The organism is Sedimentitalea xiamensis (genome assembly GCF_030164465.1).
In the GTDB taxonomy this organism is placed as follows: Bacteria; Pseudomonadota; Alphaproteobacteria; order Rhodobacterales; family Rhodobacteraceae; genus Sedimentitalea; species Sedimentitalea xiamensis.
Window position 1 is genome coordinate 169,153 of sequence record NZ_JASNJE010000005.1, and the last position, 41,744, is coordinate 210,896.

63 protein-coding genes are annotated in these 41,744 nt (G+C 66.1%); 61 read left to right on the forward strand and 2 right to left on the reverse strand.

Going from position 1 to position 41,744, the window contains the following annotated elements; all coding sequences use genetic code 11:
* The first annotated feature begins 227 nt into the window (after positions 1–227).
* On the forward strand, positions 228–896 hold the full coding sequence (locus QO034_RS06320; protein ID WP_284484655.1) for a hypothetical protein: 669 nt from the start codon (positions 228–230) through the stop codon (positions 894–896).
* On the opposite strand, the gene QO034_RS06325 is transcribed toward QO034_RS06320, so the two are convergent.
* A complete protein-coding gene (locus QO034_RS06325) occupies positions 893–1,741 on the reverse strand; it encodes a S24 family peptidase (RefSeq protein ID WP_284484656.1) in 849 nt (282 codons plus the stop codon). The genes QO034_RS06320 and QO034_RS06325 overlap by 4 nt on opposite strands.
* Here QO034_RS06325 and QO034_RS06330 point away from each other — a divergent pair.
* From QO034_RS06330 to QO034_RS06435, 22 genes are all read left to right on the forward strand, one after another.
* Entirely contained in the window at positions 1,733–2,353 is a 621-nt protein-coding gene (locus QO034_RS06330; RefSeq protein ID WP_284484657.1) for a hypothetical protein, read from the forward strand. The two genes, QO034_RS06325 and QO034_RS06330, sit on opposite strands and share 9 nt — an antisense overlap.
* Entirely contained in the window at positions 2,350–2,631 is a 282-nt protein-coding gene (locus QO034_RS06335; protein ID WP_284484658.1) for a hypothetical protein, read from the forward strand. The genes QO034_RS06330 and QO034_RS06335 overlap by 4 nt, the downstream gene beginning before the upstream one ends.
* Positions 2,628–2,933 (forward strand): hypothetical protein, encoded by a 306-nt coding sequence (locus QO034_RS06340; RefSeq protein ID WP_284484659.1) that lies wholly within the window; start codon positions 2,628–2,630, stop codon positions 2,931–2,933. Before QO034_RS06335 ends, QO034_RS06340 begins: the two co-directional genes overlap by 4 nt.
* Complete coding sequence (locus QO034_RS06345; RefSeq protein ID WP_284484660.1) at positions 2,933–3,190, forward strand: helix-turn-helix domain-containing protein; 258 nt, start codon at positions 2,933–2,935, stop codon at positions 3,188–3,190. The genes QO034_RS06340 and QO034_RS06345 overlap by 1 nt, the downstream gene beginning before the upstream one ends.
* Positions 3,168–4,082: a ParB/RepB/Spo0J family partition protein gene (locus tag QO034_RS06350; protein ID WP_284484661.1), complete on the forward strand. Its 915-nt coding sequence runs from the start codon at positions 3,168–3,170 to the stop codon at positions 4,080–4,082. The genes QO034_RS06345 and QO034_RS06350 overlap by 23 nt, the downstream gene beginning before the upstream one ends.
* Positions 4,083–4,085: 3 nt before the next feature.
* Positions 4,086–6,203: a transposase domain-containing protein gene (locus tag QO034_RS06355; protein WP_284484662.1), complete on the forward strand. Its 2,118-nt coding sequence runs from the start codon at positions 4,086–4,088 to the stop codon at positions 6,201–6,203.
* 70 nt (positions 6,204–6,273) lie between these two features.
* Positions 6,274–7,017 (forward strand): AAA family ATPase, encoded by a 744-nt coding sequence (locus tag QO034_RS06360; protein WP_284484663.1) that lies wholly within the window; start codon positions 6,274–6,276, stop codon positions 7,015–7,017.
* Positions 7,014–7,568 (forward strand): hypothetical protein, encoded by a 555-nt coding sequence (locus QO034_RS06365; protein ID WP_284484664.1) that lies wholly within the window; start codon positions 7,014–7,016, stop codon positions 7,566–7,568. Before QO034_RS06360 ends, QO034_RS06365 begins: the two co-directional genes overlap by 4 nt.
* Entirely contained in the window at positions 7,568–7,951 is a 384-nt protein-coding gene (locus tag QO034_RS06370) for a hypothetical protein (protein ID WP_284484665.1), read from the forward strand. The genes QO034_RS06365 and QO034_RS06370 overlap by 1 nt, the downstream gene beginning before the upstream one ends.
* Complete coding sequence (locus tag QO034_RS06375) at positions 7,948–8,280, forward strand: hypothetical protein (RefSeq protein WP_284484666.1); 333 nt, start codon at positions 7,948–7,950, stop codon at positions 8,278–8,280. The genes QO034_RS06370 and QO034_RS06375 overlap by 4 nt, the downstream gene beginning before the upstream one ends.
* The gene (locus QO034_RS06380) at positions 8,270–8,488 is read left to right on the forward strand and encodes a hypothetical protein (RefSeq protein ID WP_284484667.1); all 219 of its coding nucleotides are present in this window, start codon (positions 8,270–8,272) and stop codon (positions 8,486–8,488) included. The genes QO034_RS06375 and QO034_RS06380 overlap by 11 nt, the downstream gene beginning before the upstream one ends.
* A complete protein-coding gene (locus QO034_RS06385) occupies positions 8,485–8,901 on the forward strand; it encodes a hypothetical protein (RefSeq protein ID WP_284484668.1) in 417 nt (138 codons plus the stop codon). The genes QO034_RS06380 and QO034_RS06385 overlap by 4 nt, the downstream gene beginning before the upstream one ends.
* Positions 8,902–8,913: 12 nt before the next feature.
* Positions 8,914–9,255, forward strand: a complete 342-nt coding sequence (locus tag QO034_RS06390; RefSeq protein WP_284484669.1) for a hypothetical protein — start codon at positions 8,914–8,916, stop codon at positions 9,253–9,255.
* A complete protein-coding gene (locus QO034_RS06395) occupies positions 9,239–9,898 on the forward strand; it encodes a DUF3164 family protein (RefSeq protein ID WP_284484670.1) in 660 nt (219 codons plus the stop codon). The genes QO034_RS06390 and QO034_RS06395 overlap by 17 nt, the downstream gene beginning before the upstream one ends.
* A gap of 2 nt (positions 9,899–9,900) precedes the next feature.
* A complete protein-coding gene (locus tag QO034_RS06400) occupies positions 9,901–10,161 on the forward strand; it encodes a hypothetical protein (RefSeq protein ID WP_284484671.1) in 261 nt (86 codons plus the stop codon).
* Positions 10,158–10,907 carry a hypothetical protein gene (locus QO034_RS06405; protein WP_284484672.1) on the forward strand — a complete coding sequence of 250 codons (750 nt, stop codon included), beginning with the start codon at positions 10,158–10,160 and terminating at the stop codon, positions 10,905–10,907. The genes QO034_RS06400 and QO034_RS06405 overlap by 4 nt, the downstream gene beginning before the upstream one ends.
* On the forward strand, positions 10,900–11,157 hold the full coding sequence (locus QO034_RS06410; protein ID WP_284484673.1) for a hypothetical protein: 258 nt from the start codon (positions 10,900–10,902) through the stop codon (positions 11,155–11,157). Before QO034_RS06405 ends, QO034_RS06410 begins: the two co-directional genes overlap by 8 nt.
* Positions 11,150–11,311 carry a hypothetical protein gene (locus tag QO034_RS06415; RefSeq protein WP_284484674.1) on the forward strand — a complete coding sequence of 54 codons (162 nt, stop codon included), beginning with the start codon at positions 11,150–11,152 and terminating at the stop codon, positions 11,309–11,311. The genes QO034_RS06410 and QO034_RS06415 overlap by 8 nt, the downstream gene beginning before the upstream one ends.
* Positions 11,308–11,553 (forward strand): hypothetical protein, encoded by a 246-nt coding sequence (locus tag QO034_RS06420; protein ID WP_284484675.1) that lies wholly within the window; start codon positions 11,308–11,310, stop codon positions 11,551–11,553. Before QO034_RS06415 ends, QO034_RS06420 begins: the two co-directional genes overlap by 4 nt.
* A gap of 10 nt (positions 11,554–11,563) precedes the next feature.
* Positions 11,564–12,019: a gp16 family protein gene (locus tag QO034_RS06425; RefSeq protein WP_284484676.1), complete on the forward strand. Its 456-nt coding sequence runs from the start codon at positions 11,564–11,566 to the stop codon at positions 12,017–12,019.
* On the forward strand, positions 12,016–12,276 hold the full coding sequence (locus QO034_RS06430; protein WP_284484677.1) for a hypothetical protein: 261 nt from the start codon (positions 12,016–12,018) through the stop codon (positions 12,274–12,276). Before QO034_RS06425 ends, QO034_RS06430 begins: the two co-directional genes overlap by 4 nt.
* Entirely contained in the window at positions 12,269–12,871 is a 603-nt protein-coding gene (locus tag QO034_RS06435) for an MT-A70 family methyltransferase (RefSeq protein ID WP_284484678.1), read from the forward strand. The genes QO034_RS06430 and QO034_RS06435 overlap by 8 nt, the downstream gene beginning before the upstream one ends.
* A 7-nt stretch (positions 12,872–12,878) precedes the next feature.
* Here QO034_RS06435 and QO034_RS06440 read toward each other — a convergent pair whose 3' ends face one another.
* Positions 12,879–13,184 (reverse strand): hypothetical protein, encoded by a 306-nt coding sequence (locus tag QO034_RS06440; RefSeq protein ID WP_284484679.1) that lies wholly within the window; start codon positions 13,182–13,184, stop codon positions 12,879–12,881.
* Between the two features lie 100 nt (positions 13,185–13,284).
* Here QO034_RS06440 and QO034_RS06445 point away from each other — a divergent pair, with 100 nt between their 5' ends.
* From QO034_RS06445 to QO034_RS06630, 38 genes are all read left to right on the forward strand, one after another.
* A complete protein-coding gene (locus tag QO034_RS06445; protein ID WP_284484680.1) occupies positions 13,285–13,671 on the forward strand; it encodes a helix-turn-helix domain-containing protein in 387 nt (128 codons plus the stop codon).
* A gap of 85 nt (positions 13,672–13,756) precedes the next feature.
* Positions 13,757–14,626 carry an N-acetylmuramoyl-L-alanine amidase gene (locus tag QO034_RS06450; protein WP_284484681.1) on the forward strand — a complete coding sequence of 290 codons (870 nt, stop codon included), beginning with the start codon at positions 13,757–13,759 and terminating at the stop codon, positions 14,624–14,626.
* On the forward strand, positions 14,623–15,153 hold the full coding sequence (locus tag QO034_RS06455) for a hypothetical protein (RefSeq protein WP_284484682.1): 531 nt from the start codon (positions 14,623–14,625) through the stop codon (positions 15,151–15,153). Before QO034_RS06450 ends, QO034_RS06455 begins: the two co-directional genes overlap by 4 nt.
* Complete coding sequence (locus QO034_RS06460) at positions 15,150–15,482, forward strand: hypothetical protein (protein WP_284484683.1); 333 nt, start codon at positions 15,150–15,152, stop codon at positions 15,480–15,482. The genes QO034_RS06455 and QO034_RS06460 overlap by 4 nt, the downstream gene beginning before the upstream one ends.
* Positions 15,479–15,817, forward strand: coding sequence for a DUF2730 family protein (locus tag QO034_RS06465; RefSeq protein WP_284484684.1), 339 nt, complete (start codon positions 15,479–15,481; stop codon positions 15,815–15,817). Before QO034_RS06460 ends, QO034_RS06465 begins: the two co-directional genes overlap by 4 nt.
* Positions 15,814–16,113, forward strand: coding sequence for a VpaChn25_0724 family phage protein (locus QO034_RS06470; protein WP_284484685.1), 300 nt, complete (start codon positions 15,814–15,816; stop codon positions 16,111–16,113). Before QO034_RS06465 ends, QO034_RS06470 begins: the two co-directional genes overlap by 4 nt.
* A 3-nt stretch (positions 16,114–16,116) precedes the next feature.
* A complete protein-coding gene (locus QO034_RS06475; RefSeq protein WP_284484686.1) occupies positions 16,117–16,671 on the forward strand; it encodes a phage protein Gp27 family protein in 555 nt (184 codons plus the stop codon).
* On the forward strand, positions 16,668–16,964 hold the full coding sequence (locus tag QO034_RS06480; protein WP_284484687.1) for a DUF6527 family protein: 297 nt from the start codon (positions 16,668–16,670) through the stop codon (positions 16,962–16,964). Before QO034_RS06475 ends, QO034_RS06480 begins: the two co-directional genes overlap by 4 nt.
* A 166-nt stretch (positions 16,965–17,130) precedes the next feature.
* Entirely contained in the window at positions 17,131–17,403 is a 273-nt protein-coding gene (locus tag QO034_RS06485) for a hypothetical protein (protein WP_284484688.1), read from the forward strand.
* Positions 17,403–17,591 (forward strand): hypothetical protein, encoded by a 189-nt coding sequence (locus tag QO034_RS06490; protein ID WP_284484689.1) that lies wholly within the window; start codon positions 17,403–17,405, stop codon positions 17,589–17,591. Before QO034_RS06485 ends, QO034_RS06490 begins: the two co-directional genes overlap by 1 nt.
* Before the next feature lie 226 nt (positions 17,592–17,817).
* Positions 17,818–19,512, forward strand: coding sequence for a hypothetical protein (locus QO034_RS06495; RefSeq protein WP_284484690.1), 1,695 nt, complete (start codon positions 17,818–17,820; stop codon positions 19,510–19,512).
* Entirely contained in the window at positions 19,512–19,724 is a 213-nt protein-coding gene (locus QO034_RS06500; protein ID WP_284484691.1) for a hypothetical protein, read from the forward strand. Before QO034_RS06495 ends, QO034_RS06500 begins: the two co-directional genes overlap by 1 nt.
* Positions 19,725–19,804: 80 nt before the next feature.
* Positions 19,805–19,993, forward strand: a complete 189-nt coding sequence (locus QO034_RS06505) for an Acb2/Tad1 domain-containing protein (RefSeq protein WP_284484692.1) — start codon at positions 19,805–19,807, stop codon at positions 19,991–19,993.
* A 14-nt stretch (positions 19,994–20,007) separates the two neighbouring features.
* On the forward strand, positions 20,008–21,654 hold the full coding sequence (locus QO034_RS06510; RefSeq protein ID WP_284484693.1) for a DUF935 domain-containing protein: 1,647 nt from the start codon (positions 20,008–20,010) through the stop codon (positions 21,652–21,654).
* Positions 21,647–22,507 carry a phage head morphogenesis protein gene (locus QO034_RS06515; protein WP_284484694.1) on the forward strand — a complete coding sequence of 287 codons (861 nt, stop codon included), beginning with the start codon at positions 21,647–21,649 and terminating at the stop codon, positions 22,505–22,507. Before QO034_RS06510 ends, QO034_RS06515 begins: the two co-directional genes overlap by 8 nt.
* Positions 22,504–23,040 (forward strand): phage virion morphogenesis protein, encoded by a 537-nt coding sequence (locus QO034_RS06520; protein WP_284484695.1) that lies wholly within the window; start codon positions 22,504–22,506, stop codon positions 23,038–23,040. The genes QO034_RS06515 and QO034_RS06520 overlap by 4 nt, the downstream gene beginning before the upstream one ends.
* A 67-nt stretch (positions 23,041–23,107) precedes the next feature.
* Positions 23,108–23,716, forward strand: a complete 609-nt coding sequence (locus tag QO034_RS06525) for a hypothetical protein (RefSeq protein WP_284484696.1) — start codon at positions 23,108–23,110, stop codon at positions 23,714–23,716.
* 102 nt (positions 23,717–23,818) lie between these two features.
* Positions 23,819–24,883: a phage protease gene (locus QO034_RS06530; RefSeq protein WP_284484697.1), complete on the forward strand. Its 1,065-nt coding sequence runs from the start codon at positions 23,819–23,821 to the stop codon at positions 24,881–24,883.
* Complete coding sequence (locus QO034_RS06535) at positions 24,880–25,308, forward strand: hypothetical protein (RefSeq protein WP_284484698.1); 429 nt, start codon at positions 24,880–24,882, stop codon at positions 25,306–25,308. The genes QO034_RS06530 and QO034_RS06535 overlap by 4 nt, the downstream gene beginning before the upstream one ends.
* 11 nt (positions 25,309–25,319) lie before the next feature.
* Entirely contained in the window at positions 25,320–26,213 is an 894-nt protein-coding gene (locus QO034_RS06540; protein WP_284484699.1) for a Mu-like prophage major head subunit gpT family protein, read from the forward strand.
* Between the two features lie 10 nt (positions 26,214–26,223).
* Positions 26,224–26,577, forward strand: a complete 354-nt coding sequence (locus tag QO034_RS06545; RefSeq protein ID WP_284484700.1) for a hypothetical protein — start codon at positions 26,224–26,226, stop codon at positions 26,575–26,577.
* Positions 26,578–26,629: 52 nt separating this feature from the next.
* Positions 26,630–27,058 carry a gp436 family protein gene (locus QO034_RS06550; protein ID WP_284484701.1) on the forward strand — a complete coding sequence of 143 codons (429 nt, stop codon included), beginning with the start codon at positions 26,630–26,632 and terminating at the stop codon, positions 27,056–27,058.
* Positions 27,058–27,486 (forward strand): phage tail terminator protein, encoded by a 429-nt coding sequence (locus QO034_RS06555; protein WP_284484702.1) that lies wholly within the window; start codon positions 27,058–27,060, stop codon positions 27,484–27,486. Before QO034_RS06550 ends, QO034_RS06555 begins: the two co-directional genes overlap by 1 nt.
* Positions 27,483–27,620 carry a hypothetical protein gene (locus tag QO034_RS06560; protein ID WP_284484703.1) on the forward strand — a complete coding sequence of 46 codons (138 nt, stop codon included), beginning with the start codon at positions 27,483–27,485 and terminating at the stop codon, positions 27,618–27,620. Before QO034_RS06555 ends, QO034_RS06560 begins: the two co-directional genes overlap by 4 nt.
* Entirely contained in the window at positions 27,620–28,552 is a 933-nt protein-coding gene (locus QO034_RS06565; protein ID WP_284484704.1) for a phage tail tube protein, read from the forward strand. The genes QO034_RS06560 and QO034_RS06565 overlap by 1 nt, the downstream gene beginning before the upstream one ends.
* 10 nt (positions 28,553–28,562) lie before the next feature.
* On the forward strand, positions 28,563–28,886 hold the full coding sequence (locus tag QO034_RS06570; RefSeq protein ID WP_284484705.1) for a hypothetical protein: 324 nt from the start codon (positions 28,563–28,565) through the stop codon (positions 28,884–28,886).
* A gap of 107 nt (positions 28,887–28,993) precedes the next feature.
* Positions 28,994–29,242 (forward strand): DUF1799 domain-containing protein, encoded by a 249-nt coding sequence (locus tag QO034_RS06575; RefSeq protein ID WP_284484726.1) that lies wholly within the window; start codon positions 28,994–28,996, stop codon positions 29,240–29,242.
* Positions 29,239–31,365, forward strand: a complete 2,127-nt coding sequence (locus tag QO034_RS06580) for a phage tail length tape measure family protein (RefSeq protein WP_284484706.1) — start codon at positions 29,239–29,241, stop codon at positions 31,363–31,365. Before QO034_RS06575 ends, QO034_RS06580 begins: the two co-directional genes overlap by 4 nt.
* Positions 31,365–32,015 carry a hypothetical protein gene (locus QO034_RS06585; protein ID WP_284484707.1) on the forward strand — a complete coding sequence of 217 codons (651 nt, stop codon included), beginning with the start codon at positions 31,365–31,367 and terminating at the stop codon, positions 32,013–32,015. Before QO034_RS06580 ends, QO034_RS06585 begins: the two co-directional genes overlap by 1 nt.
* A 4-nt stretch (positions 32,016–32,019) precedes the next feature.
* Positions 32,020–32,616: a hypothetical protein gene (locus QO034_RS06590; protein ID WP_284484708.1), complete on the forward strand. Its 597-nt coding sequence runs from the start codon at positions 32,020–32,022 to the stop codon at positions 32,614–32,616.
* Entirely contained in the window at positions 32,616–33,014 is a 399-nt protein-coding gene (locus QO034_RS06595) for a DUF6950 family protein (RefSeq protein WP_284484709.1), read from the forward strand. Before QO034_RS06590 ends, QO034_RS06595 begins: the two co-directional genes overlap by 1 nt.
* Positions 33,011–36,934, forward strand: a complete 3,924-nt coding sequence (locus QO034_RS06600) for a phage tail tip fiber protein (RefSeq protein ID WP_284484710.1) — start codon at positions 33,011–33,013, stop codon at positions 36,932–36,934. The genes QO034_RS06595 and QO034_RS06600 overlap by 4 nt, the downstream gene beginning before the upstream one ends.
* Before the next feature lie 9 nt (positions 36,935–36,943).
* Positions 36,944–37,939, forward strand: coding sequence for a pyocin knob domain-containing protein (locus QO034_RS06605; protein ID WP_284484711.1), 996 nt, complete (start codon positions 36,944–36,946; stop codon positions 37,937–37,939).
* On the forward strand, positions 37,939–38,562 hold the full coding sequence (locus QO034_RS06610) for a hypothetical protein (protein ID WP_284484712.1): 624 nt from the start codon (positions 37,939–37,941) through the stop codon (positions 38,560–38,562). Before QO034_RS06605 ends, QO034_RS06610 begins: the two co-directional genes overlap by 1 nt.
* Before the next feature lies 1 nt (position 38,563).
* On the forward strand, positions 38,564–38,968 hold the full coding sequence (locus QO034_RS06615; protein WP_284484713.1) for a hypothetical protein: 405 nt from the start codon (positions 38,564–38,566) through the stop codon (positions 38,966–38,968).
* Between the two features lie 90 nt (positions 38,969–39,058).
* The gene (locus tag QO034_RS06620) at positions 39,059–39,331 is read left to right on the forward strand and encodes a hypothetical protein (RefSeq protein ID WP_284484714.1); all 273 of its coding nucleotides are present in this window, start codon (positions 39,059–39,061) and stop codon (positions 39,329–39,331) included.
* A 4-nt stretch (positions 39,332–39,335) separates the two neighbouring features.
* Complete coding sequence (locus QO034_RS06625; RefSeq protein WP_284484715.1) at positions 39,336–41,012, forward strand: fibronectin type III domain-containing protein; 1,677 nt, start codon at positions 39,336–39,338, stop codon at positions 41,010–41,012.
* Positions 41,012–41,744, forward strand: a 733-nt coding sequence (locus QO034_RS06630; protein ID WP_284484716.1) for a hypothetical protein, incomplete at its 3' end; no start/stop codon positions are given. The genes QO034_RS06625 and QO034_RS06630, both read left to right, overlap by 1 nt.

Genomic DNA, 41,744 nt, shown 5'->3' on the forward strand with positions numbered 1-41,744 from the left:
AACCGGGCGCGGAACTGGGAACTGGCGTTCCTTCTTTGGTGGCGCAGTTCCCAGAATGGGATTCGATGCGTGATTACAACAACTTGCCAATTTCGGACTGGTCGCGAAAGGGCGGTCGAACTGGGAAGCGATTTTTGCGGTTTCGGCCTGATCAGGGTAGGGAAAACCGCCATGACGGATCGAATCCGCGCGTGTTAGAATGACAGGGTTTTGCTTAGGAGGATGATATGGGTTTTAGGGGTTTCCTGGCAGCGGTGCTTGCGCTGAATGTCGGGGCGGCTGCACCGGCCGTTGCCGATCGCATAGATGAATGTCACGAGGCGCTGGAGGTTGGCGACAAGAACACTGCAATGATCATGGCCCAGTCCATCCGCATATTCCAAGCTCCTTCGGAGCGCGCGCTGCAACTGCGTGCGTTGGACTGCCTGCACCAGTCCCTGGACGGGACCTTTCTTGTCGTGAACAACAAGTTCGTTTCAAGCGAACAGGTTCAGTTTCAGATGGAGGAGCTGGAGAAAGCGAGCGCCGAGCTCGAGGAACTTCATGGCGCGCTGAACGGGACGAAAAACGAGCTCGTCGCGAAAATCGCGTCGCGCCAAATAGAGATACTGTACTGCGATCTCGGCACCTTAACCGCGGTCATTCCATTCATCCTAGACGGCAGCGGAAACAGGGTATCCATGCTGACCGAGTCGGACGAAAACGAAGTGGAATTGTTCGATGGAAAACGCGTGACGCTTGTGTCGAAGGCTGCGGTTACCGTGATCGATGGCTACCAGCTATTCAGCCTCTCAGGCAACGAGCAGTTCAAAGCAATGTGCGACGACATCAGTCGTGACGTTGCGCGGGCGCTGACGCGACTGTCGCAGTTCGATTGGGGAGCGGTCCAGAACTAGAGGCCCTTACCCGACCAGATCACCCGACCCATGATCGCGGCGGTCGCCTGTCGCGATGGCGGGATCAGGTCGACGGGTTCGGACGGATCGGCGCCGCTGAGGATCCAGGAGCCATCGCGCGCCGCCTGAGCCCAGCGGACAACCGGTCTGCCGTCGATGCGCAGGGCGAGCAGATCGCGGCCCCGAGGTGCCGTGACGGAGGTGTCGATCACGGCGACGGACCATTGCGGGATCATCGGCGCCAGCCTGTCATCGGTCACGGCGACCAGGGCGAGATCGTCGGGCGACAGATGACGCCGGCGGAACCACGATTTCGGGAAGCCGAGGGCCGTCGGGACGCGCCACCGATCCGGCAGTTCGCCCTGGTCGCCGGTCAGCTGAAGGACATGCATTTCATCGGCGCCCGCGCCCTGCCCGTCTCTTGAGTCCGGAATGAACCGGACATCGACGCCGGACTTGCCGAGGCGGCCGCGATAGACGCCGATCACCGGATGCATCGCATCGATGGCCGCCAGCGGGCGGGTTTCGAGAAAGTCGGACTGTGTGCCGTTCTCCGGCGGCAGCCAGCCGCGCAGGGTGGCGCTGGACTGGTCCAGCTCTATGAGGCGCTTGATCGCCACGCGGCGCTCCGCCGTTGCCTCCCGGACCCAGACGCGGTCCCCGGCCTGCGGGCGGCGACCCGGAGAGACAACGCAGAAATCGCCTGACCGGATGCCCTCGGGCTGCATCGAGGTTCCCTGGGCAGAGACCCAGAAGGCCGTGTCGTCGTCGATCCAGGCCGGTCTTGGCAGATCCTCGCGTTCGACCAGGTCATCGGCCCAGCCGTTGGTTCCGCAGTGCGCCATGCCGTGATGCGGCAAGCGGCGGTCAGGATCGATAGCCAGGCGATCCACTGGCGCAGCTATTCGCTTGGGGCCGAAGTAGATTTCCAGATCAAGCACCTCGGCCAGTTTTTCAAGGTTCTGATAGCTGTAACGAGGCCTCTCGCCGCGCGCGTTGAGCATATTCTTGATCAGCGACGCGTTACCGACTGCCGCCCGAGAAGCTTCGGCCGCAGTAACGCCCTTCTCCTGGAGGGCATCCTGAATCGCCTTCAAAATATCATTCATCAAATAAGCAATAGCCCTAATGGGCTAAACCAATCAATAGTAGCCAAATTGGGCTTTACAGCCGTGGCTCAATTGGGCTATATCACAAGCATGAGCAGAAACATAGACATTTTGGTCAAACTCGCGAAGGCGCAGGCCGCGCATGAGGGCGTGACCCATTGGGCAATCTCCATGCGGATCTTCGGCAAAGGCGATTTCTTCGACAACTTCATCAAAGGGCGACGCAAGCAGTGCAACGTCGACGCCTGGTTCCGCGTCATGTTCTGGTTCGACCGGAACTGGCCCGAAGACCTTGAATGGCCCGCCAGCATACCGCGCCTCAAGGAGAGAGCGGGGGATGCCGCATGAGCATGGGCACGGAATTTCTGCAACCCGAAACCGAGCGCGCCAGAAGCCGCGCCGCTTCGGGCACCTGCGCGGACGGTGGCGGGGATGCGCCGTCCGCGCTTTTTCATACCGGCGCACCACTCGCGGCGCGGGGGTCCGGCAGCCGGCACGGAGAAGGCCGGTTCCGGACCCCATCTTGGGTGCGCGCCGTGGGATTCTGGGCCGGCGAGATCATCGCCTGCGCCAGCCTGTTCGGCACCCTTTTCATCCTGCTTTTCATCGGAGGAGCCATTCAATGAACGCCCTGCCCCAGCCTCCTGCCCCGGCGCCAGACCACCAGAGCCTGACACCAGCCGAGCGGATCGAGTCGCTGGTCGACGCGATCGCGACCTACCAGAGCCTGCTGGTCGCCGCGAACCGGTATGGCGATCTGATCAACGGCGGCGACGGCCTGCCGGCGGATGCCGAGCTGAAATCGCTCGATGGCATGTATGACGCGTCCGACACCGCCGCGCAGATGGTCTGCCATCTGGCGCGGGCGTCGATCATCGATCTTGAGCGCGCCGCGGCCCTGCTGCGGCAGAACGCCGGGCGGATCTGATGCATTACGCGCGCCTGTCCAGAAGTCCCCGCCTGCGCCGCGCCCTGCGCGCCTTGCAGGCCGCGCAGGGAGAGATCAGCACCTTCGATCTTTCGCGCCGGGCACGGATCTGCGCGGTGAATTCGGTCATCGCCGAGTTGCGCGCCAATGGCGCGGAGATCGCCTGCCGCCAGGCCCGCGAAGACGGGCAAGTGCGGTTTTATTACACCCTTCTGAAATCACCGGAGCATCCCCATGCGCCCTCCAAGACTGATTGAACGGACAGACATTCCCATAGACGAGATCGACTGCATGAACCGGCTGCGGCCGGTCACCGACAAGGCGGTCGCGAGCCTGAAGGCGTCCATCGAGACGATGGGCCTGCAGTCTGAGATCCATGTCCGCCGGATCAAGAAGACCGGGCGGTTGCGCCTGATGGCGGGCGGGCACCGGATCGAGGTCTATCGCCAGCTGGGCCACGCGACGATCCCGGCCAAGGTGTGGGACTGCACCGACGACATGGCGCTGCTGTTTGAGATCGACGACAACCTGGCGCATGCGGAGCTTGATACGCTGGAGCTGTCGGTGTTCCTGGCGCGTCGGAAAGAGGTCTATGGGCGGGCGTTTCCGCAGGCCAAACGCGGAGCAATAGGAAACATGGCGCGGCATGGTCTCCTAACTGACGATCTGTCAGTTAGCAGCTTTGCCGCCACCGCCGCTGCGAAAATGGGCGTATCTGAACGGATGGTTTTCCGCCTGGTCGCCGCCGGATCGGCGCTCGGCCCGGATGAGATCGGCAGGCTGCGCCGGGCGCCGCGCAAGGTGAGCCTCGCCGATCTGCAGGTCATCGCCAAGGTCGGCAACCCGGTCGACCGCTACGACATCGTCGAGGCGCTGTCCGAAGGCGCGGCGAAATCCGCCAAGGAGGTCATGAAGCGCAAGAGCGCGCCGGGCGCGGCTGTGAAAGACCCGATTCAAGACGCGTTCAAACGCCTTCGCGATGCCTGGCAGCGCGCCCCGAAAGAGGCGCAGAGGCGGTTCGTCCGGGACTATCACGCCGAACTGCACCCCATCCTGTCGGAGGCGTGGAAAGAGCGTCAGGCCATGGCGCCCGCAGACGCGGCACGGGCCGAACTGGAGCGCCGCGCGCGCCTCTCCGGGGAGGGCTGAGCCATGGCCAGACTCGAACCGCACAAACTCTGGTGGACGCCTGACGAGCTGGCGGCAGCGCGGCTGCCCGACCTGCCCGGCAGCAAGCGCGGCATCAACCTGCTGGCCGAACGGTTGAACTGGCGCAGGACGCCGGGCTGCGCACGCAGGAAGCCTGGGCGCGGCGGCGGCTGGGAATATCACTGGTCGGTGTTGTCCGTCACGGCGCAGCGCAAGCTGCTGGCCGAGGCGGCGGAGACTATGGAAGAAGTGCGCGATCGGGGCAGTGCCTGGGCGGAATTCGACGCCCTGCCGGATGCGGCCAAGGAGAAGGCGCGCGAACGGGTCACAGCCCTGCAGATGGCCGCGCGGCTGCATCAATCGGGCTGCACGCATCTCGACGCGATGAGCGAGGCGGCGCGGCAATGCGGGGTGAGCGGGCGCACGGTCTATAACTGGGCGCAGATGGTCGAGGGCGTGGCCGAAGAGGACTGGCTGGCCTATCTCGCGCCGCGCAACCGGCTGACCCGCCGCCAGCCCGCGCGGGCCAGCTGCACGCGGGCCTTCATGGAGTATCTCAAGAGCATTTATCTGCGGCTCGAGCAACCGACCTTCCGGCAGTGTTACCGCAATGCCTGCCGACAGGCCGTCGCGGAGGGCTGGGAGGTCCTGAAGGAGCGCACGGCGTTCCGCCGGCTGGAGGCCGAGGTGCCGCGCGTGACGCGGGTGTTCGCGCGGGAGGGTGAGAAGGGTCTTTTGCGCTGTTTCCCGGCGCAGATCCGCGACCGGTCGGGCATGGTGGCGATGGAAGGTGTGAACGCCGACTGTCACAAGATCGATGTGTTCGTGAGCTGGCCAGATGGCACCATCAATCGGCCGCAGATCGTCGCCTTCCAGGACCTTTATTCCGGCAAGATCCTGTCCTGGCGGGTCGATCACGATCCGAACAAGGTCATGGTCATGGCGGCGTGGGGAGAGCTGGTCGAGACCTGGGGCATCCCGCGCCACTGTCTCTTCGACAACGGGCGCGAATTCGCCAACAAGTGGATGACGGCAGGCACGCCGACCCGGTTCCGCTTCAAGGTGCGCGAGGACGATCCGCTGGGGGTGCTGCCGCTTCTCGGCGTGCAGGTGCATTGGGCGACTCCCGCGCATGGGCAGGCCAAGCCGATCGAGCGGGCGTTCCGGGACATCGCAAGCGACATCGCCAAGGACGCGCGCTTTGCCGGGGCCTATGTGGGCAACCGGCCGGATGCCAAGCCCGAGAATTACGGCAGCCGCGCGATCCCGGCCGAGACGTTCATCAAGGTCCTGGAAGAAGGGATCGCCGAGCACAACGCGCGGGACGGCCGCCTGAGCCATACGGCGAAGGGCCGGTCCTTCGATGCGACCTTCGCCGAGAGCTACGAGGCCGCGCCGATCCGAAAGGCCACCGAGGAACAGCGCCGGCTCTGGATGATGGGCCAGCATGCCGGGCACCTGCATCGCGACAACGGGCAGCTGCGGCTTTATGGCAACCACTATTACAGCGACTGGATGAGCCAGCAGGCGGGGCAGAAGGTGATCGCCCGGTTCGATCCGGAGGATCTGCATGCCGGGGTCCATGTCTACGGGGTGGACGGCGCCTATCTCGGTTTCGCGGAATGCCGCCAGAAGCGCGGCTTCTTCGACATCACGGCCGCGCGGGAAGAGGCGCGGCGCCGCAGCCGTATCCGGCAGGCCGAGAAGAAGCTGCTGGAGGCGCATCGCACGGTTCCGGTCGAACAGATCGCGCGCGATCTGGACAGGCTGGCGCCGGATACGCCCGCGCGCATCGAGGCGAAGGTGGTGTCGCCCACCTTCGGGAAGCGGCCCTCCGGCCTGCCGATGCAGCGCCCCGGATATGAGCCCCGGAAGGACGCCGAGGTCGAGGCGGCGCGGGAGGCGATGATCGTGTCCCTGCCGAACCCCACGAACGCCCCGGCCGCGGCCGAGCGTCCGGCGGACAGGTTCCGCCGCGCGCAGGCCATCGTCGCGAGGTCGGAGGCGGGGCAGCCCATCGGCCGGGAGGAGGCCACCTGGGTGGCCGGCTACATGGAGACAGCGGAATACCAGGGTCTTTTGCAGATGCAGGAGAGCTTTGGGAAGGACGGGATCGGCTGATCCCGAAAACAAATGCCGCCACCAGGCTTCGGACCCATCGGTGGCGGCAAGAGCAGTAACAGGAGTGATTATGACACAGCACATGGCCCTGGGCAACAGCATCCAACCCCTGAGAAACGTCGCGGCGCTCGTGACGCTGATCAAGCGCGTCCAGAAGCGCGGATTCGGCCTGCCCGGCATGGCGACGTTCTACGGCCCGCCGGGCTTCGGGAAGACCTACGCGGCCTGCCACGCGGCCGCCGCGCTCGATGCGATCCACATCCCGGTCCAGAAGCTCTGGACCAAGAAGACGCTCCTGACCTCGATCCTGAACGAGCTGTCGATCGTGCCGCGCCCGACCATGGCCGACATGATGATGCAGGTGAACGAGGGGCTGGCGCTGTCCGGGCGCCCCCTGATCATCGACGAGGCGGACTACGCGGTGGCGCGCGGGCTGATCGAGATCATCCGGGATTTTCACGACGGAAGCTCGATGCCGGTGATCCTGATCGGCATGGAGATGCTGCCCCAGAAGCTGAGCAAATGGGAGCTGGTCGACGGGCGCATGCTGGCCTGGGTGGGGGCCGAGCCCGCCGACCTGCGGGACGCCCAGATGCTCGCGCGGGTCTATGCGCGGGACATCGTCATCGATGACGCCCTGCTCGAGCGGATCGTCACGGTCAACAAGGGCAATGCCCGGCGGATCAGCACCGACCTCGCCCATGTCAATGAGCAGAGCCTGATGCAGGGGAGCAAGCGGATGACGCTGGATGCCTGGGGTGACGCCCCGTTCCTGCGGGGCGAGGCGCCCGCACCGCGCCGGGGGATCGCATGATGCGTGAACCGAAGACACCTCCAGCCAACGCGCTTCAGAAGGAAGTCTGGGCGTTCCTGGTCTCGCATATGCACGTGACTCGCGAGGATGTGCGGCAGGCCTGTCCGGGCAGCAACAACTCCATCAATGTCTATCTGGGCCAGCTGGTCGCCGAGGGCGTGCTGCGCTCCTGCGGGCGCGAAGGGCGGCGGACGATCTACACGGTGCACGAGGCGGCGGACCTGGTCGAGATGACCGCCGGGCAGCGGGCCAGCCCCGAGGGGGCCATCTGGCGGACGATCCGGATCATGAGGGAATTCACCCCGCCGGACATCGAGGCGGCGCTGATCGGCGCCGAGGCGGATGTCGATCCCAGGCGTATCCAGACCTACAGCACGCTGCTGGTCCGCGCCGGATACCTTCAGGTGCTGCGCAAGGCGGGCAAGGTGCGCCCGGCGCACTACCGGCTGATCCGGGACACCGGGCCGCTGCCGCCCGTCGAAAAGCGCCTGCCGGTGGTGATCGACGGAAACGAGGACCGGATCGTCTATGCGAAAGGGGAGCGGCTGTGATGGATCGGATGGAAATCGCCCGCGAATACTGGGGCGCGGATGTGCCCGACTGGATCAGGGCGCTGGTCGTTGCCTGCGACGCGCCGGGGGCCTCGCAGAACCGGGTGGCGAAGCGGCTGGGATACACCGGCGGCGTGGTCAGCCAGCTGTTGCGGAAAGCGTACCCCGGCAATCTCGACCGGATCGAGGACCGGGTGCGCGCCATCTACATGGGCGGGCAGATCGCCTGCCCGGCGCTTGGCGAGATCGGCAGCGCCGCCTGTCTTGACTGGCGCGACCGGTCGGTGGCGCTGGGTTCGGTCAGCCCGATGGCGGTGCGCATGTTCCGCGCCTGCCGCGCCTGCCCGCGCAACCGGGCCGTGGCCGAGGAGGACGCGGCATGATCGATCATGATTCGGTCCTGAAACTGGCGCGGTGCCGGCTGCGGCCCGGCGACATTGCCGCGCGCCTGGGGATGACACCGGACCAGGTCTACAATTCCATATCCCGGGCGCGGTCGCGCGGAGAGGACATTCCGCCGTTCAGCCGGAAAACGTCGGTGGGCCGGTCGCGCAGGCTCTTTATCCCGACCCATGTGCTCGATCTGCTCGCACCGCATGCGCAGGCGCGCCAGACCGACATGTTCGATCTGGCCGGGCGGATCATCGCCGTCGTCGCCGAGGAGAACATGATCGACGCCGTTCTGGATGATGGGGGCGCAAATGCAGGATGAACGCTGGACCCGCGAAGACCTGCTGCGCCTGGCGGCCAGCGGTGTCGCCAAGGTCGACCTGCTCGGCCCGCGCGGCACGACGCTGTGTTCGATGGACGAGATCGCCGCGATGGCCGGGCTGCTGGCTGTTTCCGGCCTGCTGCCGCCGCCGGGCGCTCCGGACGGCGTAAACGAAACCCCGAAGTTCACAACGAGGAGGAAGGCATGACGAACCAGGCCAAGATGACGCTCGAAGAGCGTATCGTGCAAACCCTGAAAAGCGATCACCTGATGAAGCTCGTCGGCGATGAAGACGCGATCACCGAACTGGTCGAGCGCGCAATCAAAGAGGGCCTATTTCAGCCGAGGCGCGTCCCGAAATCTTATGGCGGTTACGACGAGGCTGACAGTCCCGTTGTGGATGCCGCACGATCAGTCGCCGAGGAAGCTGCCAGCAGGTTGGCGGAGAAGATAACCATCTCGGTCATGGAGGATGACGGTTTTCGCGCCCAGGTCAGGACAGCGATGATCGCCGCCATTCCGCACGTCATGATGACGGCTTTCGAATCCCAGATGAAGGCCGCCGCCCAGGCTGCCGCATACGATGAGGTCGTCATTTTGCGCGACCAGCTCAACGGATAGCGAGGTGCCCTCATGAAAATCGAGATCGAGAAGGCCGAGTACGGCGGGTTCCGGGCTGTGTCTGAAACCCCGCCCATTCACGTTGTGGCCGATACTCTGCCGGCATTGCGCACCGCCGTACTCGAGGCGGTGGCCGGAATGACGGAAGTCATGCTGGATGTTTCGGAGACGGCATTCCTGGCGCGGAACCTGGCCGACAGGTGGACCCGCATACAGCGCCGCTGCCCCTTCAGGATCGGCAACGGCGATGCCTGCACCCACATGACAAACCCAAGCTGGAGTGCGGACTGCGAATTCGAAGTCTGCCCGTTCATCCAGAAATCAACAGGAGGCAAAGATGCCCGAACACAGTGACTTCACCCCTGCCCCGATCCCGGACGGCCGGATCGTCGTCAATGGCCGGACTTACATGGGCGATGGCAGGGGCGGGCTGATTCCGGTCGAGCTGATCCGGGCGGAGAACCTTCTCGAGGACGAGACCGTGCGCAAGATCATGGGCTATGCCGTCGCGCTGTCCGAGCAGGTCAGCCGGTTCAAGGGGCACGCGTTCGAGGATGTGGGCGCGTTCGAGGCGATCCTCGCGCAGGAATACGAGCTGACCGTCGGAGGGGCCAAGGGCAACAAGACGCTGATGAGCCATGACGGCCTGCTGAAGGTGCAGGTGCAGGTGGCCGATTACATCGATTTCGGCAGCCAGCTGCAGATCGCCAAGGGGCTGGTCGACGAATGCCTGACCGAATGGGCGGCGGATGCGCGCCCCGAGCTGCGCGCCATCGTGACGCGCGCCTTCAATACCGACAAGGAAGGTCAGATCAACCGGTCCGAGATCTTCATGCTGCTCAGGCTCGAGATCGACGACGCGCGCTGGAAGAAAGCGATGGACGCGATCCGCGCGGCGATGCGGGTGGTGGGGAGCCGCACCTACATGCGCTTCTATCGCCGCGACACCCAGAACAGCGCCTGGGAGAACGTCACCATCGACATGGCGAAGGCGTGACGATGGCCAGATACAAGCTGCCCGCTTATCCGAGATCGGAGCGCGAAGCCAGGGCGCGGGTCAACCGCAAATTGAAGGCGTTGCGGAACCGCGCGTTCGATCTCCTGACAGACTCTGCCGGAATGTTCGAAGAAGGCATCGTATCCGGTTCGATCGACATGCTCTTCGAGGACATCGAGCGCGGGATCGCCAGCGTCAAGGAGGCCATGGACGAGGAAGTGGAGCGCGCGGATGAGCGCGAAAGAGAGGGGGAGGAACTATGACAATCGAGATCCGCATCAACGACAACGGCCGTCACGACGTCGTCAGATACGAGCCGATGGTGCTCGGAACGTTCGTTTGCCGCGAGCATGCCGAGCTGTTCGCCGACGCGCTTGAGGTCGGGACGTCAGAGCGCGCGCAGGAGACGCCGGCCTTCGCGCGGCCGATGGTGACGCCCGTGGCATATGAGCCGCATCAGTTCACCGACTTTCCGGCGGTCACGGCGTTGGACTGGACAGAGGTGGTTGTTCCATCGAACTTCACGCCCGTCGATGCCGAACCGAAACCGGAAACGGGGCCGGCACCCGTTCCGGTGCCGGCGGCAGAGGATCGTCCGGACTCCGACTGGGAGGCGGCGCTCGACCGGCTGGAGGCCGGGGAGAAGCTGATGGCGGTGGCGACGGATATGGCACTGCCCTTCGCATCGCTGCGCGCGAAATGGGCCGGCTGCATTTCCAACGGCACGCGCAAGAAACCAGATACGCAGGCGCCGCCTCCTGAGCAGGCGCCGCCTCCTGAAAGGTCTGGGAGCGAGGCCGAGGACAGCCCGGTTTCGGGCGGCGTCGGCGCGGTGCTGGCGCGTGGCGCGGCGCGCGGCTTCAGCGGGGATGAAGACGACCTGCTGATCAACATGGATCGCGCCGAGATCGAGGCATTCGCGCGCGACACCGGGCGCAGCGTGGCCGTGTGCGAGCGGCGCCAGAAGGCGCTGCAGGAAGGCGCCGCCCGGCTGATGCGCGATGGCTGAGCGCGATGACTGGATACCATGGCTGAGCGGGACCCCGGAAAGGTCTGGGAGTGACACCGAGGACAGTCCGGTTTCGGGCGGCGTCGGCGCGGCGCGCGGATTCAGCGGGGATGAAGATGACCTGCTGATCAACATGGATCGCGCCGAGATCGAGGCGTTCGCGCGCGACACCGGGCGCAGCGTGGCCGTGTGCGAGCGGCGACAGCAGGCGCTGCAGGACGGGCTGTCCAAGATGATGCGCGATGGCTGAGCGCGGCCGGGGCTATGAGCAGCGGCTCGTCCGCGTCGAACAGGCCCTGGTCGAACTGGCGCGGATGCTGGCCGCGCTGCTGCCCGAGGACCGGCAGCGGATCATGACAGCGACCCGGCATCTACCGGAGCATGGAAACGGAGACGAAGAATGAACGAAGAGATGTTTCTGGCCAACCTGCAGCGGGTGGTCGATGCGCATGTCAACAGGCTGGCCTATTCGCACAGCCTTCTGATGCACGGAACGGCGGTCCTGATGCGGCTGGCGCGACAGGCGGGCGTGCCGGAGGAACAGGTCCTTGAGGCGGTCGATGCGGAAAGCGCGCGGGTCGACCGCGAGATGGACCAGGTGGTGGAGGCGCTGACGCAGCGGCTCTACGGCCCGACGATGCACTGAGGAGATGCCGATGACCCGCCAGACGCAACGTCTCATTCATGTCGGCTGCCGGGCGCTGGCGATGGATCAGGAGGATCGGCGCGCGCTGCAGCTGGCGGTGACCGGCAAGGAGAGCATGTCGGACATGTCCGAGGCCGAGCTGAAGGCCGTCCTGAACCGGCTGAAGGAGAACGGTTTCAAGCCCGAATTGAAGGGCCGCAAAGGCCATGTCAGCGCCCCGCGCGCGGATCTGCGATTGGTGCATGTGCTCTGGCGCAAGCTGGGCGACGCGGGGGAGCTGGAGCGGCCCGGCCGGGGCGGGCTCAACGCCTTCATCCGCAGCCGGTTCGAGAAGAACTGGGGCACCGTCCCCGCCGATATCGACATGCTGCGCGAGCACGAGAAGATCGACCAGGTCATCCAGGCGTTGAAGGCCTGGGGCGAGCGGGCCGGGATCGACTTCGACTGGGAGGACCACCGCAGATGAAAAAGCCCATCGCCCAGGTCACCGATCACGCCGTTCTGCGCTATCTGGAGCGCGTCAAGGGCATGGACATCGAGGCGGTGCGCCGCGAGATCGGCCGGGCGGTGGACCTGCATCTGGACCATCCCGGCGCCTGCGGCGTGGTGGTTGCCGGATTTTCCTACAAGATCGCCGGCGGCGTCGTCACCACGGTGATCGCCCAGAACCGCCCGCTGCACGGGATCGGCTGCCGCCGGCCGGGGGGTGAGCGCGATGAGTGACTGGCCCTTCGATACCCTGACCCCGATGAAGTACGGCGCGATTCTGGCGGATCCGCCCTGGGCCTATGCCATGCGCTCGGAAAAGGGATACGAGAAGTCGCCCGAGGCGCATTATGCCACGATGTCGATCGAGGATATCGCGGCGCTGCCGGTCGGCAATCTGGCCGGACCGGATTGCTACCTGTTCCTGTGGTCGACCTGGCCGCACCTGGCGGACGCGATGTATGTCATGGACATGTGGGGATTTGCCTACGTGACGGGTGGTTCCTGGATCAAGCGCACGAAGAACTGGAATTTGAGCTTCGGAACCGGGTACGTCCAGCGGTCGGCCTGCGAACCCTATCTGATCGGCAAGATCGGCCGCCCCCAACAGGCATCCCGCGCCGAACGCAACGTGCTGGACTGTCCGGACAAGATCGAGGCGCTGATCCGTGAGCATTCCCGCAAACCGCCCCAGATGCGCGAGATGATCGATCGGCTGCTGCCGCGCGCACATTTCTGCGAAATATTCGCCCGCGAACCGTGGGAGGGCCACGACGTCTGGGGCAACCAGACCGACAGGTTCGGACGGCCGGGGGGTGAGCGCGATGAGTGAGCTGATCCTATTGGGTGACGTTGATGGCGTTCGCGATGGCAGCGCTCATGGCTCTCGCGACCGTGAGATCGGGATTCTCGTTACACTTCTTGGAATACTCGATCATGATGGACGTTTCGGAGAGACCGATGGCGGAGATACCCGCCATATATCCGGTGTAGAAAGTCTGCGCCATCCCGGTGAAAAGAGCGGGCTCGCCAAAAAAGGTCTTGAGTGCACCGCATCCCGTGTTCAGCAGGTTCTGCTGCGTGATCTCGGCATGCGCGGTGGCGGCTGCGAGCGTGAATGCTCCGGTGATCAAAATGAACTTCATACCAATTACTCCTTTGACCTCAGTATAGCCGAAATGGCCTCTGCTGACAATTTGACAGATCCGGCGACACCCGGCCTCCTGTCAACGGGAGGGCCGCATCATGCCTGACTTGACCCCCACCACGAAACCCACCGCGCAGGTGGCGCCCTATGTCGATGTCCTCGGGCAGGATCTGACGGTCGCGTTCCTGCTGGAGTTCGGCGGCGCAGAGATCTACCTCGCCGTGTCGCCCAAGTCGCGCAGCCGGGTGGCGCAGCTGGTCGGGCGCGAAAAGGCCGAGGCGCTGGCGCGGGTTTCGGACCGCCTGCAGCGTAGGGTTCCGCTGGCAAACCAGTGGATCGCGGGTGTCCTGAAATCAAAGGGCTTGTCACACGCCGAGATCGCCCGCAGAATGCGCACGACGGACGTGACCGTGCGCAAATGGCTCAGCCAGCCCGGCACCGACACTGCCGCCGGTCCGGACCCCGACCAGCTCTCCCTGTTCTGACCGAAACGCCCCCGCAAGTGGTTGCGGGTGTTTTTGCCCCCGCGTTCGCGGCGATGCTGTCCCGGAAAACTGTCGGGTGACAAACATGGCTATCGAAAACGGGCTGGTGGCGGGGATGCCGTTTCAGGCGGCGCGCTGGATCGGCGGGGAAATCACGCCTCAAATCGTCATCCTGCACGACACCGCCTCGGGGCTGACGCCGGATTCGGCCGCGCGCTATTTGCGCGACAACGACCGCGGGGTGTCGGTGCATTTCGTGATCGAGCACGACGGCAGCGTCGTTCAGCAGGTGCCGGTCAATCGCCGCGCCAATCACGCGGGCAGGTCCAGCTATCACGGCCGGGAGAACTGCAACGACTTCTCGATCGGGATCGAGATCGTCAACCCGGGCCGGATGATGCCCTACAACGACGCCAAGGCGCAGACCTGGTATGGCGAAGTGTTCGCCATCTCCATGCGCGGCATTCAGGAGGTCGCGACACCCGAGCACGGCCACGGGCTGTGGATGCCCTACACCGGGGCGCAGATCGACACGGTCATCGACCTGCTTCAGGCGCTGTTCAACGGGGTGCAGACACTGCGCGACATCACCACGCACTGGTACGTGTCGCCCGGGCGCAAAACCGATCCCAACCCGCTGTTCCCGCTCGAGCAGGTCCGCTCGATCATCTTTGGCCGCGAGGATCCGCGCGACGTCGAAGCGAACGCGTCAGTCGTGGCGGGTCGGGACGATCACGTCCGGATCACGACGCCGGGCGACAGCCTGAACCTGCGCCGCTGGCCCAGCTTCAATCCCAACGTCATCGCCGCCATCCCGCACGACACCATCGTGCCAGTCCTGCGGCGTGGTGAATTCGCTGGCCACGAATGGCTTTGCGTCCGCTACGGCGGGCACGAGGGCTGGATCGTGAGCAGGCATGCGGTGCCGGTCTTTCGAAAGGAGCATTCGAGATGAAAAGCAAGCGCAAATTCATCGATATCGTCGCCACGGTCGCGCCGACGCTGGCCACCGCCCTGGGCGGGCCATTGGCCGGTGTCGCCACGCGCGCGATCGCCGATCAGCTGCTTGGCAAGCCGGATGCAAGCCCGGACGAGATCGAGGCGGCCATCGCCGGGGCGACCGGCGCCGACCTCGTCAGGCTGAAGGAGATCGAGGCGAAGTTTGCCGCCGAGATGAAGGAGGCCGGCGTCGAACTGGAACGGGTTGCGGCCATGGACCGCGACAGCGCCCGCGCGCGGCAGGTCCAGATGCGGGACTGGACGCCGACCCTGCTGGGGCTGACGATCATCGTCGGCTTCTTTGGCGTGCTGGCGTGGATCTTCCATTCCGGGCTGCCCGAACGGGGTGGCGAGGTGCTGCTGATCATGGTCGGGGCGCTCGGCACGATGACCACACAGGTCAACAACTATTTTTTCGGCAGCACGAAAAAGTCGGGAGAAAAGACCGAGATCATCGCCAGCCTGAAGGGAGGACGGACATGAGCCGGTTCTGGGTGAAGGTGGGCGCGGGTGTCCTGATGGCCCTGATCGGGCTTCTGCTTCTGGGCGTGGTCGAAGCATCGGCGCAGGGCGCGGAAAACTGCGCCCCGCGCGCCGTCGTCGTGGAGCAGCTGGCGGAGGTCTATGGCGAGACCCGGCAGAGCATCGGCCTGGCCCAGGACGGCGTGATCGTCGAGATCTTCGCCTCGTCCGAGACCGGCAGCTGGACGATCGCCGCGACCACGGCTGGCGGCGTGACCTGTCTTATCGCGGTGGGGCAGTCGTTCGAGCGGTTCAGCGAGGCGCTGCCGCCGGCGGGGGACCCGCTGTGAACCTGACCTTCGACTGGACCGTGACGATGCCGCTGCTGTTCTCGGTGGCGGCGCTGTTCATCGCGTGGTTCCGCACCCGCCGGCAGGATGTCGACGAGCGGTTCCGCGCCGGGACCAAGCGGATGGATCAGCACGATCTGGACATCCAGCGGCTGCAACACGCCGTCGACGCCATGCCGGCCAAGGACGAGGTCCACCGGCTCGAAATGCTGCTGGTCGAGATGGGCGGCGACATGAAGGCGATGCGCGTCAACATGAAATCCGTCGCCGACAGCCAGAGCCGGCTCGAAAACATCGTGGGCCGCCACGAGGACCACCTGAGAGGTACGCCATGAGCGATTACAACGCCCTTGTCAGCGAGCATGCCCGCATCGCGATCCTGCGAGTTCTCGAAGATGCGCCGCGCTATACCTCGAACGTCTCGATTCTGGCGAGCGCCCTGCCCCGGCTCGGCATCAGCCACACCCGCGACCAGGTCGTGACCGAGATCACCTGGATGAAGGAACAGGGCCTGGTCGAGACCGAGACCAGCGGCGATTTCATGATCGTCACGGCCACCACGCGTGGGGTCGAGGTGGCGCAGGGCATCGTGAAGCACCCCGGCATCCAGCGCCCCCGCGCGGGGAGCTGAGCCATGCCGCCCCCCAAGAAGCTGGACCTGATTCCCGTGGAGCTGCGCCAGCGGCTGGCCGCCACACTGCAGGAGCGCGGGTTCGCCGACATCCTTGAAGTGACAGAGGAGCTGAACTTCTGGCTCGAGGAGCAGGGGCTGGAGATCCGCATCGGCAAGACCTCGGTCGGCGAGTTCTCAAAGCTGCTGAAGGATCAGCGCGACGCCTTCGCCATGGCCGAGACGCTGCTGGCGGACATGGACATCGAGGCCGAGAGCAACATGCACAAGGTGCTGATGCAGATGATCGCCACGGCCGCGTTCCAGATGATGCAGACGGTCAGCGAGAATGACGGGCAGTTCGATCCCAAGGGGCTCGCCGCCCTGTCGCGCATGCTGAAGGACCTGATGCAGTCCGCGGGCATCCGCGAGAAGCTGCGCAAGGAGGAGCGCGAGCGCGTGGCGCAGGAGGCGCGGGAAAGCGCCGCAACCGACATCGAGGCGAAGAGCAAGCAGCTGGGCCTGACGCGCGAGACGGTCGAAGGCATCAAGGCGGCCATCCTGGGGGTGTCGGCATGATCCGCGCGATCCGGTACTCCGATATCGATACCTTCCGTGCCGACAGGACAGCGGGCAGCTACCTGCTGCGCCGGACAACACCCGAGGGCGCGCCGGCCGGCATGGCGTTCTTCTGCCCCTGCGGCTGCGGCAACGAGAGCTGGATGGCGTTTGAGGGTTCCGGCTCGCCCGGATCGAAATGGGCTTTCAATGGCAATCTGGACAATCCGACGCTGCATCCTTCGGTGCACAACACCGGCATGCCCTGCCGCTGGCACGGCTGGCTGCGCGACGGCTATTGGGAGGCGTGCTGATGCTCCGACGAGTTCCGCCCTTGTCGGCTCTCTTCGCTGCGTTTGGTGGCTTCCCGTCGGTGCGTGTGAAGCCGGTGACACAAGAACGCCGACCCAGTGGCAAGAAACGAAACAAGGTCAAGGCGGCCAGAAAGCAGCGCCGCCGGACCCGGAAGGGAAAAGCGTGATGGCCTCCCCCGCCGAGATCGCCAACGACATGGCCGCGCAGGCGGTGTTCTGGCAGAAGCGCGACAAGAACATCCACCGCGCCTGCGACGACGCGGCGCGGATGATCCGGGCGTTCATGGCCGAAGAACGCGTCGACGGGCGCGCCTATCACGGGCTGCACAGGCGCCTGTTCGACCTGTCGGTCAGCCGGCGCTGGGCGCATTACGGCATCAACGACCATCTCGACCGCGCCCTGCGGACGATCCAGATCCTGAACCGGGAGGCGCGCTGATGCCTTGGCGGTGGAGCGAACCGGGTCCGAAAAGCCGCGCCGGGCGCGGGTTCGGCACGAAGGTCGCGGCGCAGGACAGCGCGATCTATACCGCCTTCGGCAAGCTGCCGGACGACGCAGCGCAGCGCGATCGGCTTTGGGATTCGCTCGCAGGCATCGGGTGGGCGGTGCGGTGGTACCAGGTATGACCCGTTTACGCTGTCTCTGTCCCGGTTGCCGGCGCACGACGGGAAAGCCCTTCGCCGAGTGGATCTGTTCCACGCATTGGAGCGCTGTTCCCAAGACGCTGCGCAAGCGTCTGTTCAGATGCCGCCGAAAGGCCAAGCGAGATCCTCGTTGGCTGCACCTCGAGAACAGGCTGTGGGAGCGCTGCAAGAAAGCGGCGTTCGAAGAAGCCTTGATGGGAGTCGCGCTGTGACCGAGGCCGCCCTCAGCGAGGCCGAATGGGACGCGCTGCGCGCCGAGAGCCGGCAGCAGTTTCCCGACGCCCTGGGCGAGGCCGACAGTCTGCCCGCCGTGCTGCTGCCCTATCAGGCGCAGCTGCTGGCGACGACGGCCAGCCACCAGTTCGTCGTCTGCGAGAAATCCCGCCGGATCGGGATGACCTGGGCGGTGGCGGCGGACGCGGTGCTGACATCCGGCACCCAGCGGCAGGCCGGCGGCATGGACACGCTCTATATCGGGTTCAACCTCGACATGGCGCGGGAGTTCATCGACACGGCGGCGATGTGGGCCAAGGCGTTCATCCCGGCGGCGTCCGGCGTGCAGGAGTTCCTGTTCGTCGATCAGAAGGAGGGCGAGGAAGACCAGCACATCAACGCCTTCCGGATCCGGTTCGCGTCCGGCTTCGAGATCGTCGCGCTGACCTCCAAGCCGCGGAGCCTGCGCGGCCGTCAGGGCTATGTCATTTTCGACGAGGCAGCGTTCCACGACGAGCTTGACGAGATGCTGAAGGCGGCCAACGCGCTCCTGATGTGGGGCGGCAAGGTGCTGGTCATCTCGACGCACGATGGCGATGCCAACGCCTTCAACGTGCTCGTGAAGCAGGTGCAGGCGGGCGAGCGCGGCGACACGGCGTGCGTGGTGCGGGTCACGTTCAACGACGCGGTGGCGGCCGGGCTCTACGAGCGGATCGCCCTGATCCTGGGCGCGCAGGGCCGCGACGTGCCGACGAAGGAGGCGTGGATCGACAGCATCCACAAGGTCTATGGCGACGACGCCGACGAAGAGCTGCACTGTATCCCCAAGGCGGGCACCGGCGCCTGGCTGACCGCCCCCCTGATCGAGGCGCGGATGACGGCCGACGCGCCGGTCCTGCGGCTGGAGCTGCCGGACAACTACCTGCACCTGCCGCGCGACGCGCAGTCCGGTCTGTTGCTGCCCTTCATGGTCGAGTTGGCGGTGCTGCTGGAGACACTCGACCAGAAGCCGCACTACGCGCTCGGCTTCGACTTTGCCCGGGTATCCGACCTCTCCTGCCTGTCGCTGCTGGCGATGGAACAGAACCTGCGCCGGCGCGAGGCGCTGTCGATCGAGATGAGGAACGTGCCGGGCGACGAGCAGAAGGCCATCGTCGGCGACGTGATGGACGCGGTGCGCGAGCGGCTTCTGGGTGCGGCGTTCGACGCCACCGGCATGGGCTGGACCGTGGCCGAGGACATGGGACGCCGGTTCGGCCTGCGCGAGAGCGAGGATGCGCCGGGGATCGTCTGGGCGATCAAGTTCTCCCAGGACTGGTACCGGCTGCACATGCCGCCGCTGAAGACCGCGTTCGAGGATGACATGATCGCCATCGGCCGGGACGCCGATCACCTGACCGACCTGCGCAAGGTCAAGACGATCCGGGGCATTCCCCGCGTGCCAGACCTGCGCGAGGCGGATGCCAAGGGCAAGAAGCGACACGGCGACTATGCCATCGCGCTCGCGCTCGCGCATTTCGCATCCCGGATGCGCTGGGTCGAATACGATTACCGCCCCGTGGGCGATCCGCGCCAGGCGGCGTCCCCGAACGGCGCGGCGGGCGAGACGGCCGAGAAGGCCGACGCGCGCGAGAGCGCCGGCGCCTGGTGGAAACCGCCGCTGGGCGCCGGTCTGCGAGGGGGGATCTGATGAGGGATGACTACCAACTCCGTTCCAAATTTCTGCCGGGTGACAGCGTGATCGTCGGTGGCGACATTCGCGGTCAGGTCGAGCGCGTGATCTTTCCCTACGGATTGGTCCGTCCGCTGATCCTGGTTGAGTGGTGGGATAGCGGTTCGGTCCAGTGCCGGGAGTTCCACGAGGATCAGCTGATGCTGGCGCCTGACGCCCGGGAGACCTGACATGCCGACGAAACAGAATTCATCCCCGCCACCCGAATGGGTGATCCATGCGGTCATCCAAGCTCTCAAGGAGACCTGAAATGCCTGTAGCCGACCCCAAGTACAATCCGAGCGGCGACCGGAAGATCGACAGGATCAAGGCCGCCGCGAACCTGCTGGCCGAAGAGATCGAGAAACTGCCGCCGGGCCGGCGCCGTTCGGTCGCCCTCACCCATCTGGAAACCGCGACGATGTGGGCGGTCACGGCCGCCGTCTGCGGCGACGAGTAGAACAGGAGGCCGCCATGGCCAACCAACCCAGGCTGCTGGATGCGCGCGGCAACCCGATCCGGCGCGCCGAGCTGAAGACGGAGATCGCCGCGCCGACCATCGGCGGGGTGCGCTCGCCGATTTCGGGCTATCCGGGCGACGGGCTGAACCCGATGCGGCTGGCCACCATCCTGCGCGAGGCCGACCAGGGCGACCCGGTGCGCTATCTCGAACTGGCCGAGACGATCGAGGAGCGCGACGCGCATTACCTCGGCGTGCTGGGCACGCGCCGGCGCAGCGTCAGCCAGCTCGACATCACGGTCGAGCCGGGCGATGACAGCGCTGCGGCCGAGCGCCACGCGCAAATGGTGCGCGACTGGCTGAAGCGGGACGAGCTGGCCGACGAGCTCTTCAACGTGCTCGACGCCATCGGCAAGGGATACAGTTTCACCGAGATCATCTGGGACACGTCCGAGGGTCAGTGGATCCCCGCCGAGCTGACCTGGCGCGATCCGCGCTGGTTCCGCTTCGACCGGCGCGATCTCGCCACGCCGCGCCTGATCGAGGAGGGAGGGCAGGAAACCCCCCTGCCCGGCGGCAAGTTCATCTTCGCCCGGATGCAGGCGAAATCCGGCCTGCCGCTGCGCTCCGGCATCGCGCGCACCGCGTTCTGGACCTGGATGTTCAAGGCCTTCACGCAGCGCGACTGGGCCATCTTCACCCAGACCTACGGGCAGCCGCTGCGCGTGGGCAAATACGGCGCCGGCGCCAGCGAGGAGGACAAGGACAAGCTGTTTCGCGCGGTGGCCAATATCGCAGGTGACTGCGCGGCCATCGTGCCCGAGAGCATGATGATCGAGTTCATCGAGACCGGCAATCTCGGGGGGTCGCTCGATCTCTACGAGAGGCGCAGCGACTGGCTGGACAAGCAGACGTCGAAGATGGTGCTGGGGCAGACCGCGACGACGGACGCGGAAACCGGCGGGCTGGGGTCCGGCAAGGAGCACCGCGAGGTGCAGGAGGATATCGAGCGCGCCGACGCCCGGCAGCTGGGCGCGATCCTGACCCGCGATCTCGTGCGGCCGTGGATACAGCTCGAACACGGGGCGCAGCGGGTCTATCCGCGCCTCGTCATCGCCCGGCCGGAGGAAGAGGACCTCGCGGCGTTCAGTTCGGCGCTCGCGCCGCTGATCGGTCACGGGCTGCGGGTCAAGGCCAGCGAGGTGCTGGAGAAGTTCGGGCTGTCCGAGCCGGGTGAAGGCGACGAAATTCTGGGCCAGACCCGGCAAAATCCGCCAGATGGTGCGGATGCGACCGACCCCGGCGCACGAGGATCGATTCTTAAACGGGAACGAGACGAATTTAAACGGCAGGTCGGGAATTCAGGGGGCGATGCCCCCGAAACGGCATTGAACGCCTCAGAGGGCCTCTCAGCGCCTCGCCCGCCGGAGGACATCCTGGCCGATCTGCTGGCCCAGGCGGCCGGCCCGGCGATGGCCGGGATGCTGGCGCGGATCGAGGCGATGGTCCAGAGTGCCGAGTCGCTCGAGGAGCTGGCCGAAATGCTGCGCGCGGGTTTTGCCGATCTGGATCACGGGCCGCTGGCGCAGGTGCTGGGCGAGGCGATGATGGCGGCCCATGCCGGCGGGCGCGCGGCCATCGAGGAGGAGGCCGGTGACTGAACCGCTCGGCGCAACTTTCCGGCGGCCCTTTGCCGAACAGGTCGCCGCGTTCCGGCTGCGCCTGGGCGACCTCGTTCCCACCGTGCGGTGGGATGACATTTCCCGCGCCCAGCACGACCGTGCCTTCATGGTCGCGGGTGCGACCAAGGCCGATCTGCTGGCCGATCTCGCTGCGTCGGTGGACAAGGCGATAGTCGAGGGCACCGGGTTTCAGGCGTTCAAGAAGGATTTTCGCGCCATCGTGGCAAAACACGGCTGGCACGGCTGGACCGGCGAAGGGACCGAGGCGGGCGAGAACTGGCGCATGCGCACGATCTACCGCACCAACATGCGCGTGAGCTACATGGCCGGCCGCCACGCCCAGCTGCGCGAGGGCGGGTTCAGATACTGGGTCTACCGCCATGGCGGGTCGCTTGAGCCGCGCCTGCATCATCTGGCGTGGGACGGGCTGATCCTGGAGTCAGACCACCCGTTCTGGACCAGGCACTATCCGCCGAACGGCTGGGGATGCTCCTGCCGGGTGTTCGGCGCTCGGTCGATGGCAGGGGCGAAGCGGCGCGGCGGCATACCCGGCAAGACCCTGCCCGACGGCTGGGACAGCATCGAGCCGAAGACCGGCACGCCAAAGGGGATCGGCAAGGGCTGGGATTACGCACCCGGCGGCAGTGTCGCCGACGTGGTGGGCGCGCTGGCGCGCAAGGCGAGCTCCCTGTCCGTCCGCACGGGCGATGACATGATCCGGTCGTGGCTGCAGGTGCAGGCATTCCGCGACTGGCTGGATCGCCGGGGCATCGAGCCGACGGTCGAGGCGGTGCGCGCCTTCCTGGCGCGGGAGTTCGGGAGAGCGACATGATCGAGATCGAATTCAACACGGACACCCTGACCCCGGCGCTGCAGCGCGTGGCGGCGGCCCTGGGCGACATGACGCCCGTGATGGCCGATATCGGCGAGCTGCTGCTGGCCAGCACGCAGGACCGGATGCTGCGGGGCGAACAGCCGGACGGGCAGGCCTTTGCACCCAGATCGCCCGTGACGCTGGAACGCTACGCGGCACTCGGGTTCAGTTTCGGCGGGCCGTTGCATCTGACGGGCGAGATGCGCGGCCAGCTGGCCACCGAGTCCGGATCCGATTTCGCGCGGATCGGCAGCAACGCCATCCAGGCGGTGGTCATGCAGTTCGGCGCCAGCCAGGGCGCATTCGGCGCCGCCATCGGGCGGACCCGGCCGACGGACAAGCGGCCAACGAGCCAGGACTACTTCTTTCCGATCCCCTGGGGCGACATCCCTGCCCGCCCGTTCATCGGGATATCCGAACAGGATGAGACCGATATCCTGGCGGAGCTGGAGGAATGGCTCGAAGGTCAGGCGGAGGGTGGAGTCTCGTGATGATGATTTGGCGAACGGATTTTTAACGTTATGCTGCTAATTGGTAATCGAATCTTAGGAGTTGGTCATGACGGGTCTGAACAGCGAAAGCGGAATAACGTTGACGACGACTCAGTTCATCGGCGGAATAACGGCCCTCATCGGCGGATTGGCCATTGCTGCGTGGGCCGTCCTTTCGCTTGTGTTCGGGGGCGTGTCCGACAACATCTCCGATATCAGAACCCAGGTGAGCGAAGTCCGAAACATAACCCGCGATCTTGATGAAAAAGGTGACGGGATCGCAACAGCATTGCGCGGCGAACTTTCGGACCTGAGTGGAGAGGTTTCCGGTCTGCGCAGCGAACTCTCCGTGCTGATCAACGAGCTTAGAGTCACAAATTCGGCGCTTTCAGGTCTGGATCGCACGGTCACGGTACTGCAGAGCACAGTTTCCGGTCTCGATACAAGCATTGTCAGACTGGATGACAGGTTGACATCCTCGGTGTCGAGGCAGCAGGATTTCGAAAGGTACGTCGTCGCGCGGCTTGGTCCGGTCGACACTTCACAACCGTATCTTCTGGGCACTCCCATGCCTTACGAGTGGGGAGAGAACCAGGAGCAGATCATCGAGTTGCTCTACAAGGAAGTTGATCCGCTTGAGACGTGGTACAAGTCTCTGGATTCAAAAAAGCAGTGATCCAAATCGATTAAACGCCGTTTGACGGGTCCATAAATCCCGCTTGAAGCCCGCAAACTCTTGCGGGTTTTTTTGTGTCCGGCGGCTGGCGATAGTCGCCGCATGACGAAAGCAACGCTTCAGAAACAGATCGCCATTTGCGCCCAGGTCCTGCCCGCGGGCGAGGGATCGGATGCGCCCGAGTGGGTTCACCTTTTGCCGGCTGGCGAGATTGCCACCGCCGACCGGAGAGGTCCCTACCATGTCACCGATCTGGACCAGCTGGTCGCCAACAGCATGCGGGATGGCGTCGATCTTCTGATCGACCAGGATCATGCGACCGATCTGGCCGCGCCGAAGGGCGATCCGGCCCCGGCACGCGGCTGGATCACCGAATTGCAGGCTCGTGCCGACGGCATCTGGGGGCGGGTCGAGTGGACCGGGGAAGGCCGCGGCCTGGTCGTCTCCCGCGCCTACCGGGCGCTGTCGCCGGTCCTTTTGCACGACAAGGCCAAGCGCGTCTCCCGCATCCTGCGGGCCAGCCTGGTCAACCAACCCAATCTGCGCGGACTGGTCGCGCTCAACATGGAGACTGACGACATGTCGTTTCAGGAACGCCTGGCGGAATTGCTGGGCCTCGGGGCGGATGCCACCGAAACCGCCATTCAATCCGCCGTGCAGGCGCTGGCCGATGTCGATGCGCCGGCGCTGCAAAGCCAGCTGGCCGAGATCGGCACGGCGCTGGGCGTGAAGGACGGAGGCGATATCGTCGCCGCCGCGCAGGCCGCCGGCAAGCCGGGCGACGATGCCGAGACCATCGTGGCTCTGCAGGCTTCCGTCACGGCGCTGCAGTCCGAAGTCGTCGAGCAGGCCAAGACGATCAAGACCCTGACCGAAAACACCACCCGCGCCGCCGCCGAGGCCTTTGTCGATGGCGAGATCAAGCGGGGCCGCGTTGGCGTCAAGCCGCTGCGCGACCACTACGTCTCGATGCACATGCAGGACGCCGCCCGCGTCGAAAAGGAGATCGGCGCGCTGCCGATCCTGAGCGGCACCACGATCACCACCCCGCCGCCCGAGGCGAAGGATGGCGAGATCAGCCTGAATGCCGAGCAGGTCGCAGCCGCGAAGCTGCTGGGCGTCCCGCTCGATGACTACAAGGCCACGCTGAAGGAGGAGCTCCAGTGACCGCACTCACCCAGGACCGCAACACGCCCCGCGCCGAGGGCGACATCCGCCGGGGCAGCGTCGCCGCCGCGACCGCGATCTTCGCCGGGGCCATCGTCATGCGCAATGCCGCGGGCTTCCTGATCGAAGGGCAGACCGCCACCGGCCTCGTCGGCGTCGGCCGGGCCGAGGCGCGCGCGGACAATTCCGCCGGCGCGAACGGCGACATCACGGTCGATTACCGCCCCGGGGTCTACCGCTTCGTCAATTCGGGGGCGGACGCGATCGACGCCGCTGACGTCGGAAGCCTCTGCTACGTGGTGGATGACCAGACCGTCGCCGCGACGGATGGCGGCTCCACCCGCTCTCCCGCCGGCATCGTCGACCACCTGGACGCCCAGGGCGTCTGGGTGCGGTTCGACGAAGCCCTGACCAACGCATCCTGAGGAGACACCTGATGCTGATCAACGCACAAAACCTCGATATCCTGCGTGTCGGGTTTCACACGGCCTTCAAGGGCGGGCTCGGGCAGGCATCGACCGCTTATTCGCGGATCACCACCGAGGTGACCTCGACCCAGAAGGAACAGAAATACGGCTGGCTGGGCAAGATGCCCAACGTGCGCGAATGGATCGGGCCGCGCGCGGTGCAGAACTTGCAGCAGCACGACTACGCGATCACGGAAAAGCCGTGGGAACTGACCATCGGCGTCGGTCTCGATGATATCGAGACCGACAATCTCGGGATCTACACGCCGATGTTCACCGAAATGGGCATGTCCACCGGCAGCAAGAAGGACCTGCTGTGCTTTGAAATGCTGAAGAACGGGTTCACCGGTCTCTGCTATGACGGGCAGTCCTATTTCGACACCGACCACCCGGTTCTGGACGAGGCAGGCGAGGAGATATCGGTCGCCAACACCGACGGTGGGTCCGGCACGCCCTGGTTCCTGATCGACTCCAGCCGGTCGCTGAAGCCGATCATCCTGCAGAAACGCAAGGATTTCGAGTTCGTCGCCAAGGACGATCTGAGGGACGACAACGTCTTCACCAACAAGGAATTCGTCTACGGCGCGGACGCCCGGTTCAACGCGGGCTACGGCTTCTGGCAGTTCGCCTGGGGATCCAAGCAGACGCTGGACGCGGCGCATTACGCCACCGCGCGCAGCGCGCTGTCGGGCATGAAGGGCGACCATGGCCGCCCGCTCGGCATCATGCCGAACCTGCTGGTGGTGCCGCCCGCGCTGGAAAGCGCCGGCCGCAAGATCCTGAACTCCGAATTCGGGGCCGGCGGCGAGACCAACGAGTGGAAAGGCACCGCCGAGCTGCTCGTCGTGCCGTGGCTGGCGTGAGGCTGATCTGATGGCACGCAAGGCGCGATCCAAACCGAAGTCCGAGGATAACCAGCCCGATGAGGGCGCGACAGCGGCTGCCGAGACCGGCAATCAGCCGCAACAGGCGGGGGCGCATGAGGCCCCCGCCGCACAGGATGCAAGGGGGCCGAGCGACGCGGGGGCTGCGCAAACCGGCGCAGTCCCCACCGAGCCCGAAGGCGGCGAGGTCAAGGCGATCGTCGTTGTCGGCCCCAGGCAGGGCCGGCGCCGCGCCGGACGGCGTTTCACGCCCGAGCCGGTGACGATTCCGCTCGAGGAGCTGAGCCTGAGAGAGCTTGCCGCGCTCAGGGCCGATCCGCTGCTGAACGTCAGCGGCGACTGAACCGGCGGCGGGTCATCCCGCCGTCCCACCCATCCCGACCGGAGGCGCCGTCGTGCCCTACACATCGCTTGCGCAGCTGACCGACCGCTATGGCGAGGGCCTGCTGATTTCGCTCACCGACCGCGACGACGTGGCGACGGGGGCAATCGACACCGACGTGATCGACCGGGCGCTGGCCGACGCCGACGCGCAGATCGACGGGTACCTGAAGGCGCGCTACAGGCTGCCGCTCGATGCGACGCCGCCGCTTCTTGCAGACATCGCCCAGGTCATCGCCTGCTGGAAGCTCTACCGGTTCGACCCGCCGCAGAAGGTCAAGGACGATTACGCCGAGGCGATCCGCATGCTGAAGGATATCAGCCGGGGCATCCTCGTGCTGGACGTGGCCGGGGCGGAGCCCGAAGGCAGCGGCGCGAGCGGCGTGCGGATCACCGACCGGGAACGCCCGCTCACGGCCGACCAGATGAAAGGCTTCATCTGATGATCGATGCCGTCGTCGCCCGCCTGAAGGCTGAGGTGCCCGATCTCGGGAGCCGGGTCGAGGGCGCGCTGGACCTTGCCGACATGCTGCGCGCCGGGCGGCTCCCTGAGAACACCAACGCCATCGTGCTGCCCGTGGGGCTGGCCGGGCGCGCGGCCGATGCCGCCTCCGGGCTCTACCGGCAGGCATTCACCGAGACCGTCGGCGTGCTGCTGCTGGCGCGGGTGCACGACCGGACGGGGCGGCGCGCGCTGGGCCGGATCAGGCCGCTGATCATGGAAGTGGTCGAGGCCATAGCGGGCTGGACGCCGGGCGATCAGCTGGGCGTGTTCCAGCTGAAGGGCGGGCGCATCGTCTCGATGACGGGCGGCACCCTGATCTACCAGGTCGAATTCACCATCGATGACCAGCTGAGGATCGCGACATGACGAAACAGACGCTCCCCGCCACCGGAGGCCGGTTCCTGCGGCACGAGGACGATGCGCTCGAACGCATCGAGGACACGCCCGAGGCGCGGAAACCGGCCGCCAAGACACCCGTCAAGAAGAAGGATGAGAAGTGATGCCGATCACCTGGCGCGACAAGATCCTGCTCGCGAAGATCGAAAGTGCCTACGGCACCGACGCGACGCCGACGGGGGCCGCCAACGCGATCCTCGCCACCAATATCGAGCTGACGCCGATGGAAGGCTCGGACGTGAGCCGGGAACTGGAGCGCGCCTTCCTGGGCGCGCAGCCGACGATCCCGACCGAGCTGCAGGCGATGATCAAGTTCAACGTGGAGCTGGCCCCCAGCGGCGCCGCCGGGACCGCCCCGGCCTGGGGCGTGCTGCTGCGGTCCTGCGGCTGCGCGGAAACCATCAGCCCGAGCACATCTGTCACCTACAACCCGGTTTCCGGCGGGCATGAGAGCGCCAGCATTCACCTGATGATCGGCAACACGCTGTTTGCGATTGTCGGCGCGCGCGGCACCGCCAGGTTCGTCGCACAGGCGCAGGCGGTCCCGCGCATCGAGTACACGTTCACCGGGCTCTTCGTTCAGCCGGCGGAAGGTTCGCGCCCGACGCCGGATATCAGCGCGTTCCAGAAGCCGGAGCTGGTCACCGACGCGAACACTCCGACCTTCACCCTGGGCGGCACGGCGCTGGTGATGCGCACGGCGACGCTCGATCTCGCCAACGCGGTCGAGGGCCGGTTCCTCGTCGGCAGCGAGCGGGTTCTGATCACCGACCGGTCCGAAGTGTTCGAGACAACGGTCGAGGCGGTGCCCCTGACCACGTTCAACCCCTTCGCCCTGGCGGCGGCGCAGACCGATGTGGCGGTCAACCTGGTCCACGGCACGACGGCGGGCAAGATCGCCACGCTGGCCATTCCGGCGGCCCAGATGCAGCGCCCGCAGGGGCTGAGCAACGCGCAGAACATCACCGAATGGCCGCTGCGCCTGATCCCGCAGCTGGTGTCCGGCAACGACCAGTGGACCCTGACCCTGACCTGACGAGGACGACATGCTGAAAATCACCGACACCCCAGAGTTCACCCACACGGTCCGGGTGCAGACGCCCGTCGATGGCGGCCATCGCGAGGACACGTTCAAGTGCCGTTTCAGGGTCGTTGAAGACGACGAGAACGACGCGGGTTTCACCGTCGATGCCGTCAAGGCGCGCCTGCGGCGGATCATCGTGTCGATGGAGGACCTGGCCGACGAGAACGGCAAGCCGGTGCCCTATTCCGACGAGGTGCGCGACCGGGTTCTGAACCTGCCGCACGCGCGGATCGCGCTGCTGCGGGCCTATGCCGCCGCCTTCGCGAAGGAACGGGCGGGAAACTGACATGGGCCGGGCGCGCCTGGGCGACCGGCGCGTTCGCGGCCCGCACGCAGGCCGACGGGGCGCTGGCGGATGCACAGGCCTGGGGCCTGCCGCTCAGCGAGGACGATCTGGCGCCGGATACGGGTGGCGCGCTCTGGGCGGACCATCTGCCGGTGTTTCAGGCATTCGCGGCGGTGACGAGCCAATGGAACGTCGTCGCGCCACCGGCGGGCGGCATGCGGGCCGTCGGGCTTGATTACGCCGGCGTCCGGGCGGGGCTGGAAATGGCGGGGATCGTCCTGAGCCCGGATCAGTGGGCCGACCTGCGGCTGATCGAGGCGGGCGCGCGGGACGCGATGAACGGAGAGGCGTCATGACGCTGACATTGTACGGCGAAGTCCGGTTTAACGGCGCGCAGGCAAAAGGCGAGATCGAAAAGGTCAAGGTCGCGACGACCGGAATCAAAGACGAGAGCGGCAAGGCCGCAGGCGAGGTGAGCCATCTGCGCAAGGAAGTCCAGGCGCTGAAGTCTGCGCTCACCGCACAGAAGCTCGAACTCAAGGGGACAAAACAGCGTCTGAACGACTACAAGACGCAAATGGCTCCGGTTGGCCAGGCCAGTGCGACGGCCGCCGGACAGGTCGGCAACCTGACCGCCCAGTTCAACGATATCGGCATGATGCTGATGGCGGGTCAGAACCCGCTGCAGCTGGCGGTCCAGCAGGGCACCCAGATCACCCAGGTGATCGGCCCGCTGGGAGCTGGCGGCGCCGTCAGGGCCTTGGGCACCGCATTTCTGAGCCTTCTGAGCCCGATCAACCTGGTGACGCTCGGCGTGATCGCGGGGGGTGCTGCGCTGGTGCAGTGGTTCACGGAAGCAGGCGATGAGGTCGCCTCTTTCGATGACGCGCTCGCGGATCTGAAGGCGACATCCGACCGGCTGGCGGCGAGCGACGGGCTCGCGGCGGCTCCGCTGGCCGCGATCGCGGAATACCGCAACCTGATCGGTGTCATCAACGAGGTCGATCAGGTCGAACGCCGCCGCGCCGCCGAGGCGGTGGTGCGGGCCACCGGCATCGCGGATGCCATCGTCAAGAACCTGTCGGCCAACAGCGTCGCCACCCAACTCGGACTGGATGAGATCGAGTTCGAGTTCTTCGGCCTCGATCACATCAGCGAGGCGAATTTTCTATTGGACCGCACCCGTGAGATCATCATGGCGACTGGGGACGAGCAGGCCCGTCTGATAGACTCGACGGCCGAGGCCCTGAGAATGCGCGGCATACTCAATGGAGAAGCAAAAGCGCTGCTCGCCACCATTTCCAACGAGCTTGGCATCACCGACCGGCTGGTCAAATCGACCGAAGACCGCGTGAAGTCCGAGCGCGAGGCGGCGAAACAGATGCGCGAGGCGCAGGCGGCGGTGGAGCAGCTGCGGATCGCGGCCGACGCGCTGCCGGGCGTCCTTCAGGGCAGCGCCGTTTTCGCGGGCTCCCTGGCCGAGCAGCTTTGGAACGCGGCGCGCGGCATGGCCGCGATCTATCAGAACTATAGCCCGTTGCCGGAATCCGGGGGGCGCGGCGGCGACCCGCGTCAGTTCACGCACACGGACGAATTCCGCCGGCAGCTCGAGGACCAGGCAAACTGGAAGAAACCCGGCACGGGACGCGTCGGCGGCGGACGCGCCTCTGCCCATGACGCCGAATCCGAGGCGCTGGCGCGGCTGATATCGGCGCAGGAACAGCAGCTGGCGATCCTGCGAGAGACCGACCCGGTTCAGCGCGAAATGCTGCGCTATCGCGACCTGATGCGCGGGGCGACCGATTCAGAGCGCGCGGCGATCGAGCGGCTGATCGGCACCCGGTTGCGCGAGGAAGAGGCGATGCGCGGGGTGAAGGACCAGGAGCGGTTCTTCCGCGATATCGCGGGAGACACCGTCCGCGGCCTGATCAACGACGTCGATGACCTGGGCGACGTGTTCGACCGGCTGGCCAGCCGGATCGCCGACGCAGCGCTGGAGGCGGCGCTTTTCGGCGAGGGGCCGCTGGCGAACCTCTTCGGGGGCGGCGGCGGGCTGTTCGGCTTCATCACCGATGCCGTCGTGCCAAAGGCCGCAACCGGCGGTTACCTGGTCGGTCCGGGCGGCGGCACCAGCGACCAGATCCCGATGTTCGGCAGCTCCGGCGAGTTCATGGTCAACGCCAGTGCCACGGCGCGGCATCGCCCGCTGCTGGAGGCAATCAATTCCGGCGCGCCGGTGCCCGGCTTCGCGATGGGCGGGATGGTGGCCCCGCCCCTGCCCTACGGCGGCGCGGCGGCCCCGGCCCAGGGCGGCGTGCAGGGCCGGTTGCTGGTCACCATCGCGCCGGGCCCCGAATTCGACGCCCGGGTCACGAGCACCTCGCAGGATGTCGCGATCGAGGTGGTGCGGGAATATGACGCCTCGCAGCTGCCGGCCTCGGTCCAGCGCATCAGCGACGATCCGAGGGCGACCTACTGATGGCGCTCTCCTTTCCCCTGCCGCTTTCCGAGTTCCTGGACACGCTGCCGGTTTCCCGCGTGACCTTCCGGCTCGAACAGGCCGTCACCAGTTCGGAGACCGGCGGCGGCGAGGTGATCCGGCATGCGCGCGGCGCCCGGCTCTGGGGCGGGGAGATCGTTCTGGACCGGGATTACCACGCGGTCTGGGCGGCGATCGAGGCGCGGATCGCGCTGCTGGAGGAACCCGGCGCCTCGTTCCTGATCACCGATACGCGCCTGCCCGGCCCCATCGCCGACCCGGACGGATCGATCCTGGGCGCGGCGGCGGTGCAGATCCTTTCCGTGAACGCCAACAGCCGCGAGCTGCGCCTGAAGGGTCTGCCGCCGGGCTACGCGATCAGCCAGGGCGACATGCTGTCGTTTTCCTATGGTTCCAACCCGGTGCGCCGGGCGCTGCACCGGGTGGTGACCGGGGCGGTGGCGAACGGGTCCGGCAACACCCCGAATTTCGAGGTGACGCCGTTCATCCGCCCCGGCGCGGCGGTGGATGCCGCCGTCACGCTGGTCGCGCCGGTCTGCAAGGCGGTGCTCGCGAGTGCCGATATCGGGGCCAGCCGGGCGGCGATTTCCGACGGCGGCACGTTCGCGTGGCGCCAGACGCTGAGGTGAGCCGATGCCCGATCTGGACACAGCCCAATCCGCACAGCTTCAGGAACGCCGGGGCACCAACGCCCATGTGCTGATCTGGATCACCGCGAAGGACCGAACGACCGGCCTGCCGGAAACGATCGGGTTCTGGACCGGGGACGATCATCAGGAATTCGTGATCGGCGGCGAAACGCGGCTTTATTTTGGCGCCGGGGAAGTGATCGATGTGCCCCCCGTCAAGGCGGGCACCGGGCTGGCCGTGCTTCAGCACCGCATCACGCTGGGGGCGCTGACCGACGAGGCCCGGCAGCTGATCCGGGGCTATGACGCGCGCCAGGCGGGGGTCGAGGTGCATTGCCAGCCGATGGATATCGACACCGGGCAGCCGCTGGGCGCGCCGATCCGGATGATCAAGGGCACGCTCAACAAGGCGCCCGAAACCATCGGCCCCAAGGGTGGGACCAGCAACCTGGTCCTGACCGTCGTCACCACCGCGCGCAAGCTGACCTTCGGGTTGCCGCTCCTGCGGTCGGACGCGGAGTTGCGCCGGCGCAACCCTAACGACCGGGGCCGGGAATATGCCGACGTGGCAGGCGACTGGGTGGTGCCATGGGGCGAGTAATGTCACGCGCCGCGCTGTTGCAGGGCTACCTGTCGGACTGCCGGCAGGCCATGCTGCGCCCGGGCCGGCACGACTGCGCGCTCTTCGCGGCCGGCTGGGTCGCGCGCTGCACCGGGCCAGATTTCGCCTTCGAATGGCGGGAGCGCTACCGCACGCTGGATGAGGGCCGCGCCGCACTGGCCGCGGCCGGGTTCGGCTCGCTCACGGCCATCGCCGCGCATCATCTCGGCGCGCCCATGGGCTGGATGGCCGCGCAGGTCGGGGACGTGGCCGTGGTCATCGAGGACGGCGAAGAGGCGTTCGGCCTGGTGGGCGGCGCCTTCATCCATTGCCTGGCCCCGCATCGGGGGCTCAACGTGGTGCCCCTGCCCCGCGCGGTCCGGGTGTTCCGGCCATGATGCGGATCCTGTCCTGGGCCGTTGTCTGCCTGCTGTTCCTGTCGCTGCCCGCCGAGGCGGGGCCGGTCGGGGCCGCCATCGTCGCGGGCATCAAGGCGCTGACCTGGACCAAGGTCGCCCTGGCGGCGCTCAGGGCGGTGGTCGGGATCGGGCTGTCGCTGCTGGCGCAGCGGCGGGCGAAGCGGAAACAGCGCCCGGCCGGGCTGCAGACGAGCTTCACCACCAAGGGCGGCACCGATCCGCAGGGCACGGTGATCGGCTGGTACGCGACCGGCGGGCATGAAATCTACCGCAACTCGCACGGGTACAACAGAAAGTTCCTGACGCAGGTGATCGAACTTGGAGACCTGCCGGGCGTGTCGCTGCGTCGGGTGATCATCGATGGCGTGGTCTCGGATCTGGTCGACGATGCCGAGGCGGGTTTCAAAGGCGTGGTGTCAAAGGGCACTGACAACGGGACCAACTTCTACACGATCATGCGGTTCTATGATGGAACGCAGACGGCAGCGTCCGACTGGATGATCGACAAGTACGGTAGCGGTCCGGATCGTTCGTGGACGCCCGATCACATCCTGACCGGCGTGTCCTATGTCGTGGTGAATCACCACTCCTCACGCGAGAGGTACCCGAACGGGGTGCCGGAAATGCGCTTTGAGATGGACGGCATCCCGTTCTACGACCCGCGCCAGGACGACACGGTGGGCGGCACGGGCGCGCAGCGATGGAATGACAGGACCACCTGGTCGCCGACCACAAACGCCATCGTTCTGGCCTACAATATCAAGCGCGGCATCACCACGCCCACGGGCGAGGTCTGGGGCGGCGGGGCCGAGGCTGCGGACCTGCCGCTGGCCAATTGGGTCGCGGCGATGAACGCCTGCGACCTGCCCATCGGCGATAATGACCGCCCGCAGTTTCAGGCGGGCTTTGAAATCCGGTTTGAAGACGAGCCGGCCGAGGTGATCGAAGAGCTGCTGGCCGCCTGCAACGCCGAGATCACCGAGGTCGGCGGCGTCTGGACGGTGCAGGTGGGCGGCCCCGCCGCGAGCGTCGTGCATATCACCGATGCCGACATGCTGGTGAGCGAGCCCGAGGAGATGGACCCGTTCCCGGGGCTCGAGGCGACGCATAACGCCATCACGATCAGCCATCCGAGCCCGAAAGGATTGTGGAACGGCACGGCGATCGAAACGATCACCAACGCCGCCTGGGAGGCGGCGGACGGGGTGCGGCGGCTCTTTGAACTGCGGCTGCCGGCGGTGCCCTGGGCGGAGCAGGCCCGGCAAGTCGGCAACAACATGCTGCGCGACGATCGCCCGGCCATCACCCACAAGATCGTGCTGCCGGGCGAGTATTTCTGGCTGACTCCGCTGATGACGCTGACCTGGACGTCGGAGTGGAACGGCTACGACGCGAAGCTCTTCCAGATCACCGACGTGGCCTATGACCTGCGCACGATGAACGTGGCGCTGTCCCTGCGCGAGCGCGACCCGGGCGATTTCACCCCCGATCTCGGGCTGGAACTGCCGGATGCGCCGCGGGAGACCAGCGTGATCGAGGTGGTGGACGCCGGCGTGCCGGGCTTTGACGTCCATCCGCACGAGGTGCGCGACGGGGACGCAGCACCACGCCAGCCGGGCATCCGCATCGTCTGGGACAGCGATATCGCGGACACGACCCGGGTGCTGGCCTTCGAGGTCCGGGTCAAGACGCAGACCGACCTGGCCTTTTCCGGCACCTACGGCGACGTGCGCGCGGGCGCCTTCGTGCTGGCGCCGCTCCTGCGGGACACGCTCTACGAGGTGCGCGCGCGGGCGATTTCGCCCAGCCGCGAGTCGTTCTGGACCGGCTGGGAAGAGGTCACGACGCCCGATGTGGGGCTCAGCCCCGCCGATCTGTCGGACGATATCTGGGACGCGATCGCGGTGGACCTGATCGCGCCGGAGGTCGGACGGATCGACCGGGAGCTCGACCTGAAAACCATCGACCAGATCACGGTCACAGAGACGGTCGGCATGATCAACGAGCGCGTGCTCTGGCTGCTCACCCGGTCGTCGGCGACGGACCGGATGATCCGGGACGCGGGCGTCTACGTCGATCCTGACGACGGGAAGGTCCGGATCGCGGCTGTCGAGAGCCAGGCAGACAAGATCAGCGAGACCGAAATCCGGCTTAACGCCGCCGAGGCCAGCATCAACCTGCGCGCGACGCAATCATGGGTGAACGGGCAGATATCGGCTGCGGTGCTGGACCCGTCGCAGGTGCCGATCCTCGACGATCTGGAACTGCGGATCATGAACGCCGAGATCGACATCGACGGGGCGGAAGCGGCGATCCTGCTCAAGGCGGACGCCGCGGTGGTCGACGGGATCGACACCCGCCTGTCGCAGGCGGAGATCGACATCGATGCGGCGGAAACTGCGATCGCGCTGAAGGTATCGCAGACCGATTTTAACGCCGTTGAAACGCGGGTGGCGACGGCCGAGGTGACAATCGCCGCGATGGACGGCGCCGCGATCACGTCCACGGTCGCTGACACGCGGTATCTTTTTGACGCGGCGTCGGCGCGCAGCGCGGCGGACCTGAAGGCGCTGCTTCAGGCCTACGAGGACCGCAAGGCGTTGCGCCAGGACCTGGCCTATGCGTCCGAGGATATCCGGGCGCTGGTCAGCGACGAACGGACAGCCACGGCGGCGATCACGGAAGCGCTTGGCGCGGCGATTGCCGGGAACCAGGCGCTGATCGAAACCGAGAAGAGCCTGCGGGTCACGGAGGACGCGGCCCTGGCGGCGGATCTGACGGCGCTGGAATCGCGCGTCACGACCACGGAAGGAGGAATTGCCGGACAGGCAACGGCGATCGACGGCCTTGAGACGCGGGTCGAGGACACAGAGGACGCGATTTCGGCGCAGGCTCAGGCGATTGTCGATCTGGAAGCGCGGGTAGAGGATTCCGAGGACGAAGTCGCGGGCCTTGCGACCGCGACGACGAACCTGACCGCGCGGGTCGACGACACAGAGGACGACATTTCCGCGCAGGCCACCGCGATCACCAATCTCCAGACCACGGTCGGCGGACATACGACCAGCATCGGCCAGGCCTTGAGCAGCATCGACGGGATCAGGGCCGAATACACGCTCAGGATCGACAACAACGGCGTCGTGTCGGGCATGGTGCTGCGGTCCGAGCTGGACAATCTGGGCGAGCCGGCGTCGGCGGCGGCGTTCCAGGTCGACAAGTTCGCGATCGTCGGGCCCGGCGGCGCACAGGTTTCGCCCTTCGTCGTCTACACGACGCCGCGGGTCATCGATGGCGTCACCTACCCCGCCGGTGTCTATGCCAGGGACGCGGTGATCGGAACCGCGCGGATCGGGCGGGCGCAGATCAAGGATGTCGTGCAGAGCGACAATTATGCCGAGGACGCGGGCGGCGTTCCGACGGCGGGCATGAAGTTGAATTTCGCGACCGGCGTGGTGAAGACGGCCGGCGTCGTCATGTCGCGCCCGCTGGTCCTGGCGCGCGGCAGTTTCACGCACACGGGGACGCTGACATCGTCGGCGCTTTTCCGGTTCGTGAATACCGGCATCCGCGTCGGGGTGAATGACGTCTGGCAGGCCAGCAACCGGTCTTTGGTGGCGACGGCGGCGATCACGACGGCGGCGACGGCGTCCGGCGGGCTCGATCCGAGCAATACGTTCTGGGGGCTGATCGCCAACATCGTGCCGGGCGCGCGGTGGTTCGGTTTCACCGGCAACCCGCAGCCGTCCGTGGTCTGGCAGAAGGACCCGGCGGTGCTGGTCGACCCGGTATGGGCCAGCGGGTCCGATCAACGCATCTATCTGCAAATCCAACCGACGATCCAGGGCAGCGTCTATTTCACCAACGCGACCGTGGAATGGGTCGTCTACGAGGTCACATGAGGAGGCAAAATGGCGTGGTATAGCACAGGAACGGTGGCCGTCACGAACGGCAGCACGGCGGTGACGGGGACAGGCACCGGCTGGTTCGGGGCGCTCCAGGACGGCTGGGGCTTTGTCGGCCCGGACGGGCGGGTCTACGAGATCGACACGGTGGTGAGCGCCACGTCGATCACGCTGGCGCAGGCCTACCAGGGCACGACCGCATCGGGTCAGGCCTATTCGGCCTTTCCGACCAACGCGATCGAGATCGATCTCGCGGCGGCGATCCAGCAGCTGATCACGGATTTCCAGTCCGTCGTCACCGGCGCGGGCGCGGGAAAGTTCGACGCGGGCAGCGTTGCCGCGCCGGGCGTGGCGTTCGAGGTCGACCCGGACACCGGACTGCGCCGCGTGTCCGCCAACAAGGTGGCCCTGGTGGCGGGCGGCGCGGACCAGCTGGCCCTGACCGGCGGCGTGGCGACGGGTGCGGCGGTGCAGGCCAGCCCGTCGGACACGACGGTCGGGCGGCTGCTCACGACCGGCGCGTTCGGCCTCGGCGGCACGGGCGCACAGGTGATCACCGATTTCAACGCCGCCGACAGGTCCGGGTACTATGCCATCGCGGATCTGTCCGCCGCGTCGAACAAACCGGCGGGGTGGAATTCCGGCCCCGCCTCCGTGCATGTGACCGGATCGTTCAATGCCAACAACATGACGCAGTATGCCGTCTCTCTGAATGGTGGCGGCAAGGTGGCGATCCGGTCCTACCGGTCCTCGAACTGGTCCGGCTGGTCCGAGGTTTACACGGCAAATTCCGTCCTCGGCACCGTGTCGCAATCAGGCGGGGTGCCGACCGGCGCTGTCATCGAGAGCGGGTCCAACGCCAATGGCGAATACACCCGCTGGGCGGACGGCACCCAGATCTGCACCAACGGCAACGCCGCGATCACCACGGCGCCGGCGGCATTCACCGGCACGATCACCAAGGTCGATGGCGACAAGCTCTGGATCGGGAGGTGGTTCTGATGACCATTGAATTCGTCGATCAGCGGCCGGCGCATGACTGGTCAATCACCGCCAGCCAGGCGGGCGATGTGCTGACGATCAACGGCACGGCGCTGGATTTCAGCGGCATGGCGGATGGCGATGTCTACCCGCTGATCGCGCTCGATCCCGAGATATTCGCGACCGATGTCACGAGGTCCGGCGGCGCCGTCAACGCCATCCTGATCCGACCGGTGGACGCCGCCGGCGTGGCTCTGGCGGGGCTTGAATCGGAGAAACCGGTGGCAATCACGATCGATGTGGGCACCAACATCATCCCCGCCGCCACCGCCGCGGCCACTGCGCTGGCCGCGGCGCGCGCGGGGATGTCGCTGAGCTTCTCGCAGCTCCTGATCGGTCTGGTGGCCGAGGGCTGGATCACCGAAGCCGAAGGCGACGCCTGGTCCGCCGGCAGCGCCCTGCCCGCCTCGGCGCTGGCGCTGGTGGCCACGCTCCCGGCGGGCAGCCGGTTCGCGGCCCGGACCCGCATGCTGCGGATGTCCGAGGCGCTGCGGCTCGATCCGCTGGTCATCGCCCTGGGCGCGGCCGAGGGCAAGACGGAGGCCGAGCTCGACACGTTCTTCACAACCTACGCGGAGGTCTGACATGACGCCTGAAACCGCCCTGAACGATCTGCGCCGCCGGTTCGTGCCGGCGGGCGACCCGAACAACATCTGGCGCCTGATGCGCCAGAATGATCGCGGGGAATACCACGGCGATTGCGAGGATTTCGCGATCCGCCTGGCCTATGACCTCGGTGGCGGCACATGGTGCGGGTTCTGGCGGGACCTGATCAGGGGCAGAACCCGGATCTGGTACGCGCTCGACCGGTGGAACGGCGGCGGCCATGCCGTCCTGTGGCACGAGGGCGCGGGTTGGGCGGACAACCTGATCCCGCACTGGAACGAGACATGCGGGCACCGGCTGGTCAGGCGGTATTCGGCGGCCGGTGTAATGATGAAGTTCCTGCGCGGCGCGTGGCGGACGCTCGCCCTGAAACTGGGTTTTTAACGCGGTTTCAACGGCCGTTCTTGCGGGCTGAATTGCCCTTTCGCGCGCGCGTAATGTTCGGCGACAGAGCCAGACAGAGGGGGGCCGCTGATGGCCGTGGAAACGCATACATATTCCGATCTGGATGACACCTGGGACGCCGCGAACCGGTTCACGGCCGTCGCCGACGTGGACGTGGACCTGAGCAACAGCCGGGCCTATTTCCTGTTCTTCGTCATCACCGGCACGGATGCCCTGCCCGCCATTCCCGTGCGCGATGCGCGCCCGATCAGCCCGATGGCGGCGGAGCAGATGCAGCTGCAGACCGGCGACCGGCTGTGGGTGGCCGGCAAGGGCGCCAGCGCGCTGCTGATGACGGGCTGATTGCATGGGAAAGGGGCGGTTTCAGTCGGGAAGGTTCAGCGCCGGCCGGTTCAATGCCGGCCGATTCGCGGATGCGGTCGGGGCTGTCGGCCCGTCCTATGTCGTCTCGATCACCGGCCTGACCAGCAGCCCGACGCACGGCCCGTCCGCGCAGATCGGCGTGGAGCTGACCGCCGTCGCGTCAGGCTGGTCCGAAGCGCCGCCCGCGTCCGTCACCTACACCTGGAACAACATTGTCGGAGTCCCGACCGGCACCGGCAATGCCAACTACACGCCGGGCGCGGGCGACGACCTGGCCGCGATCTCGGTCACGGCGACACCGGCCGACACCTATGCGCCCAGGACCAGCGCGAGCTACGTCGTGCGATACGCGCCTCCTGTGGCGGCTGGCGGCCTTGCGGATCAGTCCTACGACACCGGCAGCGGCGATCAGACCGTAAACGCAAGCACCGACTTCACCGGCGACGACATCACCTATAGCGTCAGCACGACTATTCCCGGCGTGACGATCAACAGCGGCACCGGCGTCGTGACCATCCCGACCGGCTCGGATGCGAGCGGCACGATCACAGTGACCGGCACCAACAGCGGCGGGGCGGATTCTACGGCATTCAGCGTGGTCATTGATGCGGCGGCGACGGCCCCTGTACTCTCTGGTCTGGATGCAAGCGGCGCACCAGATGCGCTTGAACTGGACGTGGATATTGCCTCCAACCTGTATTGGAGTCTGGATCCAGTCGGCACGAACCCGGATGGAGACACGATTGTCGCGGGCGGGATCACAGACAGCGGCGGGCCTGATGCAATCTCGGCAGGCGCGAACGTGATCGCTTTCGATTTCTCAGCAATTGCGGCAGGCACCTACGATCTGTCCTTTGTCGCCAGCAACGGCGGCGTGCTGTCCAATGTGCTGCGGCAGGAAATCACGCTGTCGGCGGCTGCGACCGTGCCTGCTACCATGTCTGCACCGACTGTCACACAGACCGGATCGACCTCGATCAGCGTCGATCTGGCAGCGGCACCGGATGATGGCGGTTCGTCCATCACGTCCTACGATCTGCGCTGGCAGCCGGATGGGGGACCGTGGACAGAGGTGACGGGCATCAGCGACCCCGAGGCGATTTCCGGTCTGACCGCATCGACGCTTTACAACGTCCAGACGCGGGCCGTTAACGCGGTGGGGCAAGGCGCATGGTCGGCTTCCGGCAGCGATACGACTGCGGCGGGCGGCGTAACTTATTCCGACGATTTTACGAGCGACACCAGCGCCAGCTATACGAGCGGCAATGGAACGATGACCTATAACAGCTCCGACGACACGCTCGAATATACCCTCGGAGATGGCTGGACGGGTATCACCACCCCTGAAATTACGACCGTAGACGCGCAGAGCTATACAATCACCATTGAAGCGCAAATGCTATTCGGTGATGGCGGTGCGGGAAATCCGGGATCCTCTGTGATGGGGGAATTCATCGTCGGCACCACGGCAGGCGCGGGCAATATTCTGGGTAGCAGCACCGATAGATTTTATGGAGATGGGGATGGCTTTGGTCCTGTCATGACTCTGACTCAAACAGTTGCCGCCAGCGGAACGGCTATGCATATCACTATACGCTCCCGCGCTGGCACCGCAGGCAAGAAATTCGCCGTACACTCAATATTGGTGGAGCCAGCATAATGGTCGCAATGTCCCGCATATTCTCCCTGACGGCAAATGGCCCGACGCCTCCTGCACCATCATCCGCGATCTATCGAGGTCAACACGATCCCGGTCTTGTGGCATTCGCAGGCCCGATGGGTGGTGAGGCGGAATTTCTCAGCCCTCGTGGAAATGTCCTGCATCCAACAGGTTCGGGTGTTTACCGCTATGTTGATGGAACTGTGTCGTCGTCTGGCGATGGGCTTTCGCCTGCCACGGCCTACAAAACGATCACCGAGGCCGTCATAGCGGCGCGGGCTGGGGATTGCGTGCTGGTCGAGCCGGGGATTTATGGTGAGCAGGTAGGGGCTGCGCCCAACGGGAGCCCCTTTGGCCTGTCGAACAAGGGAACTTCAACGGATCGCATCAAATTGTGTCGTCGCGGAACCGGGAAAGTCGAAATCACCGCGACCGATGCACTGACTGGCTGGGTGCCTTGCGTCAATGGTGACGCAAACGGAAACCCAAATTGGTCAAGCATGTGGAAAGTCACGGTCCCATCCAACCACCCCATTCCGCTCGATTCCTGTGTGCTGCAACAGTCAGGCAATCCGGCATTTCTTCGGGTGTCTGGTGCCGGATATGGTGCCACCGAAGAAATGTTCTCCCGGCAGAACAAGGACTTTTACTGGACGGCTGCCGATGGCGGTGTGTCAGGTGTCACGAAGGACGCATCGGGCAATGATAACACCATAGGTCCGACGATTGGGG

Coding starts and splice junctions, on each gene's coding strand:
- QO034_RS06320 (WP_284484655.1), top strand. CDS start 228: ATGGGTTTTAGGGGTTTCCTGGCAGCGGTGCTTGCGCTGAATGTCGGG.
- QO034_RS06325 (WP_284484656.1), bottom strand. CDS start 1,741: ATGGCGCACTGCGGAACCAACGGCTGGGCCGATGACCTGGTCGAACGC.
- QO034_RS06335 (WP_284484658.1), top strand. CDS start 2,350: ATGAGCATGGGCACGGAATTTCTGCAACCCGAAACCGAGCGCGCCAGA.
- QO034_RS06340 (WP_284484659.1), top strand. CDS start 2,628: ATGAACGCCCTGCCCCAGCCTCCTGCCCCGGCGCCAGACCACCAGAGC.
- QO034_RS06345 (WP_284484660.1), top strand. CDS start 2,933: ATGCATTACGCGCGCCTGTCCAGAAGTCCCCGCCTGCGCCGCGCCCTG.
- QO034_RS06350 (WP_284484661.1), top strand. CDS start 3,168: ATGCGCCCTCCAAGACTGATTGAACGGACAGACATTCCCATAGACGAG.
- QO034_RS06355 (WP_284484662.1), top strand. CDS start 4,086: ATGGCCAGACTCGAACCGCACAAACTCTGGTGGACGCCTGACGAGCTG.
- QO034_RS06360 (WP_284484663.1), top strand. CDS start 6,274: ATGACACAGCACATGGCCCTGGGCAACAGCATCCAACCCCTGAGAAAC.
- QO034_RS06365 (WP_284484664.1), top strand. CDS start 7,014: ATGATGCGTGAACCGAAGACACCTCCAGCCAACGCGCTTCAGAAGGAA.
- QO034_RS06370 (WP_284484665.1), top strand. CDS start 7,568: ATGGATCGGATGGAAATCGCCCGCGAATACTGGGGCGCGGATGTGCCC.
- QO034_RS06375 (WP_284484666.1), top strand. CDS start 7,948: ATGATCGATCATGATTCGGTCCTGAAACTGGCGCGGTGCCGGCTGCGG.
- QO034_RS06380 (WP_284484667.1), top strand. CDS start 8,270: ATGCAGGATGAACGCTGGACCCGCGAAGACCTGCTGCGCCTGGCGGCC.
- QO034_RS06385 (WP_284484668.1), top strand. CDS start 8,485: ATGACGAACCAGGCCAAGATGACGCTCGAAGAGCGTATCGTGCAAACC.
- QO034_RS06390 (WP_284484669.1), top strand. CDS start 8,914: ATGAAAATCGAGATCGAGAAGGCCGAGTACGGCGGGTTCCGGGCTGTG.
- QO034_RS06395 (WP_284484670.1), top strand. CDS start 9,239: ATGCCCGAACACAGTGACTTCACCCCTGCCCCGATCCCGGACGGCCGG.
- QO034_RS06400 (WP_284484671.1), top strand. CDS start 9,901: ATGGCCAGATACAAGCTGCCCGCTTATCCGAGATCGGAGCGCGAAGCC.
- QO034_RS06405 (WP_284484672.1), top strand. CDS start 10,158: ATGACAATCGAGATCCGCATCAACGACAACGGCCGTCACGACGTCGTC.
- QO034_RS06410 (WP_284484673.1), top strand. CDS start 10,900: ATGGCTGAGCGCGATGACTGGATACCATGGCTGAGCGGGACCCCGGAA.
- QO034_RS06415 (WP_284484674.1), top strand. CDS start 11,150: ATGGCTGAGCGCGGCCGGGGCTATGAGCAGCGGCTCGTCCGCGTCGAA.
- QO034_RS06420 (WP_284484675.1), top strand. CDS start 11,308: ATGAACGAAGAGATGTTTCTGGCCAACCTGCAGCGGGTGGTCGATGCG.
- QO034_RS06425 (WP_284484676.1), top strand. CDS start 11,564: ATGACCCGCCAGACGCAACGTCTCATTCATGTCGGCTGCCGGGCGCTG.
- QO034_RS06430 (WP_284484677.1), top strand. CDS start 12,016: ATGAAAAAGCCCATCGCCCAGGTCACCGATCACGCCGTTCTGCGCTAT.
- QO034_RS06435 (WP_284484678.1), top strand. CDS start 12,269: ATGAGTGACTGGCCCTTCGATACCCTGACCCCGATGAAGTACGGCGCG.
- QO034_RS06440 (WP_284484679.1), bottom strand. CDS start 13,184: ATGAAGTTCATTTTGATCACCGGAGCATTCACGCTCGCAGCCGCCACC.
- QO034_RS06445 (WP_284484680.1), top strand. CDS start 13,285: ATGCCTGACTTGACCCCCACCACGAAACCCACCGCGCAGGTGGCGCCC.
- QO034_RS06450 (WP_284484681.1), top strand. CDS start 13,757: ATGGCTATCGAAAACGGGCTGGTGGCGGGGATGCCGTTTCAGGCGGCG.
- QO034_RS06455 (WP_284484682.1), top strand. CDS start 14,623: ATGAAAAGCAAGCGCAAATTCATCGATATCGTCGCCACGGTCGCGCCG.
- QO034_RS06460 (WP_284484683.1), top strand. CDS start 15,150: ATGAGCCGGTTCTGGGTGAAGGTGGGCGCGGGTGTCCTGATGGCCCTG.
- QO034_RS06470 (WP_284484685.1), top strand. CDS start 15,814: ATGAGCGATTACAACGCCCTTGTCAGCGAGCATGCCCGCATCGCGATC.
- QO034_RS06475 (WP_284484686.1), top strand. CDS start 16,117: ATGCCGCCCCCCAAGAAGCTGGACCTGATTCCCGTGGAGCTGCGCCAG.
- QO034_RS06480 (WP_284484687.1), top strand. CDS start 16,668: ATGATCCGCGCGATCCGGTACTCCGATATCGATACCTTCCGTGCCGAC.
- QO034_RS06485 (WP_284484688.1), top strand. CDS start 17,131: ATGGCCTCCCCCGCCGAGATCGCCAACGACATGGCCGCGCAGGCGGTG.
- QO034_RS06490 (WP_284484689.1), top strand. CDS start 17,403: ATGCCTTGGCGGTGGAGCGAACCGGGTCCGAAAAGCCGCGCCGGGCGC.
- QO034_RS06500 (WP_284484691.1), top strand. CDS start 19,512: ATGAGGGATGACTACCAACTCCGTTCCAAATTTCTGCCGGGTGACAGC.
- QO034_RS06505 (WP_284484692.1), top strand. CDS start 19,805: ATGCCTGTAGCCGACCCCAAGTACAATCCGAGCGGCGACCGGAAGATC.
- QO034_RS06510 (WP_284484693.1), top strand. CDS start 20,008: ATGGCCAACCAACCCAGGCTGCTGGATGCGCGCGGCAACCCGATCCGG.
- QO034_RS06520 (WP_284484695.1), top strand. CDS start 22,504: ATGATCGAGATCGAATTCAACACGGACACCCTGACCCCGGCGCTGCAG.
- QO034_RS06525 (WP_284484696.1), top strand. CDS start 23,108: ATGACGGGTCTGAACAGCGAAAGCGGAATAACGTTGACGACGACTCAG.
- QO034_RS06530 (WP_284484697.1), top strand. CDS start 23,819: ATGACGAAAGCAACGCTTCAGAAACAGATCGCCATTTGCGCCCAGGTC.
- QO034_RS06540 (WP_284484699.1), top strand. CDS start 25,320: ATGCTGATCAACGCACAAAACCTCGATATCCTGCGTGTCGGGTTTCAC.
- QO034_RS06545 (WP_284484700.1), top strand. CDS start 26,224: ATGGCACGCAAGGCGCGATCCAAACCGAAGTCCGAGGATAACCAGCCC.
- QO034_RS06555 (WP_284484702.1), top strand. CDS start 27,058: ATGATCGATGCCGTCGTCGCCCGCCTGAAGGCTGAGGTGCCCGATCTC.
- QO034_RS06560 (WP_284484703.1), top strand. CDS start 27,483: ATGACGAAACAGACGCTCCCCGCCACCGGAGGCCGGTTCCTGCGGCAC.
- QO034_RS06565 (WP_284484704.1), top strand. CDS start 27,620: ATGCCGATCACCTGGCGCGACAAGATCCTGCTCGCGAAGATCGAAAGT.
- QO034_RS06570 (WP_284484705.1), top strand. CDS start 28,563: ATGCTGAAAATCACCGACACCCCAGAGTTCACCCACACGGTCCGGGTG.
- QO034_RS06580 (WP_284484706.1), top strand. CDS start 29,239: ATGACGCTGACATTGTACGGCGAAGTCCGGTTTAACGGCGCGCAGGCA.
- QO034_RS06585 (WP_284484707.1), top strand. CDS start 31,365: ATGGCGCTCTCCTTTCCCCTGCCGCTTTCCGAGTTCCTGGACACGCTG.
- QO034_RS06590 (WP_284484708.1), top strand. CDS start 32,020: ATGCCCGATCTGGACACAGCCCAATCCGCACAGCTTCAGGAACGCCGG.
- QO034_RS06595 (WP_284484709.1), top strand. CDS start 32,616: ATGTCACGCGCCGCGCTGTTGCAGGGCTACCTGTCGGACTGCCGGCAG.
- QO034_RS06600 (WP_284484710.1), top strand. CDS start 33,011: ATGATGCGGATCCTGTCCTGGGCCGTTGTCTGCCTGCTGTTCCTGTCG.
- QO034_RS06605 (WP_284484711.1), top strand. CDS start 36,944: ATGGCGTGGTATAGCACAGGAACGGTGGCCGTCACGAACGGCAGCACG.
- QO034_RS06610 (WP_284484712.1), top strand. CDS start 37,939: ATGACCATTGAATTCGTCGATCAGCGGCCGGCGCATGACTGGTCAATC.
- QO034_RS06615 (WP_284484713.1), top strand. CDS start 38,564: ATGACGCCTGAAACCGCCCTGAACGATCTGCGCCGCCGGTTCGTGCCG.
- QO034_RS06620 (WP_284484714.1), top strand. CDS start 39,059: ATGGCCGTGGAAACGCATACATATTCCGATCTGGATGACACCTGGGAC.
- QO034_RS06625 (WP_284484715.1), top strand. CDS start 39,336: ATGGGAAAGGGGCGGTTTCAGTCGGGAAGGTTCAGCGCCGGCCGGTTC.